Here is a 48842-nt window from a genome sequence, read left to right as displayed (position 1 = left end):
TTCGTCTTCCATGGCCGTGCTCATGTGTCATTCCTTTCAAGGTTAACACCTGAGCAGGATTTCACTGGGTCAATACAAGACCACGCTGTAACCCAGGGGGGCAAGCGCCGCGCTGTAGAAGGCCTTGGCCCGGGCAATGTCGGTGACACGGAAGGTCATGTGGTCAAGCATGGTGCGTTGCTCCTGGGGGACGTGGTGTGAAGTTGCCAACAAAACTGTATACATATACAGTTTTGTTGGCAAGCATTCCGCTGGTGTTGTGGCAGGAATCCATTCCGTGCGGCTCTGAGGCCAACCCTTTTTTTCCGGATCTCGCACACCCGCCAGAGTTGCCCGCACGGCGGGGCTTTCTTACGGGCAATCTGATTCACATCCTTCGGTGATCTCGGCCCATGACTGCCTGAGCATCAGTGTCAGGCTATGGGGTGGGTGGGGCCAGCTGGACGATGTGTCAAGTGTTACTTTTCTTGTGAACCAGTCGCTCCAAGAATTCGGTTCCCATCGGCATACCGCAACCCGGACATTTGTCCCAGTTCGGCATGTACTCGGCATGCGGAACACTTCTTCCCTCCCGGATCTCCCAGCATCTCCCACACGAGAGGCACTGAGCTAGCGCTGGTGTAAGGCGCCTTGAAAACCGAATAAGCACCAGTCCGGCGGAGAATGCACCGAGCGTTACCGACACGAGAAGTGCTCCCGGCCCAACGGACAGGCTTGGAACCAGCATGAGGTACGCTGCTAGGGCGAGGGCGGAGAGGAGAATACCAGCGAGAAGAACCAGATTGCGCTTGCTGCGATTCTTCTGCGCCAGCTGTTTGGCGGCCAGTGCAGCCGCCGCGGTGGATGGCGGGATAAATGCGGTCATTGTCTTGGTGACGCCTAATGACGACGCTGTAGAAAACCTCCATTTTCGCGCAGGTCTGATGAGATGATGGATTGGACATCGCCGTCATGGGATCGCATCAAAATATCGTGGTACGTGACTATGTCTTGCTGCTCAGGCTTCGGAGAGCGGTTTGCCGTCGTGAGTGAGGCTCAGGGTGCCGCCCGGCGTGAAGTTGAGGGCGATGCTGTCGTAGTGGCGGTTGTTGGAGAAGAGGTACTGGAACTTCGCGACGACGGCCTCGATTTCGGCCTGAGATGTGGCCGCCGTGTATTCCTGCTGGAAGGGGATGGATTTGTTCATCTCCACCATGTGTGATGTGAGCGCGACGGTGGTGCGCAAAGCCCGTTCCATCACAGGGTTGTTTTCCAATGCCTGCTTGAATTCCGTAGCGTAGGGGTAGTCGGCCGGCAACTGGATTTCCCCCATGGCGTCATAGGTGATGTGCGTAGGCGGGCTGAGAATACCGCTGTCGGCCAGGAAGCCGGGCATGTGCGCCGAGACGTAGCTGGACAGGGCATCAATGTTTTTCTGGCTAGGCATCAACAGCGGCACAGAATCCAGATTCACCCCCTGGCGGGTTGGCGGTGCGAAGTAGGACTCGATGTCGAGTTCTATTGTGCCTTTATCCGTGTCGAATTTCGCCCTCGTGTCGTCCCCGGCAGACGCGGAGGGTTTGGCTTGAGTCACATGGACGGCATAAAGATCGCGCGCAGCCTGGGAAATATTGACCGTATCGGCAGTATTTGCCGGTGCGGCGGCAAAGTCTTGCCGGAATGATGCTGAGCGTGCAATTGCAGTGGCGGAAAATAGAGCCGAGGGGGACTGAACAATCATGGCGTGCCTCCTTCTTCGAGATGCTTGCATCCAGCGCAATAAGCATGCCAATGAGAGCAGAAGCGATGCGAACAGTAGTGCTTTTTTCTCCAACTCGGTTGTACTTCCAGATCTTCTTCAGTTTTGGTTTTTTTACCTTTTCGCCGGTATCTTTCAGTATCTCCCTAAGCTGGGCTGCGGAGTGGTGTTGGCTTGAATCAATTGTTAGGCCCCGCGCCACTGGGCCAAATGCAGTAGAACACCTGATGGGTCCCAGACGTAGGTGACGAATGCACCATAAGGTTCTTGCTCCGGCGCCGCTACACGGGCCGAAGGAAAACGCCCGGACTTTAAGAGTCCGGTGATGTCAGAGAAGCAACGGGCAGCGTCCTGAACTGATATATGCAGCATGCCGTTCTCCACCCATTCTTTGACGTAATAGCGTTGCAAGTAAAAGCTTGAGCCTGCAAGCTTGAGGAGTGCCAGGTTTTCGTCCGACCACTCCAGATCGCAACCCAACGCCAAGTAGAAATTCTTGGATAGTTCGAAATCCTGGGCTGGTATGAAGGTGCGAAGTTCGCTTGCTTGAAGATCAATCATTGGGATGCTCCTGCAGGGGCCTAGATATGGCTGCACAAAGACCGGTGAGAGCGACGCCAGATGAAAAATGCCAACGCAGCTGACCACACAATCCACCAGATTGCCACCGCACAGCACCAGCCCAATTGGGTTGGTATAGGCCAGCCATCCGGGGAGCCTTGAAGCGTCGAAATGCCGCGCCCCTCGATTGCCTCAAGAAACGCAATGGTGATCAGAAAGAACACTGCGCCGAGCGGTGGCAAGACTATCGCCATGGCCACTTGGCCACAAACCACGGCCGCACCACCAAGAGTGATTAGCATGAGGCGTCTAGCGTTGATCACGGTTGTCCGCTTGACGGGTGGTTAAGGCACAGCCTTGGCGAAGGAAAGCACTCATTCGATGTTCCAATCTTGGACCGTTCCAGCCTCAATTGAATGAATGTTGCCGAAATTCCGGATATAGGTTGAACAAAGGCCAGTGGTCCTGGAGCCGGCCTTGGACGCCGCCGGCGCCAGGCACAAGCCCTCACACTCCTTTGAGTCGCTACAGGATTTTCCGGCATCCTTGGCCTTGAGATCGCAAGATGCCGGTTTGCCAGGGAAGGGCAGACCTAAAACGGTCCAGGCTCCTCCTGCGGCTTCACACTCCGCCTGGCTTTGTGGCAGAGCCCGCATTTCCTTGGCCGCAAAGGCGGTCGTTCCGGGAATAGCGACCAGCAAGAGCAAAGTTGCATGGGCCCGAAGCATATTGATCGTCATGGCGCCCAACGTTTCAATTCACCGGCCTGGCGCGGCTTGCCACGGCAGGTTCGGTGGAGTGATGAGTTAGCCTTCGTCACCAAAACTTCCACCATGAGGAACGGGAACGCTTATAGCGAACCAGCGGGATTGACTCCGGCTCAAGCAGAGAAGGATCAATGAACCCCTCAAGTTGATAGCCGAAGCGGTCTTTCAAGGTTTCCTCTCCGAGTTCCAGCGGATGGAACGGAAACGGGTAAGCATCCTTCTCCTCTTCACTATCAACAGCCGGGTGCTCGCCGGACCAGTATGGCTCTTCGAAAGGCAAGCATTGCCCGATGTCTTCCATGATACCGCTGTCCGGAGAAAGGCTCAGTGAACGGATCAGCTTTTCATCTTTCCATATCGCATAGGCGAACCAGTCAACGACGCTGTGCATGGCGTGGAGTGTGACAACCCCGCTACCACCGGCTGCTATGAACCTCTGCGGCAGTTTGGATGGGTGATCGATGCCAAATTCCTTGGCGGCAATAATCGAGACGCCGGAAAAACAGCCGATGTGAATTTCATCGTTAGGTGGGCATGTAGAGGCAAGAGATCCATCCCCAATCGGCTCAAGTGTTTCGCCGGGGAACAGTGCATTGACGAACTTCAATGTTCTCTCTCGGTCCAGCGCAGGCTTTCCAGCAAGCACCTCACGTGCGTTTGAGTCGGCAATGACAAGCATCCAAGTCTTCGCGCCCATAGATCCGTTCCCGTAAGTGATGAACGGACTCGCGCGGCTTTATGCGCGAGGTCCGCTCGATTGATGGTTTGGGCAGCACATCATTTACCTGGCCTTTCGCTCGCCGTGCCTGGTTGGATGGCAAGCCACTCATCAGGATATGGTTGGTAGTCGGACTCGAAGTCTGTGGTGTATGAACCCCACCCCATTAGCACGTAGTACTTGGCCATCACTTCGACATGAGACGAAGCGTCAATCGTGCCGACCAGTAGCCTGCCTGGCTCTTGAAGAGCACGAAAGCTATCGCCTATCGGGCCAGCCAAACAGAGCCCTGTCAGTCCCTCCGGGTCTCTCCATATCTCATGCTTCAGAACCGCCATGATAGTGACGCCCAACGTCTAAGTTGACCGGTACACAGCGGCATTGCGCCGCGAGCCGCGCGCGTGTGCATACGTCCCGCGACGCAATGCCGCTGTGTGTCTGTGTCGAACGATCTGTTAGACAGCGCTGCCCTCACCGTCTCCTGCATAGATTGGATTCGGCCCGAGCCAATGCGCTTTCGCCGATTTCACGGCAAATCCGAGCGCGGCTATGGCCGCCATGGCGATTCCAAACGGGAGTGTGAAAAGAACCACCCCGGCGAAACCATCAAGTTCGACCAGCTTCCATTTTCCCACCACGAACAGGAGCACTGAGAAGGCCAGAGCGAATTGGAGCAACCAACCCAAAGAATACATGCTCCATCTGAGTTGATACCTTCCCCACAGCTCTCCGACCATCGGCTTCGGGCCGAGCCAAGTGAAGGCAGTGCGGCTGACGAGGCTGTTCGGTCGTAGCCGAAGCAACCAGAACAACGCGTCCAGCACGAGCCAAAAGATGACGATCTCCATTAGTGCGGTCTAATGCTGGAGGTAAGAGGCTGCGGCGCGAAGGCGACTGACCGGAGAAACCACGCCGGTTCCGCAGTTCCGCTTGACCGAAGAGTTAGGCGTTTTCATTCGCACCAACCATAAAAAAATTACTTTCTTTGGACACGGCGATGCATTGTGCTCCAGGGGTGCAGCACCTACTTGGCATAGGCATGGCTGAAAGCCCGAAAATTATCACGACTTTGCCAAACCACTTTTCGCAGTGTCATAAATTGTGTAGTTTCCTACCCTTTTGGACGTACGATGAAGATCGGAAACGCCATGCCGCTGACGCAGGTGCTCGTCTCGATCTCCGAGGGTGGGCGTTTTCATTTCTTAAAGCGCTTCATATCAATTAGTTCGAAGGTGCTCATTTTGTCGAATGTGGAGGCATAGGCGTCCCAGAGGTTCTTTGATGTGCCCGCGACGGAAACGACAGCCACATCCAAGCCATTGCTACCCCAAAAGAGCGAGTAAAGAATGTGATATGGTCCCTCCTCTGTCTCAAGGCAAATGCGTGTAAAGAGTCCTTGGTTTGTCTCCTCGCAAGTTCTGAGTACCTTGGCCTCCTTCTTCTTGGTCCCCAAAAAATCAAGTATGAAATCTTTGGCAGTCTTGCCAGCAGCCTGTTTCACTCCGACGAAGGTCTGGATGCGAACACCGGTCGTGTATGGGCGGTTGCCCGTGGTGTCTTCACGGGACAAGATCCAAGTGTAGACCGGTCCTTGTTGCCCTTCGGCGTAGAACCAATCCTTCGGCCGAGCAATCTTGCCGCCTGTTGGCTCAAGAACTTGAGTTACAAATTCGGATGGCGGATTCTGCGCGAAAGCAGAACATGAAATTAGCAGGAGCAGTGCGGTAAGTAGTCTTTTCATGGTTCCATGAGATGGATAAGGATAAGGATAAGGATGTGGGTGCCCAATGTTTGAACTTGCCGGCTTGCGTAGCTTTTGGGTGGTCCTCTCGAAGCGATTGTTGGGCATCGGGCTATACCCAGCTACGTTCAACAAACTCGTCGATTGCATACAGGCGATCTTCAAGTTGATGTGAGGAGGCCGCAGATATGATCCTCGCAACACCATCGGCGTAGGCGGAAGCTCCGTACACCCTTGTTTCGAGCGAGATGCGGCAAGCGCCATCTTCAATCAGAATGCTGTGTACGGCGTGGCGCCCAAGGTGTTCTGGAGGAATGCGCAAGGCGCTCAGTTGTTCATCTCGATCACGCACTGAAACTACGGCCTCGGCCGAAAGCCCCAACGACTGGGCGATTGAAATCGCGGTACCGGGAGCAGACCGCTTTTCGGCTTGGTGCGACTCTCTCAACTCGATGTGGCAACCCGTGAACAACCTTCCGCTCATCGCCAGCATATTCATGAACTTCAGCATGAGAATGTTGGTGTTCGGGCACATGACGACGGGAAACGTGGGTGATGTGCCTTCCAGCTTCGATCCGGTTGATAGCTCAACGAGAACGGAGTGCGTTTCTCTACAGTAGGCGATTACATCGTCTAGCTCTCTGCCGGAGCCAGCATGGACGACCACCGAGCGGTCTTGCTTAGGCGGTGCGTTAGACCAACGGTGGAGCGTGAGCGAGGCGCCGAGCGAAAGCTCGTTCAGCAGTTCCGTCGCCAATTTTCCCGAACCAACTATTAGGACTTGCATAGTGCTACTTGAGTAGATGAGGTGGATCGTAAGATGCCCAACGTCTTAGCTCAGCGGCTGCCGGAGGCGGTCCGCTGCAGCGTTGGGTTGGGCGGCAGGCTGACGGATTGCAAAAATGAGGAAGTGGTAGTTCTCCGGGGCATTGCGGCGTAGCTCGGCAATTCTCGATGCTGATGGCTTGCCATTGACCAGTAGCTCTTGAGGAACAACGAATTCGGATGAGCTGGGGTCGCCGAATCCGATCCTCGCGCCAATTGCCACAAGCTCAGATATAGCATTGTCAATGTCGATCTCCGATGGCGCCACAGCCAGCGGGATGCTTGAGAAGCGGCCAGACGTGATGTGCCACAAGAACACCAAGTCGCGTTCTGATTCGGCGATGAGATTAGCGACCCAGGTCATTGCATAAGGTTTGATATTGACACCCAACGTTCGACATGAGCGAGGCCGCGAAGGGTGCTGACCGCCAGAGACTACAAACCATGCTTCACCTTCCACTCTGGCGACCATGCCAAGACTTCAAGGTGATGGACAGTTATATGTCCGGCGTGTTGCTCGGCGGTCAACATTGAAGTGCTCAGTTCAAAGCCTGCCCAATCGGGGGACCTAAAGTGCTTGTGGTCGCATTCGCCTTGAGACAGCCTGGTGAGCAGTGTATTAAGACTATCGCGCAAAAACATAATGCCAGCGAGGTCGCCGTGAATGGTAACGATGTCGCCACCAGGCGAAGTAGTCACGCTCAACAGATGATCTGGTGATGTCATGGTCTGAGGTGTCTAACGTTTGAATTCACAGGGCTGGCGCGGCTTGCTGCGACAGGTCCGGTTTAATGATGGGTTGGACGAAGCCGCTCCGTGGAAAATCTCCTCCCGGCCAACGCACGATTTGCTGCGTAACCCCACGCCCTCGCTCATGAACGAGGATTCTGCACAACTTCGTGAGGATAAGCCAGCATGAAAACGGCATTTTCCATGCGCTCGCCATCCGGTGGCCGCGGGGGCATGAGAGGGGGCTATTGAAGCGGGCCGTAAGGCTGGCAAGCTCCACGGGCGGTTCTGGTGTGGAGGTCTCCAAGCGGCCCCCACCCACAACAGCCAAGCTCCCCCCCACGCTTCGGGTAAGATCCCCTCTGTGGCAGCGTCGGGGCGCCCCGCCTTGTGCGCCGGGCGATTGCCCGAAGACAACAATAAACAAGAACCGCCCTGCAGGAGCTTCCCGGCTCCGATGATCCAGGCAGGCGCAGACGGGCAGAGCTGATGTTTGACAGGATCTCGATTCGCTACAAGCTGATAGTCCTGCTGGGGCTGAGCGCGGCGCTGGCCTTGCTGATCTCGTCGGCAATCACGATCTATTCGACCTACCTGAGCGAGTCCCGGGCGTCGCTGCGCGTGCTGCATCAGCTCACCGACGTGATCAGCGAGAACATGCGGGCGGCGCTGGCTTTTGGCGATGCAGGCAGCGCCAACACCATGCTGGCCTCCTTGCGGGTCGATCCGCACATTCTGCTGGCGGTGGTCAATGACGAGTCGGGGCGGCCGCTGGCCGAGTATCGGGCGGCTCGTGTGTCCGGTGCGCAGGTGCCGCAGTTGCAGGCGGGCGTGCAGGCGCGGATCCGCGCCAGTGCCGATGCGCTGCGTCGACCCGATGGCTTTGTGGAGCACATCGACGATGACTTCATGGGGGTGTTGCGCCCGGTGTTCTTTGAGGGGGCGCCCATCGGGGTGCTGGCTGTGGTGGCCGACACCGGGGTGGTGTGGGCCAAGATCCGTGAGTTGGTGCTGCTGCAGGCGGCCACGTCGGTGCTCACGCTGGTGTTGCTGCTGTTTCTGTCGTTCAAGCTGCAGTCCCTGTTTACCCGCCCGATCATGAAGCTGATGGGGGCCATGCAGGACGTGGCCCGCACCAAGAACTACCGGGCGAGCCTGGAGGCCGAGCGGCGGGACGAGTTTGGGACGCTCTACGCCGGTTTCAACGCGATGCTGTCGGACATCCGCGAGCGGGACGACCGCCTCAGCCTGCTGGCCACCACGGATGCCCTGACCGGGCTGGCCAACCGCCGTCATGCCATGGACAGCCTCCAGACCATGCTGGCCCGTGCCCAGCGCAAGGGCGAGCCGCTGGGGGTGATCATGCTCGACATCGACGCCTTCAAGGCGGTGAACGATAGCCATGGCCACCCCGCGGGCGACCGGGTGCTGCAGGAGGTGGCCCGGGTGCTGCAGGCCAATGCCCGCGACTACGACCTGGTGGCCCGGCTGGGGGGTGAGGAGTTTCTGGTGGTTTGCGATGGCGGCACGGAGGAGGTCACGGTTGCGGTGGCCGAGCGCATCCGTGCCGGTGTGGAAGCCCGCCAGATCGACGATGGCGCGGATGCGCTGTTCCACGTCACGGTGAGCCTGGGGGTGCATTCGGCGGTACCCCGCTCGACCCACGAGGACATCGAGAAAATGATCCGTGCGGCCGATAAGGCCCTGTACCGCGCCAAGCAGGCCGGTCGCAACCGCTACATGGTGGCTTAAAAGGGAGGCCGGGGTGAGGATGTTTCTGGGGTTGTTGGGCCTGGCGCTGCTGCTGCAGGCGCCGTGGGCGTGGGCGGGCGACGAGGAGCGCAAGCTCGAGGCGGTGTTCATCGGCCGTTTTGCGAGTTACATCGAGTGGCCGGCCAAGCCCCGGGAGCGCTTTGTGATCACCCTGCTCGACGACAACCCCTTCGGCACGCTGCTTGACGACCTGTACCGGGACAAGCGCATCCACAACAAGCCCATCGAGCTGCGCTATGCCACCCGGCTCGATCAGGTGGGAGAGACGGACGCCCTGTTCATCACCCTCGCCAGCTCGGCCGCCCGCGCCGCCGCCATCGACCACGCCCAGCGCAACGGCATCCTGACCATCAGCGAGGCCAAGGGGTTTGCCGAGAGCGGCGGCATCATCCAGCTCGATTTCGTCGAGCAGAAGGCCCGCATCAAGATCAACCACGCGGCGGCCCTCAAGTCGGGCCTGCGCATTGGCGCGCCCCTGCTTTCGATTGCCACGGTGCTGCGGGGGGACAGGCCATGAGCCCTCCCCGGCGCATCGTGCTGTGCCTCGCCCTGACGGTAGGCAGTGTGGCCCAGGCTGCCGACAAGGCGGTTGAGCAGACCAACGACTACTACCGGCGGCCCCTCGACCAGCTGCTGCGGGTGGAGACCCAGGCCAAGGCTGCGGTGGGTTCCCGCGGGGGCGCCCGGGACGCGCTGGATGCCGAAGTCCCCATCGACATCATCACCGCGGCCCAGCTCCAGGCCACCGGCCAGACCGACCTGCAGCGCGCCCTGGCCATGCTGGTGCCGGGTTTCAACGCCCCGCGTCCCAGCATCACCGACGGCACCGACCACGCGCCGCCCTTCACCCTGCGCGGCCTCAGCCCCGACCAGGTGCTGGTGCTGGTCAATGGCAAGCGGCTGCACCAGGGCGCGCTGCTGCACAACAACGGCACGGTGGGCCGGGGCAGCTCCGGTGTGGATCTGGCCACCATCCCCCTGCGCGCCGTCGAGCGGGTGGAGGTGCTGCGCGACGGCGCGGCGGCCCAGTATGGCTCCGACGCCATCGCCGGCATCATCAACGTCATCCTCAAGGGCTACGGCCAGCGCAGCCAGGCCACGTTTACCTACGGGCGCACGGGCGAAGGCGACGGCATCACCCGGCAGGGCACGCTGTTTCATACGCTGCCCCTGGCGGGTGACGGTTTCATCAACCTCAGCGCCGAATGGCGCGACCGGGGCGCCACCAACCGGGCCGGGCCGGATGCCAGTGACGGCGGCCGCATCAACACCCACTTTGGCGATGCCGACACTCAAGACGGTCTGTTCGCCCTCAATGCCGAGCTGCCCCGGGGCGACGCCACCCTGTATCTGCATGGCCTGTATGACCGGCGCCGCAGCAGCGCCGGCGCCTTCTACCGCACGGCGGGCGACTCCCGCAACATCGCGGCCATCTACCCCGACGGCTTCCTGCCGCGGATCGAACCGAAGATCCTGGATTTTTCGGCGACGGCGGGGGTGCGTGGGGTGCTCGATGACGGCGCCCGCTGGGACGTCAGCTACACCCACGGCCACAACGACTACCACTTCTTCGTCAATAACTCCCTCAACACCTCCCTGGGTCTGGCCACGCCCACGTCCTTCGACAGCGGCGCCACGCGCTACACCCAGCAGATCCTCAACGCCGATTTCAGCAAGAAGGTCGGCCGCCACACCCTGGCGGGCGGATACGAGTTTCGCCAGGAGCGCTACCGCATCGTCAGGGGCGATGACGCGTCCTACATGCTCGGCTCGGCCGACAACTTTGCCTACGGCGCCCAGGGCTTTCCCGGCTTCAGTGCGGAGAATGAAGTGTCGGCCCGGCGCCAGGCCCATTCCCTGTATGGCGACCTCAAGTACAGCGCCACCGAGCGCCTGATGCTGGACGCCGCCACCCGCGCCGAGCATTACAGCGACTTTGGCTCCGCCCTCAACGGCAAGCTGGCCCTGCGCTACCGCGCCACGGAAGACCTGCTCTTCCGCAGCAGCGCGAGCACAGGTTTCCGGGCGCCGTCCTTGTCCCAGAGCCACTTTTCCTACACGGGTACCTACCGCAACAGCAACGATGCTGCGGCCCAGTTCTGGGGCAATTTTGCCGTCGATCACCCGGTGGCGCGGGCCCTGGGCGCCACCGACCTCAAGCCTGAAAAATCCCGCCACCTCACCCTGGGCATGGTCTTCCAGCCCTCGTCACGGCTCACCGCCAGCGCCGACGTGTTCGTCACCGACATCCGCGACCGCATCCTGCCCACCGGCTACATCTCGGCCTACAGCCTGTCTTCACTGAGCCCCCAGGCTGCCGACGTACTGGCCCGGAACAACATCGACGGCGCGGTGTATTTCACCAACGCCATCGGTACCCGCACCCGCGGCCTCGACCTGCGCCTGGACTACAGCCGCGAACTGGAAAACAGCGCCCGGCTCAAGCTGGTGGCCGCCTACCAGCGCAGCCGCACCCGCATCACCAAGGTCAATCAGGCGCCCGACGTGCTGGGCGTCAACATGACCGACCTGATCCTCGACCCCTTCACCCGGGTACTGATTGAAGGCAGCCAGCCCGCCGACGCCATCAAGCTGTGGTCAAAATACAGCCAGGGCATCTACGACCTGGTGCTCAACCTCAACCGCTTCGGCAAGTTCTACAGCGTCAGTGCCTACGACCGGGTGGCCTTCTCGGCCAAATGGACCCTCGACGCCGAGCTCTGCCTGCGTCTCAACAGGGATATGAGCCTGGCCCTGGGCGCCGTCAATCTCTTCGACGTCCGCCCCGATAAATGGGGCCAGACCGACGACAGCCTGGTGGGTGCCGGCAAGGTGATCCAGTACTCCCAGTACGCCCCCTTCGGCTACAACGGCGCGTATTACTACCTGCGGCTGGGCGTGGATTTCTGAAAGCGATTGGCTTGGCAGGCTTTGTGAGCCGGCACCACGGGACTTCGTCGTCGCCTGGCGGCAGCCCGCATCCCGAAACGGGCCGCGCAGCCGGGTCCAGCCTTCGCCGGGCGAGGTCTGGGCGCAGATCAGCTTGTCGGTGAGCCTGCTCTGCCACAGGTGCCAGGAGGCGGGTTCCGCGCTGGCAGGCGGGCTCAGGAGGAGGCCGGCGATGAGCAGGCTGGCCAGCAGCGCCCGCCAGGCCTTCACAGCCTCAGTCTCCGACGGCCGTGCACAACTCCACCAGCAGCCCGTCCGGGCAGCGCACGTACGACACCGTCTGCCCCCAGGGTTTTTGCACCGGGGGCGCCATCTCCGTAGCCCCGGCGGCCAGCGCGCGGGCGTGGGCTTGGGCCACGTCATCGGTGACGAGGCCGATCTCGAAGCCCAGGGGCTGGGCCGAGGTGTCGGCGTGCACATGCCCGCCAGCGAAGTTCATGTCTCCCAGCTCATGTGCCGCGAAGGACAGTGTCGTTGCGCCGGTCTCCAGCTCGCCGTAGGTGCCGCTTTCGTGGAGAAACTTTCGCGTCAAGCCGAAGGCCGCCTCGCAGAAAGCCAGGGAGGCGGGCACGTCGGGGACGTAAAGGATGGTGTAGGCGAGTTTCATGGGTGTTGTCTCAGGAAGTGGGTCTGGGGAAGCCCGGCGTCGCCGTAGGTCTTGAGCACCTGGGAGATCACCACCTGGTATCCGTCCAGCCAGTTGGCCTGGCGGGCCTTGGCCTCCAGGTGGGTCGGGTGCTGGATGAGCGCCTGCAGGGCCTCCAGGCTGTCCCAGTAATACACATTGGAGATCAGTCCGGTGCCGGGGTTCTCCCAGCTCTCCTCACCCAGGTAGCCGGGGATGTCCTTGGCGGCCCGGGCAATGGCCTCGTCCAGGCGATAGAAGTCTTCGTCGTATTCTTTTTTGGCGAAGATGAAGGTGGAGGAGTACATGACGGTGGGGCTCCAGTGGGTGGCGGGGTCTTTTGCCGCGATGGTAAAGGTTCGGGAACCCGCAATGAGGCGTGCGGGCGTACAGCGTGCGCCGTGGCGCGGCGTTCAGTAAATGGAAACGAGGCTTGCATCGCCCCCGTGGCGTGCCGTTTCGAAGAACGCCCGAAGATCCGTGAGCACTCGCCAGAGATCGCCCAGCTGTTGCTTTTGCTCCTGTGCGTCGGTCGACGGGCGCCAGTAGATTTCGGCGGCTTCGATGGCCTCGGGGATGTAGGCGGCCTCAAGCCTCTCGAAAGACACCGAGCCCAGAAACCCGGCGATTTCACCGGTTTGTGCCGGGCTGAACAGTCGGGCTGGGCCGTAGCCCTGATCAGGGCCCACTTCGACGCCGCCGGACATCAGGAAGGCCATTGGCCAGGTGCCCTCTGCGTTACTGCCAGACAGCAGAAAGTGCAGGATGTGCCAGGCTTGTTCCAGTTCAAAGGTGTTGGCCGCAGGGATAGGTTCGAGTTGTCGGGACGCAGCCGCAGGGCGCGCGGCAGGTTTTCCAAACAGCCGGGCCAGGAGTCCCTGCTTCGGGGAGGGCGCCTCAAAGCCGAGAAGATCACTGATGGCATCCGGTGAGTGCTTCAGGCACTCGGCTTGTTCAGGCGTGATCCGATGGACGTCACAAAGCATGCTCATGGGGGTTCTCCGTGGAGGGCGCTTGCGTCACTGGCAAACCTCGATTTCCTTGAACGAGTAATTTCCGGGAGCGAGATTCCGGATGCGGAATTCAATGACGACGGAAATGACATAGGCCGCTATCGGCTCATTGGGAGCGTAGCTTTTCGGGCGCCAGGCGTAGCACAGCGATAGCTCCTTGCCGAGTAAGAGCGCTCGCGCGCCGGATTCGGCGATGGAGGAGGATCCCGTCTCGGCGGCAACATGCCAGACCGACAGGCTGCCGTCCATGTTCCACGTGGGTTTGGGGAGCTGCTTTACGGGGTAGTCCGCATCGCTGATCCAGGATGGCTTTACGTAGTCGTCGCCCTTGAGCTCCGGGTGTTTCTTCACCGATACATCAATCTCGGATCGTACTGGCAGAACGGATAGGGCTTCATTCCTCTCCCAGGAGTACTTTTGGGGTGGGTTGGGGGCGACGGCGGATGCCGGCGGCGCAAAAAGGCTCAGCGCTGCCAGCAGGGAGGCGATGGCGTGGAGTGGCGCTGAGGTTGATCTTGATCTGTACATATTTTCAATCCGTGGCAATCGTGTGGCGCTTGTAAGTCCCGTGTTCATCCAGCCAGATCAGAAGCCATTCGGAATCCAGTCCAAACACTGAGTCGCGTTGCGGGCCCGTCGCATATATGAGATCCCGCCCGGTGCTTTGAAAGTATGGCGTGTTCATCGACGGGCCCAGCATGGTTTCGATTTCGCTGCGGCTCTTGTGCGGAAGCTGTGCGATGACGGCTGCCAGCATTTTCTGCCGCGGGGTTGCCTGGCCCGGGGGATCGGTTGCGAAACCCGGGTCCAGCCATAGCGCCCTGTTGAAAGGGCTGTCGTAAGAGCCGGTGGGCAGCGTGTTGGGAAGGATGGAGGCCAGTGCGATGCAGATAAAGAAGGCGGCAACCCCCGCCAGGCTGACTCGCCCTGCCGTGCGTGCTGCCGGGCCCATGGCATGCTTGTCGAGTTTGGCGGTGATGAGGGCTCCAATGGCCCAGATGGCAGTGATGGCGAGGAGCGGCATCAACACCATCGACGACAGGATGAGAAGGAAGTGAGTTGTGCTTGCGCCGAAGGCGGGGAAGGCCTTTGGCGTAATCAACAGCAGGCCGAAATAGCAGCCGAACCCTGCAAGGCTGATCAGAAAGGTTCGAGAGCTCATGGGCACCAGATCTTCATATGCGAGGGATTCAAAGATATCTCTCGAATTATGACAAGTGCAGCCCTGGCGCACACGCCCTTCTGCAGCATGCGGCTCAGCCGCCGTGATAGAACAGGTAGCCCACGCCAATTGCCCCGATGAGGCCGACCAGGTCGGCGATGAGGCCGCAGGCGACGGCGTGGCGCATGCGGGTGATGTTGACGCTGCCGAAGTACACGGCGAGCACGTAGAAGGTGGTTTCGGTGGAGCCCTGGATGATGGCGGCGAGGCGGCCGGGGAAGGAGTCGACGCCGTGGGTTGTCATGACATCCACCATCAGGCCGCGGGCGCCGCTGCCGCTGAGGGTCTTCATGAGGCCGACGGGCAGGGCGGGGACGAAGTCGGCGTTGAGGCCGAGGGCCAGCACGACGTTGCGGATGCCGTCGATGAGGTAGTCCATGCAGCCGCTGTTGCGGAACAGGGAGATGGCGGCGAGCATGGCGATGAGGTAGGGGATGATCTGCACCGCCACGCCAAAGCCGTCGCGGGCGCCTTCGACGAAGGCTTCGTACACATCCACGCCGCGCCAGGCGGCCACACCCACGAAGAGGACGATGAGGGACAGGATGACGCCGCTGCCCAGCACACCGATGGTCTGGGCCATCTGCTCGGCGGGCAGGGGGGCGAGCCAGGCGTAGAGGCCCGCCATCAGGGCGGCAAAACCGGCAAACACGGCGAGCACCGGGGCGCACAGCAGATTGATGCGCTGCCACGCAGCCACGGCGATGAGCCCGGCGGTGAAGGAGATGAAGGTGCTCAGCAGGGTGGGCAGAAAGATGTCCGCCGCGTTGAAGTGGGTGAGCCCCTGCTGTACGCCCATGCTCTGGCGAATGGCGATGACCGAGGTGGGGATGAGGGTGATGCCCGCGGTGTTGAGCACCAGGAACATGATCATCGGGTTGCTGGCGGTGTCCTTGCGGGGGTTGATCTCCTGCAGTTCGCGCATGGCCTTGAGGCCCAGGGGCGTGGCGGCGTTGTCGAGGCCGAGCATGTTGGCGGAGACGTTCATCACGATGCTGCCGCTGGCGGGGTGGCCGGGGGGGATGTCGGGGAAGACGCGCCGGAAGAAGGGAGCCACCAGCCGGCCGAAGAGCTGGATGAGGCCGCCCTTCTCGCCGATCTTCATGATGCCCAGCCACAGACTCATGATGCCGACGAGGCCGATGGCGATGTCGAAGCCGGTTTTGGCGGTGTCGAAGAGGCCGCTGAGGAGGCGCCCGAAGATGCCCATGTCGCCCTGCAGGGTCTGCACGAGGGCGGCGAGAAATCCGACGAGAACGAAGGCGACCCAGATGCGGTTGAGCACGGTGCGGTGGGGCGGCGGCCCGGGACGGTAAAGCTCCGCAGTCTAGCGGGCGGGGGGCCGGCCTGTCATCGCCGGGGCAGATCCCAGGCCACCTGCAGGGCGGCGTAGTCGGCCTCGGGAAGCTGGGCCAGCAAGGGCTGGCGGGCGGGGTCGAGCCAGTGGGCCAGCTGGCGCATGTGGATGAGGTTCATAGCGGTGCAGCCGGCGGTGGGGGCGCCGGGGCTTTCCCACACGTGCAGGAAGATGCACGACCCGGCACCAGGCAGGGGCGGGTTGCTGTTGTGGGCCACCACGGCGCCCAGGGCGTAGCGGGCGTCCGGGCGCAGCATGTCTTCGCAGGAGGCCCAGTCCCGGGGGGTGTGGCGGGCATCGACCAGGCAGTTGTAATGGCGTGAGGCGGGGTCGTCCACGCCTTTCAGATCCGGGTGGGCCGGGTGGTAGGGCAGGCGGTAGTCGCCGTTTGGGGAGGCGCCGAACAGGGCGGTGAGGGCAAACACGCCGGCCGGCGCGCGTCCGTCGCCTTCCTGCTTCTGTCGCCCCGGCTGGGCGGGGTGCCGCCCCCGGCCCCAGGCCAGGCCGCTGCGGCCCAGGGTGACGGGGATGACTTCGCCCACAGCTTGCCAGGGGCCGCCCGGCGGGCGTTCGAAGGCTTGCAGGTGTCCGGTGGTGGCGTCCTCGTGTTCGGCGAGAACGCGCAGGAGCTGGGTGCTGTAGCGGGTGGGCACGGCGGGGTCGGTGGGTGCGGGGAGCTGATTATCGCGGATCAGGGCCGCCGTCGGGGCTCAGTGCCCGGTAATGCGCAGGGCCAGCAGGGCGATGACCGCCAGTCCCAGGAGGGCTGTGGTGGCTTTCCAGAACATCACCGGGTTGCGCTCGATCAGCGGCGTGCTGCGGCGGTGGGTGAACTCGTTGCCCGGCGCCTTGAGATCCTGGACGAATTCCGAGATGACCTCCTGGCGTCGGGCTGGGTTGGGGTGCAGGGCCTTGGCGAGGACGGCGTCCACCCAGGTCGGGAGATCGGGCCGGTGGTGGCGGGCGGGGATGTAGCGCAGGCGGCGCAGGTCGTCGGCGCTGCGCACCCGGGCGGCCTCGAGGCCGTAGGGGAGCTGGCCGGTTAGGAGCTGGTAGCTGAGGGTGGCCAGGGCAAACAGTTCGCTGCGCGGGCTGCCGGGTTCGCCCAGCAGGACTTCCGGCGCGGTGTATTGCAGGCTGCCGGGCACGGCGGAGGCCAGGGCGTCCCGGTGGGTTTCGGCCAGGCCCTCCACGTGGGCGCTGGCCAGGTCGATGAGCTTGACCGTGCCCTGGGCGTCGATCATCACGTTCTCGGGGCGCAGATCCTGATGGAGCATCTCGCGGCGGTGCAGGGCCTGCAGGCCCTGGGCGATCTGGGTGACGAGGCCGCGCACGCTGTCGAGGCCGGGCTGGGGGTTGTCCACCCGCCACTGGGCCAGGGTCTGGCCCTCGATGAACTCCATGGCCACGAAGAGGTGGCTGCGGGGCCGCTCGCCGGGCCAGGTCCTGACCACGTGGGGGCTGTTCACGCGCCGGGCGATCCATTCCTCGAGGACGAAGCGGTCCAGGTATTCCGGGTCCTGCTGCAGGTCCACCGAAGGCGTCTTGATGACCCAGGGCTGGCCGCTCTGGTCGTCGATGGCCAGGTGCAGGTGGCTGCGGGCGCTGACCTGCAGCTCGCGCAGGATGGTGAAGCCTTCAAAGGCCATGCCCGGGGCGAGGACCGGAGGCAGGCGAAGCCCGGCACGGCCGAGCTGGGGGTGGGGGGCGTCCCGCGCAGGCAGGCTGTCGATGCGCAGCAGCTGCAGGGTGGCGTCGTCGTCGGAGCCCCGCGCCCGGGCCAGGGCCACCAGTGTGGTGGCGGCGGCGTCCAGGTCGGCGGGATGGGTGGCGAGGGTCTGATGGATGTCATCGGCCTGGATGTGGCCGTAGGCGCCGTCGGTGGCCAGCAGGTACACCTCGCCGGCCTCGGCTTCCCAGCCCCGGTAGTCGATCTCCACGTAGGGCCCGGCGCCCAGGGCGCGGCCCAGGTAGGACTCGGAGGACGACAGGCGCACACGGTGGTCGTCGCTGAGCTGTTCGAGGGCCTGGGGGTGCAGGCGGTAGATGCGGGAATCGCCCACGTGCAGCAGGTGCAGCTCGCGCCCCTTGAGGATCAGGGCGCTGAAGGTGCAGACGTAGCCCCGGTCCTTCTCGAAGCGGGCGTCGCTGCCCATGGTCTGGGCGTGGAGCCAGGCGTTGGTGGCGCTCAGCACCCGCTCGGCGGCGCGGCGCACCGACCAGGCCTCCGAGGTGGCGTAATAGTCTTCGAGAAAGGAGCGGACGGCGGTCTGGCTGGCCAGCTGGCTGACCTGACTGGAGCTGATGCCGTCGGCCAGGGCCAGGACGACGCCCTTGCCGGCGAGCTGGTGCCCCCGGGGCAGGCAGGCGCCGTGGAAGTCCTGGTTGATGTGGTCGTCGGCCGCCAGGGAGGCCTGACCGACGGTGACGTGCAGGCCGGCGGTGCGCATGGGCGGGTCCCTGGCGGTGGCGGGGTCAGGCGGCGCGACGCTTGGGGGCCGTCTTGTAGTGGGTGGAGTAGAGGGTGGCGCCGACGAAGGTGAGGCCGCCCACCAGGTTGCCCAGCACGGTGGGGATCTCGTTCCAGATCATGTAGTCCATGAAGGTGAAGTTGCCGCCCAGCATGAGGCCCGACGGGAACAGGTACATGTTGACGATGCTGTGCTCGAAGCCCATGTAGAAGAACACCAGGATGGGCATCCACATGGCGATGACCTTGCCGGAGACGCTGGTGGACATCATGGCGGCGACCACGCCGGTGGACACCATCCAGTTGCACATGACGGCGCGGATGAACAGGGTCAGCATCCCGCCGGCACCGTGGGCGGCATAGCCCACCGTGCGGCCCTCGCCGATGTGGCCGATCTTCTGGCCGATGGCGTTGGGGGCCTCGGTGAAACCGTTGGTGAAGATGATGGCCATGAACACGGCCACGGTCAGGGCGCCGGCAAAGTTGCCGGTGAACACCAGGCCCCAGTTGCGCAGCACGCCGTTCCAGGTGGCGCCGGCGCGCTTGTCCATCACCGCCAGGGGGGCGAGGGTGAACACGCCGGTGAGCAGGTCGAAACCCAGCAGGTAGAGCATGCAGAAGCCCACCGGGAAGAGCAGGGCACCGACCAGCGGGTTGCCGGTGTTGACCGACACGCTGACCGCGAAGGCGGCGGCCAGGGCCAGGATGGCACCGGCCATGTAGGCGCGGATCAGGGTGTCGCGGGTGGACATGAGGAGCTTGGATTCGCCAGCGTCCACCATCTTGGTGACGAATTCGGCAGGAGCGAGGTAGGCCATTTTTTGGTCCTTTTGTGGGGTCAGGCGATCAGGGGTGAAGTCGGGTCAGCCCAGGGCGACCCGGACGCGGCCGTCCTCGATGCTCACCGCGTGGGCGCGCACCGAGTGCTCGGGGGCTTCCAGGCAGGCGCCGGTGGCCAGGTCGAAGTGGTTCTTGTACAGCGGCGAGGCCACCACGATGTGCTCACCCAGGTTGCCGACCAGGCCCCGGGACAGGACGCTGGCGCCGGACTTGGGGTCCACGTTGTCGATGGCGTAGAAGCCGGCGTCGCCGACGCGGAACACCGCCACGTGGCGGTCCTCCACGAGGGCGCAGACGCCAGTGTTGGGCAGGATCTCGTCCACCGTGCACACGGTGGTCCAGGCGAGGGGGGCGTTGCTCATGTCGGGCTCCTCAGGCGGGCGTGGCAAGGGTGTCGAGGTCGGCGGCGCGCTCTTCGGGGCGGGCGGGGCGGATCTGGCCGCGCTCTTCCACGAAGATGATGTGCTCGTCGGCCTTCTCGCTATTGACGAAGGAACGGAAGCGCTGGCGCACCGCGGGGGTGGTGACGGCGGTCTTCCATTCGCACTGGTAGGTGTCCACCACCAGCTGCATCTGGGCTTCCAGCTCGGCACCGAGGCCCAGGCTGTCGTTCACCACCACGTCCTTCAGGTAGTCGAGGCCGCCTTCCAGGTTGTCGCGCCAGGTGCTGGTGCGCTGCAGGCGGTCGGCGGTGCGGACGTAGAACATCAGGAAGCGGTCCACCAGGCGTACCAGCTCGGCCTGGGTCAGGTCGGCGGCCAGCAGCTCAGCGTGGCGCGGCTTCATGCCGCCGTTGCCGCACACATAGAGGTTCCAGCCCTTCTCGGTGGCGATGATGCCCACATCCTTGCCCTGGGCTTCGGCGCACTCGCGGGTGCAGCCCGACACGCCGAACTTGATCTTGTGGGGGGCGCGCAGGCCCTTGTAACGGTTCTCCAGATCCACCGCGAAGCCCACGCTGTCGCCCACGCCGTAGCGGCACCAGGTGGAGCCGACGCAGCTCTTCACGGTACGCAGGCTCTTGCCGTAGGCGTGGCCGGATTCGAAGCCGGCGGCGATCAGCTCTTCCCAGATGAAGGGCAGCTGCTCGACGCGGGCACCAAACAGGTCGACGCGCTGGCCGCCGGTGACCTTGGTGTAGAGGCCGTACTTCTTGGCCACCTGGCCCACGGCGATGAGGCCGTCAGGGGTGACTTCACCGCCGGCCATGCGCGGTACCACCGAGTAGGTGCCGTCCTTCTGGATGTTGCCCAGGAAGTAGTCGTTGCTGTCCTGCAGGCCGGCCAGGTCTTTCTTGAGCACGAACTCGTTCCAGCACGAGGCGAAGATGCTGGCGGCGGCGGGCTTGCAGATGTCGCAGCCGAGGCCCTTGCCGTGCTTCTGCAGGAGCTCGTCGAAGGACTTGATCTCGCCCACCTTGATGAGGTGGAAGAGCTCCTGGCGGGAGTAGGGGAAGTGCTCGCAGAGGTGGTTGTTCACCGCCATGCCGCGCTTGGCCATCTCGGCCTTCATCACCTGGGTGACCAGGGGCACGCAGCCGCCACAGGTGGCGCCGGCCTTGGTGCAGGCCTTCATGTCGCCGATGGTGGTCACGCCTTCGCCCACGGCAGCGCAGATCTGGCCCTTGGTGACGTTGTTGCACGAGCAGATCTGGGCGCTGTCGGGCAGAGCATCGACGCCCAGGCCGGGCTTGGCCTTGCCGTCGCTGGACGGGAGGATCAGGAATTCGGGGTCTTCCGGCGGAGCGATGCCGTTGAGGGCCATCTGCAGCAGGGTGCCGTACTCGTCGGCATTGCCCACCAGCACGGCGCCGAGCAGGCGCTTGCCGTCTTCGCTGACCACGATCTTCTTGTAGATCTGCTTGCGCTCGTCGGTGTAGCGGTAGCTGCGGCAGTTGGGGGTCTTGCTCTGGGCGTCGCCAATGCTGGCCACGTCCACACCCATCAGCTTGAGCTTGGTGCTCATGTCGGCGCCGGCAAAGCGGGCGTCGGTCTGGCCGGCGATGTGGCGGGCCACCACGCGGGCCATGTCGTAGCCGGGGGCGACCAGGCCGAAGAGCTGTTCCTTCCAGGCGGCGCACTCGCCGATGGCGTAGATGTCCGGGTCGCTGGTGCGCAGGTGGTCGTCCACCGCGATGCCGCCGCGGGGCCCGACCGCCAGGGCGTTCTGGCGGGCCAGCTCGTCCCGGGGGCGGATGCCGGCGGAGAACACGATCATGTCGGCCTCCAGGTGGCTGCCGTCGTTGAAGACCATGCGGTGGCGGGCACGGGCGCCGTCGGTGATCTCCACGGTGTTGCGGCTGGTGTGCACGCGCACGCCCAGTTCTTCGATCTTGCTGCGCAGGATGCGGCCACCGTCGTCATCCACCTGCACCGTCATCAGGCGCGGGGCAAATTCGACCACGTGGGTTTCGAGGCCCAGGTCGCGCAGGGCCTTGGCACATTCCAGGCCAAGCAGGCCGCCGCCCACCACCACGCCGCTTTGCGAGCGGGCGCCGCATTCGGTCATGGCTTCCAGGTCTTCGATGGTGCGATAGACGAAGCAGTCGGCGCGGTCATTGCCCTTGACCGGCGGCACGAAGGGTGCGGAGCCGGTGGCCAGCACCAGCTTGTCGTAGGGCAGCACCTCGCCGTCGGCGGTGGTGACCGTCTTGTGGTGCCGGTCGATGGCGGCAGCCCGGGTCTTGAGGCGCAGGGAGAAGCCGCTCTTGTCGAAGAAGCCGGGCTCTACCAGGGAGAGATCGTCGGCGCTCTTGCCGGCGAAGAATTCGGACAGATGCACCCGGTCGTAGGCGGCGCGAGGTTCCTCGCACAGCACGGTGACTTCGGTGGGGACGGATGCCTGGAGGTGAAGTTCTTCGAGGAACTTGTGACCCACCATGCCATGACCAACAACAATGATTTTCATGATTAATCCTGCACGTCCAGGTCTCCCTGGGGGCCGTGCGGGATATCCATGCCGGGCTCAGAGAATGAGCGGCGCAGACATCATGGCCCCCGCGAAACGCGGATCAAAATCGGGTTGGAACAACGAGGTGGCGGGTGCTTGCGCACGCGACTCGCTCGGGTTCCGCCGTCGTTGGCGGAGGCAACTAAGCCCGCGGCGACACTGCCAGCGGGTGATGAGTATTAAGCAGGTATCGTGCCGGGTTGGGTTTTCACTGAATCAGCGGGTTTGCGGGTGGGGGTGAGCCCGGACGGGCCGGAAGAGGCGCCAAAATGGTGCGCTGCGGTGTCCACATTGGCGCATGGAGGGTGGGCGGCTTCTTCCGTGGGGTCGAATTCATTCGACCTCCTCACGCCGATCACCGGCAAGCCGTCGAGCGACGTCCGCGGTCGAATGAATTCGACCCCACAGGGGCTACCTCAGCCGGCCTTCTTCTTCCAGCTGGCGCGGCAGGTGTCCTGCAGGTAGTTCATCACCAGGGTGGTGTCGTCGCTGTCCAGTTGCTGGCGGGCTTCGGGGCCGAGGTCGTCGTCCCACAGGCGGCGTACGTCGGACTGGTATTCGAAGGGCACGACGTTGTCGATGAAGCGGCTGACGGCGGTTTCGTTGAAGCCGGATTGGCGGAAGTTGTCCCAGATCCGGGTGGCGTCGCGCTTGAGCAGGCTGCGGGTGGGTTCGAGGCCGGTGGCGATCATCAGCAGCACGCCGCACTGCACGTCGGTGTGTTCACCCTGGTTGCCGGTGATGCGGGTCCATTCCTCGGCGCAGGCCTTGTCGTGGTGGGTGATCTCGCTGACGGAGCTGGTGTCGAAGAAGAACAGGCCGGAGAAGCGGTCCTGGTTGCGGTAGATCTCGGTGGCCGGGATGTCGCGAATGATGGGCAAAACTTCGGCCACAAAGCGCTCGGTCTCCCGCGTCATCAGCCGTTGCACGGCCGGCGGGGCGTCGGCGAGCCAGGTGTCGAGGGCAGGGAAGCTCGCGCTGCGCTTCTTGCGCGCGGCTTCGTGGAGTTTCATGAAGCGGTCGACGCTGAAGAAGCCGGCCGGCTTGCGTTCGGTGAGGAGGACCAGCAGGGCGCTGTTGATCACCGATTCGCAGAACACGTGCCATTCGTCGGCGTCGTCCCGATCCACGCCGAGCTTGCCGGCGAGCCAGTAGGTGGCGTCGATGTAGTGCTGGTTACGCTCGCGGCCGGCGTGTTCGGCCAGGTAGCGGGCGTAGGTGATCGGGGTTTCAGCGGTGCATTTGGCGAGGAAATCCTTTTCGCTCTCGCGGAAGATCTCCGGTGCGCCGAGGAGCCGCTCGGTGGGCAGGCTGTGCAGCTTGCGCAGGCGGTCGGCGCCGGCCTTGGACAGGGCCAGCAGGGTCTTGTCGCGGAGCAGGCGGCCGGCCAGGTCGATCTTGCCGCCGGACTCGGCTTCGAGGGCCAGGCTGACCAGGGTCACTAGGCGGGTGCGGGCGGCTTCCAGCTCCGGGCGCAGGTTGGGGGTGCCGAAGTAGGTGGCCAGTTGCACGATGCCCTTGGCGCCTTCACGTCGCAGGGCGTCGAGCCGGGTGGCGTCCACCAGGCCTTCCAGGCGGGCATGGCACAGCACCCGCTCGAAATAGGGGCGGGTGTCGACGGTGGTGAGTGCGGTATCAGCGAACATCGGGTGCGGGGCGCTGCGCCGCAGGGGCGCAGCGCGCTTTCCTGGTCAGATGGCGGATTCCTCGTCGTCCTCGTCGAGCTTCGGCACGCCGGGCTCGGCGGATTCGGGCAGAGGCATTTTGGCGGCTTCGGCGGCGCGGTGCAGGCGGTCCTGAATCTCGATGATCAGCAGCTCGAAGGTGTCGGAGAACTCGTGACGCAGCACCCAGGCGGTTTCCATCCAGTCCGAGTCGGCCACTTCGGAGCGCGACATGCGCACCCGCACCATCTCGATGGCGTCGCCGATCTCCAGGCCCTGGTCGAGCTCGTCCACGCGCTCGGCGTCCCAGGTGATGGCGGACTTGGGGGCGAAGGCCTTCTCCAGGTCGATCTCGGCCTCGAAGACGCCGTGGTAGGCCAGGGCCAGCAGGGAGTCGTAGTGATCGGTGAAGTAGTCGGCCAGCACGCGCACGCCGTCGTCGTGCTCCACCAGGCAGTCCAGCACCTCGGCGCAGGCGGCCGGGCTGCGGTGCATCACGGCGTTCATGGTGTTGCGCAGGCGCGGCACGTATTTCTCGATGGGCTCGCCGTACTGGCGTTCGAGCACGATGGCCTGGACGAACTGTTCGGGGCTGACCAGCAGATTGACCACCGATTCCTTGCTCGCATCGAATTCGCGGATCACCGCCAGGACGTCCTTGGGGGCCATCTCGTCGAGGACTTCGACCAGGGCGTGATCGCCCTCCTGTTCGGCGACGACGACGAGGTGGGCTTCGGCCCGGGAGATCTCCCCGGCCAGGATGAGTTCGCGGGTTTCCTTGATGACTAGCTGGGTCATGAACGGTCTTTCTTAACGGTCAACGGCGTCGAAGCCCTGCTCGGACATCCATTCTTCGCCGGCTTCGCCGAGGTCGTCGGTGTTGTCTTCGTCGTCTTCATCGCGGCTGGCTTCGGGGGCGGAGCGGGCGCTGAGGCCGCTGCCGAGCAGCCATTCGAGCACGGCGGTGGTGACGAGGAAGCTCTCGCCACCGTCCTTGTCGAGGCAGATGTTGATCAGGGGGCGGGCCCACGGGGCGATGTCGAGGCAGGCCTCGAGCTCGGCCCAGGAGGGAAAGCCCTCGTCGCCCGGTTCGCTGTTGGAGGCGGTGTGCAGGAGCTTGCCGGTGCTGAAGCCGAAGGCGCCGTGGAAGGCCGGGGCGACCATTTCGGGGGCGGTGTCGATCATGCCGAGCAGGAAGGAGAACTCCTTGTGCTTGTCGCGCACGCGCTTGTTGAGCACATCCTTGCCTTCGGAGTCGGAGCGCAGGTCGTCGATCTCGCTGGCGTAGCGCTCGAAGATGTCTTCAAAGTAAAACGAGGTCAAGAAATTACCTTTTCAATGTAGGACGTCCACAGGGAGGTGGCTTCCTGCAGGGGGTCGTCAATCAGGTTGCGCCGGCGCAGGGCGTCGTAGTCGCGCCGCTTTGCATCGTCGGAGAGGATGTCGTAGGCCGCCTGGATGTGCCGGAAGCGGTCGGCGGCGCCGGGGTCGGGGTTGCGGTCCGGGTGGTACAGGCGGGCCGCCTTGCGGTAGGCCGTCTTGATGTCGTCGGCCGCGGCCGTCGGCGAAATGCCCAGGGTTTCGTAGGGGTCACGCATGGCGTTAAACGGGAAAGGCGCCCGGGCAGATCAGGGGCGGGTCACGGGAAGCCCCTGATTATAAGGTAAAAAAGGGCCTGCCCGCGAGGGCGGGCCATTCCAGGGTGACCCCTGGGGCGTCAGCGCGGGGGCGGCAGGCGTTCGGCGAAGGCGTCGGCGGGCATGGGGCGGCCGAAGTAGTAGCCCTGGGCGTAGTCGCAGCCGAGCAGGCGCAGGTCGTGGGCGATGTCGGCGGTTTCGACGCCTTCGGCGAGCACGGCGATCTTGAGGCTCTTGGCCATCTGGATGACGGCCCGGACGATGGCGCCGGCGTCCGGGTCGGTGGGCAGGTCGCGGACGAAGGACTGGTCGATCTTGAGCTTTTCGACGGCGAAGCGGCGCAGGTAGGCGAGGCTGGAGTAGCCGGTGCCGAAGTCGTCGATGGCCAGGCGCAGGCCCATGGCGTGGAGCTGGCGCACGGTGGCGAGCACTTGTTCGGTGTCCTTGACCAGCACGTTCTCGGTGATTTCGAGTTCGAGCAGGGCCGGGTTGGCGTCGCTGTCGGCGAGGGCCTGGCGCACGGTTTCCACCAGGTTGCCGCGGGCAAACTGGAGGGGCGAGAGATTGACGGCGAGCACCAGGTCGCGGTGCCCGACGTCCTGCCAGGCGCGGGCCTGGCGGCAGGCTTCACGCAGCACCCATTCGCCGATCTCGACGATCAGGCCGCTGTCTTCGGCCACGGGGATGAACACGCCCGGGGGCTGCATGCCCAGATCGGGGCAGTTCCAGCGGATCAGGGCTTCGGCGCCGACGATGCGGCTGTCGCCCAGGTCGATCAGGGGCTGATAGTGGAGGACGAATTCGTTGCGTTCAAGGGCACGGCGCAGGCGGTTCTGGATATCGAGGCGCTGCACCGCGTCCTCGTTCATCTGCTGGGAGTAGAAGCGGAAGGTGTTGCGGCCGGCTTCCTTGGCGTTGTACATGGCCGCGTCGGCGTTGCGGATCAGGGTGTCGAAGTCGGTGCCGTCCTCGGGGTGGACGGCCAGGCCGACGGAGCACGAAACGCTCATCTCCTGGCCGGCGAGGAGGCAGGGCCGGGCGAGGGTGTGCATGATCTTTTCGACGATGGGGGCAATGTCGTCGCTGTCGCGGATGTCGGTGAGCAGGACCAGGAATTCGTCGCCGCCCTGGCGGCTGACCGTGTCGGTGTCGCGGGTGGTACTGCGCAGGCGGTCGGCAAAGGTCTGCAGCAGGGCGTCGCCGGCCGGGTGGCCGAGGCTGTCGTTGATCTGCTTGAAGTGGTCCAGGTCGAGGAGCAGCAGGGCGACCCGGGTTTCGGCCCGCACGGCATGGGCGAAGGCCTGTTCGGCCCGGTCGCGGAGCAGGAAACGGTTGGGCAGGCGGGTGAGCAGGTCGTGGCGGGCGAGAAAATCGGCGCGTTCCTCGGCGGCCTTGCGCTCGCTGAGGTCGGAGAACATCGCCACGTAATGGAGGATCCCGGCCTGGTCGTCTCTGACGGTGGAGACCGACAGCCATTGGGGAAAGATGGCGCCGTTGCGCCGGCGGCTCCAGGCCTCGCCGTTCCAGTGGTCGGTGCGGGCCAGTTCGTCGAGGAGTTGGTCCAGAAAGCCCGGGGCGTGATGGCTGGCGGCGATCAACGGGGCTTCGGTGCCGACGACTTCATCGGCGCTGTAGCCGGTCAGGGCCGTGAAAGCGCGATTGACCGAGATGACCCGGCGTTGGCTGTCGGTGATCAAGATGGCGTCCCGGCTTTCGCTGAAGACGGTGGCGGCCAGCTGAAGCTGGCTATGGTGGTGGCGGGTGGCCTCGATGTCGGAGGTGACGTAGCCGGCATGCGGGGGCTTGTCACGGCTGTCGCGCAGGTCGGTGATGAAGCCGGCGGCGCCGCTGATCGTTCCGTCTGCCGCGTTGCGGGTGGTGATGGTGTTGACCAGGGCGGGTATCACGCTGCCGTCCTGGTGCAGCAGCTCCAGGCGGTAGTTGCGTCGCTCGCTGGTGGAGATGCAGTTGATCGGCTGACACAGGGCGGCGCGGCTGGCCGGGTGGACGAAATCGGTCGTGGGGCGCCCTATGAGCGCGTCGGGACTGCAGCCCAGCAGCTGCCCGAGGGTGTCGTCGGCTTCGATGAAGCATCCCTGCGCGTCCACGACGAAGAAGCCATCAGTCGGACGGGCAAGGAGTTCGCGGAACACCGTTTCCCTGTTCCGGAGGCGGGAGCCGGGAGGGGGATGAAAAGGGGTGTGCAGTTCCATGGCCGGGGAAAGATGATTTCCCCGGGATATCGGCATGGGATGCCGAAACTTGAAAGAAACGACCCCGGCATGCCGGGGCCCTTACTGTCAGCCGGTGAGCCCGAGGCGATCGCACAGGGCGATGGTGGGGCCGGCCTGGTTCATGCTGTAGAAGTGCAGGCCCGGCGCGCCGGCAGCGATGAGCTTTTCGCACAGGTCGCTGACCACGTCGAGGCCGAAGGCCTTGATCGAATCGCTGTCGTCGCCGAAGGATTCGAACTTGCGGCGCATCCAGCGCGGGATCTCGGCGCCGCAGGCGTCGGAGAAGCGCGCCAGCTTGGAGAAGGACACGATGGGCATGACACCCGGCACGATGGGCACGCCAATGCCCAGGGCGCTGCATTCGTCGCGGAAGTGCAGGTAGGCGTCCAGGTTGTAGAAGTACTGGGTGATGGCCGAGTCGGCGCCGGCGTCCACCTTGCGTTTGAAGGCCAGCAGGTCGTCCTTCGGGCTGCGGGCCTGGGGGTGGTATTCGGGGTAGGCGGCCACTTCGATGCGGAAGTGACTGCCCGTCTCGGCGCGGATGAACTCCACCAGCTCGTTGGCGTAGCGCAGCTCGCCGGGGTCGCCCACGCCGGAGGGCAGGTCGCCACGCAGGGCGACGATGCGGCGGATGCCTTCGTCCTGGTAGCGCTGAAGGATGGCGCGGATCTGGTCGCGGGTGGAGCCGATGCACGACAGGTGCGGGGCGGCTTCGTGGCCTTCGCGAAGGATCTCGAAGACGGTCTCGAAGGTGCGCGCCTGGGTGGAGCCACCGGCGCCGAAGGTGACGGAGAAGAACTCCGGCTTCAGCTCGGCCAGCTTGGCCCGGGTGGTGCGCAGTTTGTCGGCGCCTTCGGAGGTCTGGGGCGGGAAGAACTCGATGGAAATGGGGGTCTTGGTGGACACGATGGTTCCTCGCAGGCCCGCCGGCAGGGCATGCCGGGCGGGCGTGGATCACGGCGGCGGGGCGGGGGTGAGCCCGCCCCGGTGGGCCGGGCTCAGTAGCGGTAGTGCTCGGCCTTGTAGGGGCCTTGCTTGGCCACGCCGATGTAGGCGGCCTGCTCGTCGGTCAGCTCGGTGAGTTGGGCGTTGAGCTTCTTGAGCTGTAGACGGGCAACCTTTTCGTCCAGGTGCTTGGGCAGCGTATACACGCCCACCGGGTAGTCGGCGGTACGGGTGTACAGCTCGATCTGGGCGATGGTCTGGTTGGCGAAGGAGCTGGACATCACGTAGCTCGGGTGGCCGGTGCCGCAGCCCAGGTTAACCAGGCGGCCCTTGGCGAGCAGGATGATGCGCTTGCCGTCAGGGAAGATCACGTGATCCACCTGGGGCTTGATCTCTTCCCACTGGTACTTTTCGATGGAGGCGACATCGATCTCGTTGTCGAAGTGGCCGATGTTGCAGACGATGGCCTGGTCCTTCATGGCGGCCATGTGGTCGTGGGTGATGACGTGGAAGTTGCCAGTGGTGGTGACGAAGATGTCGGCCAGGCTGGCGGCGTACTCCATGGTCACCACGCGGTAGCCTTCCATGGCGGCCTGCAGGGCGCAGATGGGGTCGATCTCGGTGACCCACACCTGGGCGGACAGGGCGCGCAGGGCCTGGGCAGAGCCCTTGCCCACGTCGCCGTAACCGCACACCACGGCGACCTTGCCGGCGATCATCACGTCGGTGGCGCGCTTGATGCCATCCACCAGGGATTCGCGGCAGCCGTAGAGATTGTCGAACTTGGACTTGGTGACCGAGTCATTCACGTTGATGGCCGGGAAGCGCAGCTCGCCGCGCTGGTGCATCTGGTACAGGCGATGCACGCCGGTGGTGGTCTCCTCGGTGACGCCCTTGATGGCGGCCAGGCGCACGGAGTACCAGGTCGGATCCACGGCCAGCTTGGCCTTGATGGCGGCAAACAGGATGGTCTCTTCTTCGGAGGAGGGCTTGGCGATGACCGACAGGTCCTTCTCGGCGCGGGCGCCCAGGTGCAGCAGCAGGGTCGCGTCGCCGCCGTCGTCGAGGATCATGTTGGAGAAACCCCCGTCGGCCCACTCGAAGATACGGTGGGTGTAGTCCCAGTAGTCGGTTAGGGACTCGCCCTTGACGGCGAACACCGGGATGGCCTGCGCGGCGATGGCGGCGGCGGCGTGGTCCTGGGTGGAGAAGATGTTGCAGGAGGCCCAGCGCACTTCGGCGCCCAGCGCGGTCAGCGTCTCGATCAGCACCGCGGTCTGGATGGTCATGTGCAGGGAGCCGGTGATGCGCGCGCCCTTGAGGGGCTGGGCCGCGGCGAACTCGTCGCGGATGGCCATCAGGCCGGGCATCTCGGTTTCGGCGATCTTGATCTCCTTGCGGCCCCATTCGGCCAGGGAGAGATCGGCGATGACAAAATCGGTGAACTTTTCAGCCACAGTGTTCATGAGAATTCCTCGAACGTGTGGCCGGGAAGGGACTACGGGTGGCTGATCATCGAGGGCTCACCACGTCTCCCCGTGCCCGGCACGGGTTTGCAAACAAAGCATGGACGGGTGAGCGCGGTTGCTGGCGCCTGCGGCGGTGCTCTGCCACGGGCACTGACATCGAGCCTGGGACGGCGGGCCTTGCACCCGGCGGTCTTGCAGCGCTCCTCGAAACTGGTCGGGGATTATAGCGGATCGAAGCGGTGTTTCTTGAGAAATTCCTGCCGCCTGTCGAAGCTGCCCCTACAGGGCGGCCTCCAGCACCTTGCCGAAGGTTGTCGCGTCCTGGAAGCCCACCACCCGCAGGGTCTTGCGCTCGGTGCCGGCGGCGTCGAAGAAGATGATGCCCGGTGGGCCGAAGAGGCTGAAGCGTTTGAGCAGGGCCTTGTCGGCGTCGTTGTTGGCGGTGACGTCGGCCTGCAGCAGCTGGAAGCCCTCCAGCTGGCGGGCCACGGCCGGGTCGGCGAAGGTGAAGCGCTCCATCTCCTTGCACGAGATGCACCAGTCGGCATAGAAGTCGAGCATCACCGGGCGGGTGGCGGTCTTGAGGATCTGGTCGAGCTCGTCCACCGAACGCACCCGCTGGAAGGCCGTGTGGGCCGTGGCCGGGGCGGTGGCGGCCTGGGCGCGCAGGATGGCCAGGGGTTGCAGCGGATCACGGGAGCCGGCCAGGGCGCCGATGAAGAGGGCCGCGCCGGCCAGCAGGGCGAGCACGCCGAAGCCCTTCCAGAAACGCTGCCAGCCGCTGGCGTGGGCAGGCAGGGGGTCGAGGGCGTGCAGGTAGATGGCCGAGAACACCAGCAGGCCGGCCCAGGCCAGCATGGGCACGATGGCCGGCAGTACCGGGGACACCAGCCACACGGCCACCCCCAGCAGCATCACCCCGAAGGCGCGCTTGACGCCTTCCATCCATGGGCCGGGTTTGGGCAGGGCGCTGCGGGCCAGCACGCCGACGACGATCAGCGGGGCGCCCATGCCCAGGGCCATGACGAACAAGGCCGCGCCGCCGAGCACGGCATTGCCGGTCTGGGCGATGTAGAGCAGGGCGCCGGCCAGGGGGGCGGCCACGCAGGGGCCGACGATCAGGGCCGACAGGGCGCCCATGGCGATGACGCCGCCGGGGGAACCGCCCTTCTGGTGGTTGGCATTGTCGGACAGGCGGCTCTGCAGGGCGGTGGGCAACTGCAGTTCGTAGAAACCGAACATGGACAGGGCCAGCACCACGAAGACCAGGGCGAAGCCGCCCAGCACCCAGGGGTTCTGCAGCGCCGCCGACAGCAGGGTGCCCGACAGGCCGGCCGCCACGCCTGCCGCGGCGTAGGTGAGGGCCATGCCCAGCACGTAGAGACTCGACAGGCCGAAGGCGCGGCCTTTGGAGATGGTGTGGCCGTGGCCGACGATGATCCCGGACAGGATGGGGATCATGGGGAAGACACAGGGGGTGAAGGTGAGGAGCAGCCCGAAGCCGAAGAAGCTGGCCAGCACCATCGCCGTGCCGCTGCCGTCCAGCAGGCGGGCGATGCGTCCGGATTCATCGTGCTCGCTGGCCGACGCAGGGGCAGGCGCGGGGCTGCTGCTGGCGGGGGCTTCCTGGCCCAGGGCCCGGGCCAGGAAGCCCCCCTGGCCGCCGCCGCTGGCCAGGGCCACCTTGAGGGTGCTGGTCTGGGGCGGGTAGCAGATGCCGATGTCGGCGCAGCCCTGGCTGGTGAGCTGCAGGTCGAAGGGGGGCTGGCCGGCGCTCACCGGCAGGGTGAACACCAGTTCCTTGCGATAGATCTCCACTTCGCCAAAGGCGTCGTCCTTCTTGGGCTTGCCCGGGGGCAGGGCGGGTTCGCCAAAGCGGATGCCCTCGGCCTCGAACTTGAAGCGGTGGCGATACAGGTAGTAACCATCGGCCACCTGGAAGCGGATCTCCACGGCCTTGTCGTCGAGGGCGCGGGCCGAGGCGCGGAAGGCCTGTTCGACGGGCAGAGGCTCCTGGGCATGGGCAGACAGGCCGGCGCAGGCCATGAGGAGTGCCACGGCGAGGCGCAGCAGGAAGGCGGGCAATCGGATCATGGACGGCAGTTTACGGGGCACCGCAGGGGGGCGGCACCCGGATGGATCAAGAATCGATGGATCAGGGCAGGTGTTCGACGGTCTCGGCGCCGATCCAGGCCAGGTAGGCGGGCAGGCCCTTGTGGAGTGGGATCGCGATGATCTCGGGAAGTTCGTAGGGGTGGGCCTCGGTGAGGGTCGCCTGCAGGGCCGGGTAGCGCAGCAGGGTGGTCTTGATCAGCATGGGCACCTCGGCGGCGCTCTCGATCTGCTCCTGCCAGCGATACACCGAGGTGCAGGGGGCGAGGATGTTCACGCAGGCGGCGAGGCGTTGTTCCACCAGCAGGCGGGCCACGGCCTTGGCGGTGTCGGCGTCGGGCAGGTTGGTGAGGACGAGCAGGGTTTCTTCGGGCGTGGTCATGGCTTACTTGAGCAGGCGACGGCGGGTGAGGCCCAGGGCCAGCCAGAAGGCCAGCACGGTGATCAGGGCGAGGACACCCAGGTGCAGGCCGATCTGGGCCGGCACCTGGCCCAGCAGCAGGGGGCGGATGAGGCTGACGGCGTGGCTCAGGGGCAGGGCCGAGGCGATGAGCTGCACGCTGTCGGGGAGCTGACCCTGGGGAAAGAACACCCCCGAGAGCAGGGTCATCGGAGTGATGAACAGGGTGAAGTAGTACATGAAGAAATCGTAGCTCGGCGCCAGGGCGGTCATGATCAGGCCGAGGGCGGCAAAGCACAGGCCGGTGAGGAAGACCACCGGGATGGCGGCCAGGGCCAGGGGGGAGGCGGTGAAGCCGAAGGCGGCGATCACAGCCAGGATGGCCACCCCGGCCAGACAGGACTTGGACGCCGCCCACACCAGCTCGGCGGCGACGATGTCGTCGAGGGCGATGGGGGCGTTCATGATGGCCTCCCAGGTCTTCTGCACGTGCATGCGCGAGAAGCCCGAGTACAGGGCCTCGAAGGTGGCGGCGTTCATGGTGGAGTAGGCGAGGGTGCCACCTGCCAGGAAGGCGATGTAGGACACGCCTTCGACCTCGGGCACCAGCAGGCCGAGGCCGTAGCCCAGGCCGAGCATGTAGATCACCGGGTCGGCCAGGTTGCCGACGATGGACGGCAGGGCGAGCTTCTTCCAGACGAGAAAGTTGCGCCGCCAGACGGCGAGAAAGCGCAGGGACAGGCGGGGCGGGGCGAAATGGAGGGCAGTGGCGTGGGGCATTGGGGGTCAGTCGTCGGTGGGGGCCGGGTCCCGGGGGCCGCGCCGCAGCCAGGGGATGAAGTCCCGGTCGGCCCCGAGGGCGTGGTGATCCACCAGATCGTAGGCCAGGAATTCGATCAGCTTGCCGGTGGGCAGGGTGCCCATGGCGCTCTGGCCGGAGAGGGCATCGAGCTTGGCGGACAGGACGCGGTGGGCCTTGGCGTGCTGTTCATGGCGCGGGTAGGCGACGCTGCTGAGGATGGCCTCCTCGTCGCGGAAATGGCGTCGGGTGGCGTCGGACAGGGCCCGGATGGTGGTGTGGATCTCGGCGGGCGGGCCAGCTTCGCGCACCAGGTTGAGCAGGCGGTTGGCCAGTTCGAAGAGGTTCTGGTGCTGGGCGTCGATGATCGGATCGCCGACGCAGTGCCCGTCCTCCCAGGTCAGCCGGTCGAGGCGGTTGCGGTGCTTGATGCTGCGTTCGTCGAAGGCGCTTTCGGGGGCCGCCTCGACCCGGTTGCGACCGGCGTGTTTGGCGGCGTAGAGCGCGCGGTCGGCGCGGGTCAGCCAGGCGTTCCAGTCTTCCTTCGAGACGCATTCCGCCACCCCGAAGCTGGCGGTGACCGACCCGACTCCGGCAAAAGGCTGCCGGCACACCGCCAGGCGCAGCTTGCCGGCCAGGGTGATGGCGCCGGCCAGGGGGGTGCTGGGCAGCAGGACCACGAACTCCTCGCCGCCGTAGCGTCCGAGTACGTCCAGGTCGCGGCATTCTCCGGCCAGGCGCAGGGCGAACTCGATCAGCACCTGGTCGCCCACCGGGTGCCCGTGGGTGTCGTTGATGTGCTTGAAGTGGTCGATGTCGGCAATGATTATCGAGATGGGGTGGCCGAAGCGGCGGAAGCGGTGCATCTCGCTCAGGGAGGCTTCCTCGAGGCGCCGGCGGGTCAGCAGCCCGGTGAGGGGGTCGGTGACCGAGCGCGCTTCCATTTCGGCCAGGGCCTGGCGCAGCAGATCCTGGCGGCTGTCGTTGTCGGTGAGATCGACGAAGCACAGCAGCAGGTGGTGGCCATGGCGGCGTGCCTGGGTGCGCAGGTGCCGCGGGCTGCCATCGATGCTCAGCATGTCCGATTCGATGTCGTCCCGGGCGTTGCCGTCGGGGGGCGGAGGGCACATGTCCGGGGTGTCGGGGAGACGCGGGGAGGCATGTACCCGCTTCCACCAGTCCGGAAAAGGCTGGGCCGGGTGTCCGAAGTTTTGGCGGAAAGCCTCGTTGCTGCGGATGAACTGGCCGTTGCCGGGGTCGATGAGGGCGAGGGCTACCGGCAGCCGCTCCAGGATGGCTGCGCAGTCGAGGCTGTCCGGAAGGGGAGAGAAGCCCTGTGACATCGTTTCAGGATAGGTGTCCGGTACCGGGCTGTCCATGGCGTGCCGGCAGCGGGCTCAATCCCGCAGCTCCCGGCCGGTGAGCTTGAGGAAGACGTCCTCGAGGTTGGCCGGCCGGTGCAGGGTGCGCAGCCCCGGCTGGTGGGCCAGGTGGGCGAGCAGGGGGGCGGCATCGTCGGTGTAGCAGAAGGCCGTCTCGCCGCTGATCTCGCAACGCCGGCTCAGGGCCTCTGCATGGCGTGCGGCCCAGGCCGCGGCTCCGGAGGCGGCGCCTTCGCCGGTCCAGTCGCCGAAGACCTCCACCACCTGGGGCTCGATGTGGGCGGCGATGACCTCCCGCGGGCTGCCCTGGGCGAGGATGCGGCCCGTGTCGAGGATGGCCAGGCGGTGGGCCAGGCGCTCGGCCTCGTCCATGAAGTGGGTGGTCAGCAGGATGGTGGTGCCCTCGGCGGTAAGACGGCGCAGGCGCTCCCAGATGAGGTGGCGGGCCTGGGGGTCGAGGCCGGTGGTGGGCTCGTCGAGGATGAGCAGCTCGGGCTTGTTGACCAGGGCCCGGGCCAGGGTCAGGCGCCGCTTCATGCCCCCCGATAGGGACTGGATGCGGGCGTTCTCCTTGCCTTCCAGGCCGGCAAAGGCCAGCAGCTCGGGCACCCGGGGGCGGATGTCGCGCTCGGGGATGCCGAAGTAGCCGGCAAAGACGACGAGGTTCTCGGCGCAGGTGAAGTCGGGGTCGAGGCTGTCGGTCTGGGGCACCACGCCCACCCGGGCGCGGGCCTCCCGGGCCTGGGCGGGCACGGGCAGGCCGCACAGCCGGATGCTGCCGACGCTGGCCTCGGCCAGGCCCAGGGCGCAGCGCAGGGTGGTGGTCTTGCCGGCGCCGTTGGGCCCGAGGAGGGCGAAGCACTCGCCCCGCTCGAGCTTGAGGTCGAGGCCGCGCACCACCTCCCGGGCGTCGGGGCCGGTGCCGAAACGTTTGACGAGGCCGCTGATCTCGAGCGGCATCAGGCCGGTGGCGGTGTGGTGGAAACGAAGGACGGCCGGGCCAGCACGTCGGCGGCCCAGGCGGCGAGCTCGGGGTGGGTGCTGCGCCACACCAGCGAGGCGAAGCGGAAGTCCAGGTAGCCCAGGGCGCAGGCGGCGGCGATGTCGCCCAGGCCGAGGTTGGCCCCGGCCATGCCCTTGCGCTCCACCAGGCGCCGGTCGAGGGCCGCCAGGCCGCGGTGGATCTTGGTGATCTGGCGTTCGATGCTGGCGCTGTCCTGCTGCCCGGCGGGTCGGCGGCTCTCGAGGAAGGCCGCCACCGCGGCGTCGGTGATCCCGTCGGCCAGGGCTTCGGTCTGGCGCACCGGCAGGGCGGCCAGCCGGTCGGCGGGAATCAGGGTGGCGCCGCCCAGGGTCTCCAGGTATTCGGCGATCACCGGGGAGTCGTACCAGACTTCGCCGTCATCGGCCACCAGGGCCGGCACCTTGCCCAGGGGGTTGTAGTCGGGCACGGAGGTTTCGGCCAGCCACGGGATGTCCACCTCCAGGCTGAAGGGCAGGCCTTTTTCGGCCAGGGCCACGCGGATCTTGCGGGCGTAGGGGCTGGTGAGGGATGCGACGAGTTTCATGGCAGGGGCTCCCAGGCGCGGTCGATGAGCTTGCGGATGATGTGCAGCTTGCCGTGGAAGAAGTGGTCGGCACCGGGCACCACCACCACGGGCAGCTCCTGGGGTTCGGCCCATTCCATCACGTTGGCGAGGGAGACGGTCTCGTCCTTCTCCCCGTGGATGACCAGAGTGTCGTCGGGGACCGGCAGGGTGGTGTAGCTGCGCGCGCCGGTCACCTGGCCGGCGGCAGTGCCCACCAGCACGATGCGGCCGGCGGGGGTGACGCCCTCGGCCAGGCGGGCGGCGACCCGGGTCTGCACGTAGGCGCCGAAGGAGAAGCCCCCCAGGGCCAGGGGCAGGCTGCCCCAGCGGCTCTGGGCCCAGCTGATCACGGCCAGCATGTCCTCGGTCTCGGCGATGCCGTTGTCGTGCCCGCCCTCGCTCTTGCCGACGCCGCGGAAGTTGGGGCGCAGGGCGGCGTAGCCCAGGTCGCGGAAGACCCGGGCCAGGGTGTGGGCCACCTTGTTGGTGTTGGCACCGTGGAAGAGCGGGTGGGGGTGACACACCAGGGCGATGCCGCGCACGTGGTCGGGGGTGTCGATGATCAGCTCGATCTGCCCGGCGGGGCCGTGGATGAGAGCGTTCTCGGTGGCCATGGTCAGATCTTCAGGCGCTCGACGATGCGGCCATTCTGCAGATGCTCGGAGATGATCTCGTCCACGTCGGACTTGTCCACCAGGGTGTACCAGACGTTGTCCGGGTACACCACCAGCACCGGGCCCTCGTCGCAGCGGTCGAGGCAGCCGGCCTTGTTGATGCGCACCTTGCCCTTGCCCTTGAGGCCGAGGGCGGCGATGCGGTCCTTGGCGTAGGTCTGCAGTTCGACGGCGCCCTGGGCGGCGCAGCAGCTCTCGCCTTCGGCGCGCTGGTTGCAACAGAAGAAAACGTGGTGCTTGAAGTAGCTCATGGGGTCTCCGGGTGGGGGCGCCAAATCTGGCCCTGAATGTGTCCGCGATTATCAATCAATCGCTCGCCCGGTGGCGTCTTTCAATGGTTGCGAAAGCCGTCCCGCGGGGCGCTGGCGCCAAGCAGGCCAAGATAGGCGAAGGTGATGAAGGGCCACAGGCTGGCGGTCAGCTGGGTGAGACCGTGGAAATTGAGGAAGTTGCCCTGGCGGATCAGGGTGACGTCACTGGGCAGGAAGGGGTTCTCGGGGGCCAGGTTGACCAGGGCCGTGCCCAGCAGCAGGGCCAGCCCGGCCAGCATGGCGTGGCTGCGGGCAGGCAGCAGCAGGCTCACGCCGAGCAGGGCGGCGCCGGCAGCCAGGCCGAGCTGCCCGCCGGGGGTGACCCAGTGAAAGGGGTCGCCCGGCGAGAAGAAGGCCGCCGCGGCCAGGGTCTTGGCGCCCAGGCCGAGGAGAACGAGCAGTGCCAGGGGCCAGGGGCTGAACTGGCGCATCATGCAGCGCGCCGTCAGCCCCACGGCGAGCAGCTGGCAGGCGGCGATGGCGGCCTCCACCTTGACGAAGCGCACCGGGTTGAACTGCAGCGGGGTGGGCAGATCCAGCAGCGGGCGCAGGTCGCCGCTGGCAAAGAGCAGGTTCTCGGGGGTGAGCAGGGTGAGCAGCCACAGGCCCATCACCACCAGGCCGATCTCCCCGGGGTGGCCAGCGACGATGCGTTTGCGCCGCCAGCGGGTGAGGCCGCTGCGCGGATCGAACAGGCGGCCGCCCCAGCGCCCGCCGGCCAGGGCGCCGAGCAGGCCACCCAGGGTGTTGCAGCCCACATCCACGTTGGAGGGCACCCGGCTGGGCAGGAAGTTCTGCAGGGTTTCGACTGACAGGCTGAGCAGGAAGGTCAGCAACACGGCCAGTACCACCGCCCCGGCGCGGGGCAGGCGCCCGGGCAGGGCCGAGACCAGGGCGAAGCTGAAGGGCACGATGCCGATCACGTTCACCGTCAGGTCCACCCAGGTGTAGTAGCGCGGCCATGGGGCCGACAGGAACTCGAAGGCCGGCAGGCCCGGATCACGCCAGCCCGCAAAGGGATGCAGGCAGGCGTAGACGATCAGCACCCCGATGGCTGCGGCGAAATAGGCGGCAAGAGGGGAGCTGCGACGTTGAAGAGGCATGGGCTGGGGGAATGGCGCGTCGGGGCCATTCTAGCCCGAGCAGCCGGGCTCTGCCGCGCTGCGGCATGGCGGCGGCCGGCGCTGGCCGACCTGGCGCCGGGCGTTCAGTGCCCGCCGGCCGGCGTGTGCAGCCCGGTGGGCAGGGGCAGGCGGAAGCGCGCCAGCTGGGTGCCGAGGCTGTCCCAGTCCACGGCGTCCAGCGTGTTCTTGACCAGCAGGCCCAGGTCGGTTTCGCCTTCCATCAGCAGGCGCCGGCTGAAGAACAGGGTGTCCGGGTCTTCCTCGCGCAGGGCCAGGGCCAGGTAGTCGCGGGTGGTGGCGGAGATGGTGAGGTCGGGCGCGCGGCCGTCGAACAGTGGGCGGAAGCCCCGTGGGGTGAGGGTGAAGCGCAGGGCCATGCCGGCATCGGTGACCTTGAGCAGCAGGCGCTTGCCGGTGAGGGGTTCGAGGGTGTCGCGGGGCAGCACCCGGTCGAGGGCCAGGTTGAGGCCGCCTACCAGGGCCAGGGTGGGCGGCAGCTGGGGCAGGTGGGCGCCCAGGCGGGCCAGGGGGGCGGGGAGAGTGAAGGCGGGGATCTTCATGGGCTGGGGCTCCGCGGGGTTCAGCTGGGGACGCGCTGCTCGACGCCCGGCCGGCCGTGCCAGAAGCCGTTGCAGGGCTCGGCGGGCAGCAGGGGCAGGGCTTCGTGGAGGGCATCGGCCGGGGGGATGAGACCGTCGAGGGCCTGACGGAACAGCTGCAGGATCTCGGGGGTGTGGGCGCCCTGGGGGCTGACGCGCAGCAGGTCGACGCCCTCGGCACAGACCGCGGGCAGATCGCCGAGCAGGGTGTGCACCTGGGCGGACTGGGTCTGGATGCCGTTCAGCGTGAGGAAGGGCGCCCCTTCGCGGGTCTTCAGGGGAATGCCGTCGGCGAACTCGAGGCAGCGGAACTCGCAGGTGTCCTTCTGCAGGTTGTAATGGCGGGCGGTGAAGCAGCGGGCCGAGTAGGCCAGGGGCAGGCGGCCGTGGGCAAAGATCTCCACTTCCATGTCGTGTCCGAGCCCGTCGCGCAGGGCGGCGATCTGCGCCCGGGACATCTCCGGCGGGGCCACCCAGCGGGTGGCGCCGAGGTCGGCAAAGAGGTCGAGGGTGGTCGGGTTGAAGATGTTCAGGGTGGGCCCGGCGATCCAGTTGCGCGCCGGGGCGTCGCCGCTGGAGAGCAGGCGCACCGCTCCCATGTCGTTGGCTTCGACGCGGAAGTTGCCGTTGGAGACGATGCGGCGCAGGGTCTTCAGGTCGGACTCGGATTCCACCAGAACCTGGCTGGAGAGCACCACTTCCTTGCCGGCGGCGGTGAGGATCTCGGCTACTTCGAGCCAGTCGGGCAGGCGCAGCTCGTGGCGGCGCGAGCACACGGTCTCACCCAGGTAAACGACGTCCACCGGGGCGTCGGCCATGTCGGCGTAGAAGGCCAGGGTGGATTGACGGGGCCAGTAGTAGAGCAGGGGGCCGAGGGCGATCTTCATCGTGCTTATTTCCAGGGGCGGTAGTAGGCGCCAAGGGTGTGGCTCTGGCCTTCGGAGACCTTGTTGAGTTCGGCCATCCAGGCCGGTTCGACGCGGAAGGGCTCGGCCGGGCCGGCCAGCACCCGGTCGATGGCGGCGCGCCACACCTGGGTGACCTGGCTCACGTAGGCCGGGCTGCGCTGGCGACCTTCGATCTTGATGGCGCGCACGCCGATGCGGGCCAACTCGGGCAGCAGTTCCAGGGTGTTGAGGCTGGTGGGTTCCTCGATGGCGTAGTAGGTCTCGTCGTTGACCTCGAAGCGGCCCTTGCACAGGGTCGGGTAGCCGGCCCGCTCGCCGTCGGCGAAGCGGTCGATGAGGATGCCGTTGAGGCGCGTCTCCATGCCTTTCGGGGTCTGTTCCCAGCGCACGTGCTTGCCGGGCGAGCAGGCACCGTCGCAGTTGGGGGATTCGCCGGTGGCGTAGGCCGACAGGGCGCAGCGCCCCTCCACCATCACGCACAGGCCGCCAAAGCCGAAGACCTCGATCTCCACCGGGGTGTTGGCGATGACCTGTTCCACCTGGGCCAGGGACAGCACCCGGGGCAGCACCGCCCGGGAGATGCCGAAGTGCTCGTGGTAGAAGTTGATGGCGTCGTAGCTGGTGGCCGAGCCCTGCACCGACAGGTGGAGGCGCAGGCCGGGGTGGGCCTTGCGGGCGTAGGCCATCAGGCCCGGGTCGGCCAGGATCACGGCGTCGATGCCGAAGGCCGCGGCCCGGTCGACGGCGCCGGTCCAGCGCTGCCAGTTGTCGGTCTGCGGGTAGGTGTTGAGGGTCAGCAGCACCTTGCGGCCCCGGTCGTGGGCGTAGCGCACACCCTCGGCCATGGCCTTGTCGTCAAAGTTGAGACCGCTGAAGTTGCGGGCGTTGGTGGCGTCCTTGAAACCGAGGTAGACGCAGTCGGCGCCGTGGTCGATGGCCGTCTTGAGGGCGGGCAGGCTGCCGGCAGGGCAGACCAGCTCGATGGGGCGGGGAGAAGTCATGGGCAGCAGCGAAAATGGCGCGGGCGGGAAACGACGCGGGCGGACTATAGGCGGGGTCACCGGGGCTGGCCTTGACCGGGGTCAACGGGGTGGCCGACGGGCCTTGGACAAATGTGAATCCCATTTCTGCAGAATGGGATTTCGGTGTCGGCTCGGGCATACTTTCGGCCATTCATCCGACCTCCCCCGGCCATGTCTCCTTCCTTGCCACGCCGTCGTTTCCTGAGTGCCGGACTTGGTTCGGCCTGCCTCCTGCTCGGCAGCAGCGGGGGCTGCAGCGCCAGCTACCAGGAGCCGATCAAGTTCGCCACCAACCCCTGGCCAGGCTACGACCCCCTCTATGTAGCCCGGGAAAAGGGCTATTTCCGTGACGTGGGCATCGAGGTGGCGCTGGTGGATCTGACCTCCATCGGCGCCTCGCGGCGCGCCTTCGAACGCGGCCAGGTGGATGGCTGTGGTGCCACCCTGGTGGAGATCCTGCTGGCGGCCGACCAGTCGGGGCTGCGGCCGCAGATCGCCGCGGTGGTGGATTACTCCAACGGCGCCGACGTGCTGATTGCCGCGGGCTCGGTGAAGAGCCTGGCCGATCTGCGCGGGCGCCGGGTGGCCATCGAACCCGGCACCCTGCACATCCAGTTGCTGGCCCTGGCCCTGGCCAGCGTGCAGCTGACGGTGCGTGACGTAGCCCTGGTGCCGATGCCCCAGAACGCCATGCCCGCCGCCTTTGCCGACGGGTTGGTGGCCGCGGCGGTGTGCTTTCCGCCGGAGTCCAACCGTCTGCTCGAGAAGGGCGGAAAGGTGGTTTTTCACAGCGGCCAGGTGCCGGGCCAGGTGGTGGATACGCTGGTTTTCGACGGGGGCTTCGTGGCCCGCCGGGGCAACGAGGTGCAGGCCTTCGTCAGCGCCTACTACCGGGCCATGGCCTTCATGGAGTCCAACCCGGACGAAGCCCACGCCATCATGGCCCGGCGCGAGAACATGAGCGTCGACGAGCTGCGCCAGACCCTTGCCGGCCTGCACTACGTGGGCCGCAAGGAGCAGCCTGAGCTGCTCGCCCCCGGTGGCCCGGTGGAGCGTTCCCTCAACCAGCTGCAGGGGGCCATGATGGCCCTGGCCCAGCTGCGCCAGAGCCGGACCCTCAAGGACTTCCTGATCGCCCGCGAGCTGATTGCCGCGACCGGCATCAGCGCATGAGCCCGGGCGGTTCTGGACCATGCGCGTGAGCACGCCCCACTTCCTGTCCCTGCGCTGGCGCCTGATGGGCCCGCTGCTGGGGGTGTGGGCGGTGGGCTTGGTGCTGCTGGTCGGCATTCTCTACGCCAGCATCCTGGAGCGCTTCCGTACCCTTGTCGACCAGCGCGCCGACGTGATGGTGGCGGCGGTCTATTCGGCGGCCGAGACGGCCCGCGAGCCTGCCGATCTGCGCCGTTTCATCTCCACCCTGGGGGCCTCCCGGGACGTGCGCGGGGTGACCCTGCTGGCCGGCTCGCCCCTGCGGGTGGTGGCGGCCAGCGATCACGGCCTCCACGGCCGGCCGGCCGAAGCCCTGGAACCGGCCATCGCCGCCCGCCTGGGTGAAGTGCTGCTGTCCCGCCAGGGCTGGCGCCGGCTGGACATGACCGAGCGCCGCCTGGACGTGCTCGAGCCCTTGCTGCTGGTCGGCTCCGACGGGGAGAACGGGCGCCTCGAGGACGGCGTGCTGCAGCTGCATCTCGACGCCAGCAGCCTGTGGCAGGCCGCGCGGGACACGGTGATCCAGCTGTCCCTGTGGCTGGGGGCGGTGCTCAGCGCGGTGGCAGGGCTGTTCTACCTGATGGTGGCACGCTATGTGCTGCGCCCGGCCGGGGCCATTCGCGGCGTCCTCGCCCACCGCCGCGAAACCGGCAGCGATTTGCCGGTGCCGGTGGCGCGTCGGGATGAGATCGGCGAGCTGGCCGAGGCCCTCAACGAGCTGCTGCTCACCCTGCGTACCCGCAACCGGCAGCTGGCCCGGGCCAGTGATCAGCACCTGGCCATGCTGGAATCCTTTCCCCATCTTGCCTGGCGCGCCAAGACCAATGGTGAGTGCGACTGGTTCAACCGGGCCTGGTATGACTTCACAGGACGCAGCCTGATCGAGGAGCAAGGCTGCGGCTGGCTCGACGGGGTGCATCCGGACGATCGGGAGGCCTGTCTGAAGGCGTGGAACGCAGCCCTTGCCACCCGCAGCAACCTGAGCAGCGAGTATCGCCTGCGCACCGCCGATGGCAGCTATCACTGGATCGCCGACCACGGTGCCCCCTTCTTCGATGGCGACGGCGTGTTTGCCGGCTTCGTCGGCTCCTGCTACGACCTGCAGCCAGCCCGGGACAACGCCCGCGACATCCGTCGCATGAAGCACCTCTACAAGGCCCTGTCGGCCACCAACAAGGCCATCGTGCATACCCGCGACGCGGCTTCCCTGCTGCCCCAGGTGGCGCGCATTGCCGTGGAGTTCGGTGACCTGGACCTGGCCTGGATCGGCCTGCGCGAAGATGGCCTGCTGAAAGCCGTGGCGGCCTGGGGCAAGGGGGCCGAGGGTGTGCTCGGCGGTGCCTGGGCGCTGCCCGGCGGGGTACCCGCCGAGGCCCGGGTCTTCAATGACGGCGGGGCCATGGCCGGGGCCGGCATCAGCGCTTCCGGCGCGCCCTCGCCGCACGGGTCCTGTGCCGTCTTCCCGATCCGCGCCGAAGAGGGGGGTGAGGGCGTGCTGATACTGCACAGTGCGGCGAACGGGTTTTTCGACGCCCCCGCGGTCAGCCTGTTTGACGAGATGAGCGCCGACATCGGCTTCGCCCTGCGCAACTACCGCCGCGACGAGAGCCTGAACCTGGCGGCCCGGGTCTTCGAGAACAACTCCGAGGGTTTCGTGGTGGTGTCGCCGGACCGGCGGGTGGTGATGATCAACCGGGCCTTCACTACCCTCACCGGCCTCTCCGAGGAGGCCGTACATGGCCAGACCCTGGTGCTCTTCGATCCGCAGCGTCACCCCCGCGGCTTCGCCACCGCCATCCGCGACGTGGCGGCGCGAGGCGGGCTGTGGAAGGGCGAGGTGTGGATTCGCCGCAGCGCCGGGGAGACCTTTCCGGCCGACATGTCGGTGAGTGCCGTGTGCGCGCCGGATGGTGCGGTGACCCACTACGTGGGGGTCTTCTCCGACATCAGCCAGCGCAAGGCCGACGAGGCGCGCATCCGTTTTCTGGCCAGTCACGACTTCCTCACCGGCCTGCCCTCCCGCGCCGCCCTCGAGGACACGGTGGCCGGGGCCATCGCCGCCGCCCGCAGTGATGCCTGCGGGGTCGCCCTGTGTTTCCTCGATCTGGACCGTTTCAAGAACGTCAACGACACCCTCGGCCACCACATCGGCGACCAGCTGCTGGTGGAAGTCGCCCAGCGTCTGCAATCGGTGATGGCCGAGGGCGAATGCGCCTTGCGCCACGGCGGCGACGAGTTCGTGGTGGTGATGCCGGTGAAGGGCGGGCGTGAGGTGCAGGCCCGGGCGGCCGGGCGGCTGCTGGGGGCGCTGGAAGAACCCTTCCGCCTCGCTGGCTGCGAGTTCACCCTTTCCGGCAGCATCGGCGTGGCGGTCTGGCCGGAGGATGGCGAGGAAGCGGACATCCTCCTCGACCGGGCCGACATGGCCATGTACCGGGCCAAGGAGGAGGGGCGCAATGCCATTGAGTTCTTTGCCGACGGGGTGACCACCCCGACCAGCGAGCGCCTGTCCCTGGAGCACGCCCTGCGCCGTGCCCTCGAACGCAACGAGCTGCACCTGCACTACCAGCCGGTGGTGGCCGCCGAAGACGGCCGTCTGGTCGGCGCCGAAGCCCTGCTGCGCTGGACCCACCCGGAGCTGGGCGACGTGTCGCCGGGGCGTTTCATCCCCCTGGCCGAGGAGAGCGGGCTGATCCTGCCCATCGGCAACCGGGTGCTCGACATGCTGTGCGCCCAGCTGGCCGCCTGGCGGGCCGAAGGGCGCAGCCTGGTGCCGGTGGCCGCCAACATCTCGGCCCTGCAGTTCCGGCGGGCGGATTTCGTCGATACGGTGGCGGCTGTGCTGCGCCGCCACGATGTTCCGGCCGGGTGGCTGACCCTGGAGGTCACCGAGAGCATGGTGATGCGCGACGTGGAGCGGGCGGCCCGCCAGCTGGCCGAGCTGAAGGCCCTCGGCCTGTCCATCGCCATCGACGATTTCGGCACGGGCTATTCCAGCCTCGCCTACCTCAAGCGCTTTCCCATCGACAAACTCAAGGTGGATCAATCCTTCGTGCGCGAGATCAACGAGGGGCCGGAAGACAAGGCCATCGTCGCCGCCATCGTCGGCCTCGGCCACAACCTCGGCCTGGAGCTGGTGGCCGAGGGCGTCGAAACCGCTGCCATGGCCGCCACCCTGCGGGAGCTGGGCTGCGACGAGTTCCAGGGCTGGCACTACGGGCGGGCCGAGCCGGCAGAGGTCTTTGCCGCCAGACTGGTGCGCTGAGGATGTTCCCGCCGGGCTGCACGACCCTATAATCGGTCCATCCCCCACGCTTTTCCTTGCCCCATGTTGTTCTGGTTCGTCATCGCCTACTGGCTGATCTCGGTGGCCATCGGCCTCATCGCCGCCACGCGGGTCCATAACACCCGGGATTTCGCCGTCGCCGGCCGGCATCTGCCCTTCTACATGGTCACCGCCACGGTGTTCGCGACCTGGTTCGGGGCCGAGGCGGTGCTCGGGGTGCCGGCCACCTTCCTCAACGAGGGCCTGCGCGGCGTAGTGGCCGACCCCTTCGGCTCGTCCATGTGCCTGATCCTGGTGGGGCTGTTCTTTGCCGCGCCCCTCTACCGCATGAACCTGCTGACCATCGGCGACTTCTACAAGAAGCGCTATGGCCGCGGCGTCGAGGTGCTCACCACCGTCGCCATCGTGATCTCCTACCTGGGCTGGGTCGGTGCGCAGATCACCGCCCTGGGCCTGGTCTTCAACGTGGTGTCGGCGGGGGAGATCAGCAAGGTGGCGGGCATGTGGATCGGCTCCATCACCATCCTCGTCTACACCCTGTTCGGCGGCATGTGGGCGGTGGCCGTCACCGACTTCCTGCAGATGATCATCATCGTCATCGGCATGCTGTGGATCGGCGGCGAGGTGAGCAGCCTGGCCGGTGGCGTCGGGGTGGTGGTGAATCACGCCATGAACGAGGGCAAGTTCGCCTTCTTCCCGGCGGCCGACCCGAAGGAGGTCATCGCCTTCATCGCCGCGGCGGTGACCATGATGCTCGGCTCCATCCCCCAGCAGGACGTCTTCCAGCGGGTCCAGTCGGCCAAGTCCGAACGCATCGCGGTGTGGGGCTCGGTGCTCGGCGGTGCCCTGTATTTCGCCTTCGCCTTCGTGCCCATGTTCCTGGCCTACTCGGCCACCCTCATCGATCCGGCCCTGGTGTCGCGGCTGATCAACACCGACTCGCAGATGATCCTGCCCGAGCTGGTGCTGTCCAAGGCGCCGCTGGTGGCCCAGATCCTGTTCTTCGGGGCCCTGCTGTCGGCCATCAAGAGCTGCGCCTCGGCCACCCTGCTGGCGCCGTCGGTGACCTTCACCGAGAACATCCTCAAGCCGGCCCTGCCCGATCTCACCGACAAGAAGCTGCTGTTCTGGATGCGCGTGGTGACCTTCAGCTTCACCGTGCTGGTCACCCTCTACGCCATGGTGTCCGATGCCAGCATCTTCAAGATGGTGGAGAACGCCTACCAGGTGACCCTGGTGGCGGCCTTCATCCCGCTGCTGTGCGGGCTGTACTGGCGCCGTGCCACCAACCAGGGGGCGCTGGCCTCGATCTGCTGCGGGGTGGGCGTGTGGCTGGCGGTGCACATCGCCGGCGGCGAAGACCCCTTCATTCCGGCCCAACTCGCCGGGCTGCTGGCCAGCGCGCTTGGCATGGTCGCCGGCTCGCTGGTGAAGCAATGGCTGCCCCATGACCATGGGGTGCACGACCGCCTGCGCCACGGCCATCATGCCGCGGCTTCCCACGGTGTCGCCCACGAAGGCATCGGCGCCATCCACCGCCATTGAGCGCGGCTCGGGGAACCCCGGGCGCGCTGGCGCGTCTCTTCTCCGGATGCCCGCCGATAACCAGGACTCTTCAGCCTTGACCCCAACCGCGCCGTCGTCCGCCCACAAAACCATCGCCGTCGCCCTCACCGGGGCCTCGGGCATGCCCTATGGCCTGCGCCTGGTGGAGTGCCTGCTGACAGCAGGCTGCCGGGTGTGGCTGCTGTATTCCCAGGTGGCCCAGATCGTCGCCCGGCAGGAGATGGACTTGGCCCTGCCCGCCCGCCCCGACGAGGTGGAAGCCCAGCTGGGTGCCCGCTTCAACGCGGCCCCGGGCCAGCTGCGGGTGTTCGGCCGCGAGGAGTGGTTCGCGCCGCCGGCTTCCGGCTCCAACCCGCCAGAGGCCATGGTGGTGTGCCCTTGCACCATGGGCACCCTGGCGTCCATCGCCGCGGGCCTTGCCGGCAATCTCATCGAACGGGCTGCCGACGTGGTCATCAAGGAAGGCCGCAAGCTCATCCTGGTGCCCCGGGAGACGCCCTTCTCGGCCCTGCACCTGGAGAACATGCTGCGTCTGGCGCGGATGGGCGTGGTCATCCTGCCCCCCAACCCGGGCTTCTACCATCACCCCCAAACCGTGGACGACCTGGTGGACTTCGTCGTCGCCCGCATCCTCGATCAACTCGCCGTGCCCCATGCGCTGATGGCGCGCTGGGGAGAGGCCGTCGGGAGCGCGAAGCATGAGCACTGATATCGACACCGTCGAGATCCCCCTCTTCCCCCTGGGCACGGTCCTGTTTCCGGACGGGGTGCTGCCCCTCAAGCTGTTCGAGGCCCGCTACCTGGACATGGCCGCCCGCTGCATGCGCGCCAATGCGCCCTTCGGCGTGTGCCTGATCCGCGAAGGCGGCGAGGTGGGCGCGCCGGCGGTGCCCCACGGGGTCGGCTCGATCGCCCGCATCACCGGCTGGGACATGGACAAGCCGGGCCTGCTCTTCATCACCACCCGGGGCGGCGAGCGTTTCCGCATCGTCGAGCAGAGCACGCGCCCCGACCGCCTGCTCACCGCGCATATCGCGCTGCTGCCCGAGCCACCGGTGCAGTCCGTGCCGGAAGCCCTCGCGGATGTGCTGCCCCTGCTCCGGGCAATCGTCGCCGATGCGGGCGAGGAGGCCTTTCCGCTGCCCCATCGTTTCGACGACGCCAGCTGGGTGGGCTACCGCCTGGCGGAGATCCTGCCCATCCCGCTGCTGGCCCGTCAGCGTCTGCTGGAGCTCGACGATCCCCTCTCACGGCTGGAGATCATCCAGGCCTACCTGCGTCAGCACAAGCTGCTGGGGGACGACTGAGAGGGGGTGAGAAACCCGCTTCCCTCAGTTCGAGGCCTGTGCTCGCCCTGACCGGCAGCGCAGTTCCCGTGGGGTCGAATTCATTCGACCTCGGACTTTGTTCAGCGGCTTGCTGGTCATTGGCGTGAGCAGGTCGAATAAATTGGCGCTGTTCGCGTTAAGTATGGAAAGTGTTTTCACCCTCGGAAGGTAAGGCATCTCGATGCCCGGTGGGGTGGCCGTTACTGGCTGGCGTTCCGTTGTTTGGTGTGACGTTGGCCGGGTGTTCGCCCCGGCGGGCGACTGACTTTCTTGCTTCGCCAAGAAAGTCAGCAAAGAAGGCGAC

At 65.9% G+C, this 48842-nt stretch carries 47 protein-coding genes and 1 riboswitch; of the genes, 8 read left to right on the top strand and 39 right to left on the bottom strand.

Annotated elements, in window-relative coordinates:
- Nucleotides 1-997: 997 nt before the first annotated feature.
- From L6Q67_RS21775 to L6Q67_RS24585, 9 genes are all read right to left on the bottom strand, one after another.
- Nucleotides 998-1720 (bottom strand): hypothetical protein, encoded by a 723-nt coding sequence (locus tag L6Q67_RS21775; protein WP_296574896.1) that lies wholly within the window; start codon nt 1718-1720, stop codon nt 998-1000.
- 204 nt (nt 1721-1924) lie between these two features.
- A complete protein-coding gene (locus L6Q67_RS21770; protein ID WP_296574893.1) occupies nt 1925-2299 on the bottom strand; it encodes a hypothetical protein in 375 nt (124 codons plus the stop codon).
- Between the two features lie 374 nt (nt 2300-2673).
- Nucleotides 2674-3039, bottom strand: coding sequence for a hypothetical protein (locus L6Q67_RS21765; RefSeq protein ID WP_296574890.1), 366 nt, complete (start codon nt 3037-3039; stop codon nt 2674-2676).
- 76 nt (nt 3040-3115) lie between these two features.
- Nucleotides 3116-3745 (bottom strand): hypothetical protein, encoded by a 630-nt coding sequence (locus L6Q67_RS21760; RefSeq protein WP_296574888.1) that lies wholly within the window; start codon nt 3743-3745, stop codon nt 3116-3118.
- Nucleotides 3746-4239: 494 nt separating this feature from the next.
- Complete coding sequence (locus L6Q67_RS21755; RefSeq protein WP_296574885.1) at nt 4240-4632, bottom strand: hypothetical protein; 393 nt, start codon at nt 4630-4632, stop codon at nt 4240-4242.
- Nucleotides 4633-4979: 347 nt separating this feature from the next.
- A complete protein-coding gene (locus L6Q67_RS21750) occupies nt 4980-5633 on the bottom strand; it encodes a hypothetical protein (protein WP_296574882.1) in 654 nt (217 codons plus the stop codon).
- Between the two features lie 4 nt (nt 5634-5637).
- Entirely contained in the window at nt 5638-6282 is a 645-nt protein-coding gene (locus L6Q67_RS21745) for a dihydrodipicolinate reductase C-terminal domain-containing protein (RefSeq protein ID WP_296574880.1), read from the bottom strand.
- Nucleotides 6283-6357: 75 nt separating this feature from the next.
- Entirely contained in the window at nt 6358-6714 is a 357-nt protein-coding gene (locus tag L6Q67_RS21740; protein ID WP_296574872.1) for a hypothetical protein, read from the bottom strand.
- A 71-nt stretch (nt 6715-6785) separates the two neighbouring features.
- Complete coding sequence (locus L6Q67_RS24585; RefSeq protein WP_367171662.1) at nt 6786-6992, bottom strand: Imm32 family immunity protein; 207 nt, start codon at nt 6990-6992, stop codon at nt 6786-6788.
- 576 nt (nt 6993-7568) lie between these two features.
- Here L6Q67_RS24585 and L6Q67_RS21735 point away from each other — a divergent pair.
- From L6Q67_RS21735 to L6Q67_RS21725, 3 genes are read left to right on the top strand one after another with little or no spacing between them, the layout of a single operon-like run.
- Complete coding sequence (locus tag L6Q67_RS21735) at nt 7569-8831, top strand: diguanylate cyclase (protein WP_296574850.1); 1263 nt, start codon at nt 7569-7571, stop codon at nt 8829-8831.
- A 19-nt stretch (nt 8832-8850) separates the two neighbouring features.
- On the top strand, nt 8851-9369 hold the full coding sequence (locus L6Q67_RS21730) for a YfiR family protein (protein ID WP_296574897.1): 519 nt from the start codon (nt 8851-8853) through the stop codon (nt 9367-9369).
- Nucleotides 9366-11762, top strand: coding sequence for a TonB-dependent receptor (locus tag L6Q67_RS21725; RefSeq protein ID WP_296574847.1), 2397 nt, complete (start codon nt 9366-9368; stop codon nt 11760-11762). The genes L6Q67_RS21730 and L6Q67_RS21725 overlap by 4 nt, the downstream gene beginning before the upstream one ends.
- Nucleotides 11763-12015: 253 nt before the next feature.
- On the opposite strand, the gene L6Q67_RS21720 is transcribed toward L6Q67_RS21725, so the two are convergent.
- The 30 genes from L6Q67_RS21720 to L6Q67_RS21575 form a co-directional block, all read right to left on the bottom strand.
- On the bottom strand, nt 12016-12408 hold the full coding sequence (locus L6Q67_RS21720) for a VOC family protein (RefSeq protein ID WP_296574844.1): 393 nt from the start codon (nt 12406-12408) through the stop codon (nt 12016-12018).
- Nucleotides 12405-12734, bottom strand: coding sequence for an antibiotic biosynthesis monooxygenase (locus tag L6Q67_RS21715; RefSeq protein WP_296574841.1), 330 nt, complete (start codon nt 12732-12734; stop codon nt 12405-12407). Before L6Q67_RS21715 ends, L6Q67_RS21720 begins: the two co-directional genes overlap by 4 nt.
- Nucleotides 12735-12839: 105 nt before the next feature.
- Complete coding sequence (locus tag L6Q67_RS21710; protein ID WP_296574838.1) at nt 12840-13418, bottom strand: YfbM family protein; 579 nt, start codon at nt 13416-13418, stop codon at nt 12840-12842.
- 27 nt (nt 13419-13445) lie between these two features.
- Nucleotides 13446-13790 carry a hypothetical protein gene (locus L6Q67_RS21705; protein WP_296574835.1) on the bottom strand — a complete coding sequence of 115 codons (345 nt, stop codon included), beginning with the start codon at nt 13788-13790 and terminating at the stop codon, nt 13446-13448.
- 181 nt (nt 13791-13971) lie between these two features.
- Complete coding sequence (locus tag L6Q67_RS21700; protein WP_296574832.1) at nt 13972-14601, bottom strand: hypothetical protein; 630 nt, start codon at nt 14599-14601, stop codon at nt 13972-13974.
- Between the two features lie 94 nt (nt 14602-14695).
- Nucleotides 14696-15946, bottom strand: a complete 1251-nt coding sequence (locus tag L6Q67_RS21695; protein ID WP_296574829.1) for a nucleoside recognition domain-containing protein — start codon at nt 15944-15946, stop codon at nt 14696-14698.
- A gap of 65 nt (nt 15947-16011) precedes the next feature.
- Nucleotides 16012-16671: a L,D-transpeptidase family protein gene (locus L6Q67_RS21690; protein WP_296574824.1), complete on the bottom strand. Its 660-nt coding sequence runs from the start codon at nt 16669-16671 to the stop codon at nt 16012-16014.
- 57 nt (nt 16672-16728) lie between these two features.
- Nucleotides 16729-18468: a bifunctional protein-serine/threonine kinase/phosphatase gene (locus tag L6Q67_RS21685; RefSeq protein ID WP_296574822.1), complete on the bottom strand. Its 1740-nt coding sequence runs from the start codon at nt 18466-18468 to the stop codon at nt 16729-16731.
- A 25-nt stretch (nt 18469-18493) separates the two neighbouring features.
- Entirely contained in the window at nt 18494-19306 is an 813-nt protein-coding gene (locus L6Q67_RS21680) for a formate/nitrite transporter family protein (RefSeq protein ID WP_296574817.1), read from the bottom strand.
- Between the two features lie 45 nt (nt 19307-19351).
- Nucleotides 19352-19690: a nitrite reductase small subunit NirD gene (gene nirD / locus L6Q67_RS21675; RefSeq protein ID WP_296574814.1), complete on the bottom strand. Its 339-nt coding sequence runs from the start codon at nt 19688-19690 to the stop codon at nt 19352-19354.
- Between the two features lie 10 nt (nt 19691-19700).
- The gene (nirB, locus tag L6Q67_RS21670) at nt 19701-22235 is read right to left on the bottom strand and encodes a nitrite reductase large subunit NirB (protein ID WP_296574812.1); all 2535 of its coding nucleotides are present in this window, start codon (nt 22233-22235) and stop codon (nt 19701-19703) included.
- Nucleotides 22236-22693: 458 nt separating this feature from the next.
- The gene (locus L6Q67_RS21665; protein ID WP_296574808.1) at nt 22694-23923 is read right to left on the bottom strand and encodes a hypothetical protein; all 1230 of its coding nucleotides are present in this window, start codon (nt 23921-23923) and stop codon (nt 22694-22696) included.
- 45 nt (nt 23924-23968) lie between these two features.
- Nucleotides 23969-24739, bottom strand: coding sequence for a hypothetical protein (locus L6Q67_RS21660; RefSeq protein WP_296574806.1), 771 nt, complete (start codon nt 24737-24739; stop codon nt 23969-23971).
- A gap of 12 nt (nt 24740-24751) precedes the next feature.
- The gene (locus L6Q67_RS21655; protein ID WP_296574803.1) at nt 24752-25264 is read right to left on the bottom strand and encodes a hypothetical protein; all 513 of its coding nucleotides are present in this window, start codon (nt 25262-25264) and stop codon (nt 24752-24754) included.
- Nucleotides 25261-25539: a DnaJ domain-containing protein gene (locus tag L6Q67_RS21650; RefSeq protein ID WP_296574799.1), complete on the bottom strand. Its 279-nt coding sequence runs from the start codon at nt 25537-25539 to the stop codon at nt 25261-25263. Before L6Q67_RS21650 ends, L6Q67_RS21655 begins: the two co-directional genes overlap by 4 nt.
- Before the next feature lie 119 nt (nt 25540-25658).
- Nucleotides 25659-27731, bottom strand: coding sequence for a bifunctional diguanylate cyclase/phosphodiesterase (locus L6Q67_RS21645; RefSeq protein WP_296574796.1), 2073 nt, complete (start codon nt 27729-27731; stop codon nt 25659-25661).
- Nucleotides 27732-27878: 147 nt separating this feature from the next.
- Nucleotides 27879-28718 (bottom strand): methylenetetrahydrofolate reductase [NAD(P)H], encoded by an 840-nt coding sequence (metF, locus tag L6Q67_RS21640; RefSeq protein ID WP_296574793.1) that lies wholly within the window; start codon nt 28716-28718, stop codon nt 27879-27881.
- A 92-nt stretch (nt 28719-28810) separates the two neighbouring features.
- A complete protein-coding gene (gene ahcY, locus L6Q67_RS21635; protein ID WP_296574790.1) occupies nt 28811-30223 on the bottom strand; it encodes an adenosylhomocysteinase in 1413 nt (470 codons plus the stop codon).
- A 103-nt stretch (nt 30224-30326) separates the two neighbouring features.
- Nucleotides 30327-30438, bottom strand: a riboswitch (S-adenosyl-L-homocysteine riboswitch).
- Between the two features lie 67 nt (nt 30439-30505).
- Nucleotides 30506-32320: a protein-disulfide reductase DsbD gene (gene dsbD / locus L6Q67_RS21630; RefSeq protein WP_296574787.1), complete on the bottom strand. Its 1815-nt coding sequence runs from the start codon at nt 32318-32320 to the stop codon at nt 30506-30508.
- 61 nt (nt 32321-32381) lie between these two features.
- Nucleotides 32382-32720, bottom strand: a complete 339-nt coding sequence (cutA, locus tag L6Q67_RS21625) for a divalent-cation tolerance protein CutA (RefSeq protein ID WP_296574784.1) — start codon at nt 32718-32720, stop codon at nt 32382-32384.
- A 3-nt stretch (nt 32721-32723) separates the two neighbouring features.
- Nucleotides 32724-33518 carry an ABC transporter permease gene (locus L6Q67_RS21620; RefSeq protein ID WP_296574782.1) on the bottom strand — a complete coding sequence of 265 codons (795 nt, stop codon included), beginning with the start codon at nt 33516-33518 and terminating at the stop codon, nt 32724-32726.
- Nucleotides 33519-33524: 6 nt separating this feature from the next.
- Nucleotides 33525-34880 carry a diguanylate cyclase gene (locus L6Q67_RS21615; protein WP_296574771.1) on the bottom strand — a complete coding sequence of 452 codons (1356 nt, stop codon included), beginning with the start codon at nt 34878-34880 and terminating at the stop codon, nt 33525-33527.
- A 54-nt stretch (nt 34881-34934) separates the two neighbouring features.
- Entirely contained in the window at nt 34935-35879 is a 945-nt protein-coding gene (locus L6Q67_RS21610) for an ATP-binding cassette domain-containing protein (protein ID WP_296574769.1), read from the bottom strand.
- Nucleotides 35879-36487, bottom strand: coding sequence for a glutathione S-transferase (locus tag L6Q67_RS21605; protein ID WP_296574766.1), 609 nt, complete (start codon nt 36485-36487; stop codon nt 35879-35881). The genes L6Q67_RS21610 and L6Q67_RS21605 overlap by 1 nt, the downstream gene beginning before the upstream one ends.
- The gene (locus L6Q67_RS21600) at nt 36484-37122 is read right to left on the bottom strand and encodes an alpha/beta fold hydrolase (protein ID WP_296574763.1); all 639 of its coding nucleotides are present in this window, start codon (nt 37120-37122) and stop codon (nt 36484-36486) included. Before L6Q67_RS21600 ends, L6Q67_RS21605 begins: the two co-directional genes overlap by 4 nt.
- A gap of 2 nt (nt 37123-37124) precedes the next feature.
- Entirely contained in the window at nt 37125-37433 is a 309-nt protein-coding gene (locus L6Q67_RS21595; RefSeq protein WP_296574760.1) for a (2Fe-2S) ferredoxin domain-containing protein, read from the bottom strand.
- 80 nt (nt 37434-37513) lie between these two features.
- Entirely contained in the window at nt 37514-38596 is a 1083-nt protein-coding gene (locus L6Q67_RS21590; RefSeq protein ID WP_296574756.1) for a VanZ family protein, read from the bottom strand.
- A gap of 104 nt (nt 38597-38700) precedes the next feature.
- Nucleotides 38701-39177: an SCP2 sterol-binding domain-containing protein gene (locus L6Q67_RS21585; RefSeq protein WP_296574753.1), complete on the bottom strand. Its 477-nt coding sequence runs from the start codon at nt 39175-39177 to the stop codon at nt 38701-38703.
- A gap of 20 nt (nt 39178-39197) precedes the next feature.
- Nucleotides 39198-40103: a U32 family peptidase gene (locus L6Q67_RS21580; protein ID WP_296574750.1), complete on the bottom strand. Its 906-nt coding sequence runs from the start codon at nt 40101-40103 to the stop codon at nt 39198-39200.
- 5 nt (nt 40104-40108) lie between these two features.
- Entirely contained in the window at nt 40109-41125 is a 1017-nt protein-coding gene (locus L6Q67_RS21575; protein ID WP_296574748.1) for a peptidase U32 family protein, read from the bottom strand.
- 192 nt (nt 41126-41317) lie between these two features.
- Here L6Q67_RS21575 and L6Q67_RS21570 point away from each other — a divergent pair, with 192 nt between their 5' ends.
- The 5 genes from L6Q67_RS21570 (at nt 41318) to L6Q67_RS21550 (ending at nt 48517) form a co-directional block, all read left to right on the top strand.
- Complete coding sequence (locus tag L6Q67_RS21570; RefSeq protein ID WP_296574745.1) at nt 41318-42319, top strand: ABC transporter substrate-binding protein; 1002 nt, start codon at nt 41318-41320, stop codon at nt 42317-42319.
- A gap of 25 nt (nt 42320-42344) precedes the next feature.
- Entirely contained in the window at nt 42345-45623 is a 3279-nt protein-coding gene (locus L6Q67_RS21565; RefSeq protein ID WP_296574742.1) for an EAL domain-containing protein, read from the top strand.
- A gap of 63 nt (nt 45624-45686) precedes the next feature.
- Nucleotides 45687-47189 carry a sodium:solute symporter family protein gene (locus L6Q67_RS21560; protein WP_296574739.1) on the top strand — a complete coding sequence of 501 codons (1503 nt, stop codon included), beginning with the start codon at nt 45687-45689 and terminating at the stop codon, nt 47187-47189.
- A gap of 76 nt (nt 47190-47265) precedes the next feature.
- The gene (locus L6Q67_RS21555) at nt 47266-47919 is read left to right on the top strand and encodes a flavin prenyltransferase UbiX (RefSeq protein ID WP_296574736.1); all 654 of its coding nucleotides are present in this window, start codon (nt 47266-47268) and stop codon (nt 47917-47919) included.
- Nucleotides 47909-48517 (top strand): LON peptidase substrate-binding domain-containing protein, encoded by a 609-nt coding sequence (locus L6Q67_RS21550; RefSeq protein ID WP_296574734.1) that lies wholly within the window; start codon nt 47909-47911, stop codon nt 48515-48517. Before L6Q67_RS21555 ends, L6Q67_RS21550 begins: the two co-directional genes overlap by 11 nt.
- Nucleotides 48518-48842: the final 325 nt, after the last annotated feature.

The sequence above is a fragment of the Zoogloea sp. genome, from assembly GCF_023150065.1.
Lineage (GTDB): Bacteria > Pseudomonadota > Gammaproteobacteria > Burkholderiales > Rhodocyclaceae > Zoogloea.
Note: the sequence above shows the minus strand (reverse complement) of the source record. Positions and strands in the feature narration are given on the sequence as shown.

Excerpts from the sequence above, each read along its gene's own strand:
- L6Q67_RS21775 (WP_296574896.1), bottom strand. The coding sequence starts at position 1,720 with ATGATTGTTCAGTCCCCCTCGGCTCTATTTTCCGCCACTGCAATTGCA.
- L6Q67_RS21770 (WP_296574893.1), bottom strand. The coding sequence starts at position 2,299 with ATGATTGATCTTCAAGCAAGCGAACTTCGCACCTTCATACCAGCCCAG.
- L6Q67_RS21765 (WP_296574890.1), bottom strand. The coding sequence starts at position 3,039 with ATGACGATCAATATGCTTCGGGCCCATGCAACTTTGCTCTTGCTGGTC.
- L6Q67_RS21760 (WP_296574888.1), bottom strand. The coding sequence starts at position 3,745 with ATGCTTGTCATTGCCGACTCAAACGCACGTGAGGTGCTTGCTGGAAAG.
- L6Q67_RS21755 (WP_296574885.1), bottom strand. The coding sequence starts at position 4,632 with ATGGAGATCGTCATCTTTTGGCTCGTGCTGGACGCGTTGTTCTGGTTG.
- L6Q67_RS21750 (WP_296574882.1), bottom strand. The coding sequence starts at position 5,633 with ATGCCCAACAATCGCTTCGAGAGGACCACCCAAAAGCTACGCAAGCCG.
- L6Q67_RS21740 (WP_296574872.1), bottom strand. The coding sequence starts at position 6,714 with ATGACCTGGGTCGCTAATCTCATCGCCGAATCAGAACGCGACTTGGTG.
- L6Q67_RS24585 (WP_367171662.1), bottom strand. The coding sequence starts at position 6,992 with ATGTTTTTGCGCGATAGTCTTAATACACTGCTCACCAGGCTGTCTCAA.
- L6Q67_RS21735 (WP_296574850.1), top strand. The coding sequence starts at position 7,569 with ATGTTTGACAGGATCTCGATTCGCTACAAGCTGATAGTCCTGCTGGGG.
- L6Q67_RS21730 (WP_296574897.1), top strand. The coding sequence starts at position 8,851 with ATGTTTCTGGGGTTGTTGGGCCTGGCGCTGCTGCTGCAGGCGCCGTGG.
- L6Q67_RS21725 (WP_296574847.1), top strand. The coding sequence starts at position 9,366 with ATGAGCCCTCCCCGGCGCATCGTGCTGTGCCTCGCCCTGACGGTAGGC.
- L6Q67_RS21720 (WP_296574844.1), bottom strand. The coding sequence starts at position 12,408 with ATGAAACTCGCCTACACCATCCTTTACGTCCCCGACGTGCCCGCCTCC.
- L6Q67_RS21715 (WP_296574841.1), bottom strand. The coding sequence starts at position 12,734 with ATGTACTCCTCCACCTTCATCTTCGCCAAAAAAGAATACGACGAAGAC.
- L6Q67_RS21710 (WP_296574838.1), bottom strand. The coding sequence starts at position 13,418 with ATGAGCATGCTTTGTGACGTCCATCGGATCACGCCTGAACAAGCCGAG.
- L6Q67_RS21700 (WP_296574832.1), bottom strand. The coding sequence starts at position 14,601 with ATGAGCTCTCGAACCTTTCTGATCAGCCTTGCAGGGTTCGGCTGCTAT.
- L6Q67_RS21685 (WP_296574822.1), bottom strand. The coding sequence starts at position 18,468 with ATGCGCACCGCCGGCCTGCACGTCACCGTCGGTCAGGCCTCCCTGGCG.
- L6Q67_RS21680 (WP_296574817.1), bottom strand. The coding sequence starts at position 19,306 with ATGGCCTACCTCGCTCCTGCCGAATTCGTCACCAAGATGGTGGACGCT.
- nirD (WP_296574814.1), bottom strand. The coding sequence starts at position 19,690 with ATGAGCAACGCCCCCCTCGCCTGGACCACCGTGTGCACGGTGGACGAG.
- nirB (WP_296574812.1), bottom strand. The coding sequence starts at position 22,235 with ATGAAAATCATTGTTGTTGGTCATGGCATGGTGGGTCACAAGTTCCTC.
- L6Q67_RS21665 (WP_296574808.1), bottom strand. The coding sequence starts at position 23,923 with ATGTTCGCTGATACCGCACTCACCACCGTCGACACCCGCCCCTATTTC.
- L6Q67_RS21660 (WP_296574806.1), bottom strand. The coding sequence starts at position 24,739 with ATGACCCAGCTAGTCATCAAGGAAACCCGCGAACTCATCCTGGCCGGG.
- L6Q67_RS21650 (WP_296574799.1), bottom strand. The coding sequence starts at position 25,539 with ATGCGTGACCCCTACGAAACCCTGGGCATTTCGCCGACGGCCGCGGCC.
- ahcY (WP_296574790.1), bottom strand. The coding sequence starts at position 30,223 with ATGAACACTGTGGCTGAAAAGTTCACCGATTTTGTCATCGCCGATCTC.
- dsbD (WP_296574787.1), bottom strand. The coding sequence starts at position 32,320 with ATGATCCGATTGCCCGCCTTCCTGCTGCGCCTCGCCGTGGCACTCCTC.
- cutA (WP_296574784.1), bottom strand. The coding sequence starts at position 32,720 with ATGACCACGCCCGAAGAAACCCTGCTCGTCCTCACCAACCTGCCCGAC.
- L6Q67_RS21620 (WP_296574782.1), bottom strand. The coding sequence starts at position 33,518 with ATGCCCCACGCCACTGCCCTCCATTTCGCCCCGCCCCGCCTGTCCCTG.
- L6Q67_RS21615 (WP_296574771.1), bottom strand. The coding sequence starts at position 34,880 with ATGTCACAGGGCTTCTCTCCCCTTCCGGACAGCCTCGACTGCGCAGCC.
- L6Q67_RS21610 (WP_296574769.1), bottom strand. The coding sequence starts at position 35,879 with ATGCCGCTCGAGATCAGCGGCCTCGTCAAACGTTTCGGCACCGGCCCC.
- L6Q67_RS21605 (WP_296574766.1), bottom strand. The coding sequence starts at position 36,487 with ATGAAACTCGTCGCATCCCTCACCAGCCCCTACGCCCGCAAGATCCGC.
- L6Q67_RS21600 (WP_296574763.1), bottom strand. The coding sequence starts at position 37,122 with ATGGCCACCGAGAACGCTCTCATCCACGGCCCCGCCGGGCAGATCGAG.
- L6Q67_RS21595 (WP_296574760.1), bottom strand. The coding sequence starts at position 37,433 with ATGAGCTACTTCAAGCACCACGTTTTCTTCTGTTGCAACCAGCGCGCC.
- L6Q67_RS21590 (WP_296574756.1), bottom strand. The coding sequence starts at position 38,596 with ATGCCTCTTCAACGTCGCAGCTCCCCTCTTGCCGCCTATTTCGCCGCA.
- L6Q67_RS21585 (WP_296574753.1), bottom strand. The coding sequence starts at position 39,177 with ATGAAGATCCCCGCCTTCACTCTCCCCGCCCCCCTGGCCCGCCTGGGC.
- L6Q67_RS21580 (WP_296574750.1), bottom strand. The coding sequence starts at position 40,103 with ATGAAGATCGCCCTCGGCCCCCTGCTCTACTACTGGCCCCGTCAATCC.
- L6Q67_RS21575 (WP_296574748.1), bottom strand. The coding sequence starts at position 41,125 with ATGACTTCTCCCCGCCCCATCGAGCTGGTCTGCCCTGCCGGCAGCCTG.
- L6Q67_RS21570 (WP_296574745.1), top strand. The coding sequence starts at position 41,318 with ATGTCTCCTTCCTTGCCACGCCGTCGTTTCCTGAGTGCCGGACTTGGT.
- L6Q67_RS21560 (WP_296574739.1), top strand. The coding sequence starts at position 45,687 with ATGTTGTTCTGGTTCGTCATCGCCTACTGGCTGATCTCGGTGGCCATC.
- L6Q67_RS21550 (WP_296574734.1), top strand. The coding sequence starts at position 47,909 with ATGAGCACTGATATCGACACCGTCGAGATCCCCCTCTTCCCCCTGGGC.